The 55,186-nt window shown below is 50.9% G+C and carries 48 protein-coding genes and 1 riboswitch; of the genes, 26 read left to right on the forward strand and 22 right to left on the reverse strand.

Annotated features, from left to right (window positions below):
• Positions 1–642, reverse strand: a 642-nt coding sequence (locus VJY99_RS06600) for an FAD-dependent oxidoreductase (RefSeq protein ID WP_324117267.1), incomplete at its 3' end; no start/stop codon positions are given.
• A 239-nt stretch (positions 643–881) separates the two neighbouring features.
• Here VJY99_RS06600 and glpT point away from each other — a divergent pair.
• On the forward strand, positions 882–2,240 hold the full coding sequence (gene glpT / locus VJY99_RS06605; protein WP_324117268.1) for a glycerol-3-phosphate transporter: 1,359 nt from the start codon (positions 882–884) through the stop codon (positions 2,238–2,240).
• Positions 2,241–2,309: 69 nt separating this feature from the next.
• On the opposite strand, the gene yfaE is transcribed toward glpT, so the two are convergent.
• The 4 genes from yfaE to ubiG all read right to left on the reverse strand — a co-directional run bounded on the left by yfaE (position 2,310) and on the right by ubiG (position 7,238).
• Positions 2,310–2,564: a class I ribonucleotide reductase maintenance protein YfaE gene (gene yfaE, locus VJY99_RS06610; protein WP_324117269.1), complete on the reverse strand. Its 255-nt coding sequence runs from the start codon at positions 2,562–2,564 to the stop codon at positions 2,310–2,312.
• A gap of 3 nt (positions 2,565–2,567) precedes the next feature.
• Entirely contained in the window at positions 2,568–3,698 is a 1,131-nt protein-coding gene (gene nrdB / locus VJY99_RS06615; RefSeq protein WP_324117270.1) for a class Ia ribonucleoside-diphosphate reductase subunit beta, read from the reverse strand.
• Between the two features lie 59 nt (positions 3,699–3,757).
• Complete coding sequence (nrdA, locus tag VJY99_RS06620) at positions 3,758–6,043, reverse strand: class 1a ribonucleoside-diphosphate reductase subunit alpha (RefSeq protein ID WP_324117271.1); 2,286 nt, start codon at positions 6,041–6,043, stop codon at positions 3,758–3,760.
• Between the two features lie 475 nt (positions 6,044–6,518).
• Complete coding sequence (gene ubiG / locus VJY99_RS06625) at positions 6,519–7,238, reverse strand: bifunctional 2-polyprenyl-6-hydroxyphenol methylase/3-demethylubiquinol 3-O-methyltransferase UbiG (RefSeq protein WP_324117314.1); 720 nt, start codon at positions 7,236–7,238, stop codon at positions 6,519–6,521.
• 148 nt (positions 7,239–7,386) lie between these two features.
• On the opposite strand from ubiG, the gene gyrA reads away from it, so the two are divergent.
• The 3 genes from gyrA to rcsC all read left to right on the forward strand — a co-directional run bounded on the left by gyrA (position 7,387) and on the right by rcsC (position 13,596).
• The gene (gyrA, locus tag VJY99_RS06630; RefSeq protein ID WP_324117272.1) at positions 7,387–10,035 is read left to right on the forward strand and encodes a DNA topoisomerase (ATP-hydrolyzing) subunit A; all 2,649 of its coding nucleotides are present in this window, start codon (positions 7,387–7,389) and stop codon (positions 10,033–10,035) included.
• Positions 10,036–10,146: 111 nt separating this feature from the next.
• Positions 10,147–10,533: an ASCH domain-containing protein gene (locus VJY99_RS06635; RefSeq protein WP_324117273.1), complete on the forward strand. Its 387-nt coding sequence runs from the start codon at positions 10,147–10,149 to the stop codon at positions 10,531–10,533.
• 216 nt (positions 10,534–10,749) lie between these two features.
• The gene (gene rcsC / locus VJY99_RS06640) at positions 10,750–13,596 is read left to right on the forward strand and encodes a two-component system sensor histidine kinase RcsC (RefSeq protein ID WP_324117274.1); all 2,847 of its coding nucleotides are present in this window, start codon (positions 10,750–10,752) and stop codon (positions 13,594–13,596) included.
• 37 nt (positions 13,597–13,633) lie between these two features.
• On the opposite strand, the gene rcsB is transcribed toward rcsC, so the two are convergent.
• Both rcsB and rcsD read right to left on the reverse strand, forming a co-directional pair.
• On the reverse strand, positions 13,634–14,281 hold the full coding sequence (gene rcsB / locus VJY99_RS06645; protein ID WP_324117275.1) for a response regulator transcription factor RcsB: 648 nt from the start codon (positions 14,279–14,281) through the stop codon (positions 13,634–13,636).
• A gap of 16 nt (positions 14,282–14,297) precedes the next feature.
• Positions 14,298–16,955: a phosphotransferase RcsD gene (rcsD, locus tag VJY99_RS06650; RefSeq protein ID WP_324117276.1), complete on the reverse strand. Its 2,658-nt coding sequence runs from the start codon at positions 16,953–16,955 to the stop codon at positions 14,298–14,300.
• 861 nt (positions 16,956–17,816) lie between these two features.
• On the opposite strand from rcsD, the gene VJY99_RS06655 reads away from it, so the two are divergent.
• From VJY99_RS06655 to modC, 8 genes are all read left to right on the forward strand, one after another.
• The gene (locus VJY99_RS06655; protein WP_324117277.1) at positions 17,817–18,911 is read left to right on the forward strand and encodes a porin OmpC; all 1,095 of its coding nucleotides are present in this window, start codon (positions 17,817–17,819) and stop codon (positions 18,909–18,911) included.
• Between the two features lie 139 nt (positions 18,912–19,050).
• Positions 19,051–20,091, forward strand: a complete 1,041-nt coding sequence (apbE, locus tag VJY99_RS06660) for an FAD:protein FMN transferase ApbE (protein WP_324117278.1) — start codon at positions 19,051–19,053, stop codon at positions 20,089–20,091.
• Positions 20,092–20,186: 95 nt separating this feature from the next.
• The gene (gene ada / locus VJY99_RS06665) at positions 20,187–21,257 is read left to right on the forward strand and encodes a bifunctional DNA-binding transcriptional regulator/O6-methylguanine-DNA methyltransferase Ada (RefSeq protein ID WP_324117279.1); all 1,071 of its coding nucleotides are present in this window, start codon (positions 20,187–20,189) and stop codon (positions 21,255–21,257) included.
• Complete coding sequence (gene alkB / locus VJY99_RS06670; RefSeq protein ID WP_324117280.1) at positions 21,257–21,898, forward strand: DNA oxidative demethylase AlkB; 642 nt, start codon at positions 21,257–21,259, stop codon at positions 21,896–21,898. The genes ada and alkB overlap by 1 nt, the downstream gene beginning before the upstream one ends.
• A gap of 84 nt (positions 21,899–21,982) precedes the next feature.
• Positions 21,983–23,626, forward strand: a complete 1,644-nt coding sequence (locus VJY99_RS06675) for a multidrug ABC transporter permease/ATP-binding protein (RefSeq protein ID WP_324117281.1) — start codon at positions 21,983–21,985, stop codon at positions 23,624–23,626.
• Between the two features lie 344 nt (positions 23,627–23,970).
• The gene (modA, locus tag VJY99_RS06680) at positions 23,971–24,744 is read left to right on the forward strand and encodes a molybdate ABC transporter substrate-binding protein (RefSeq protein ID WP_324117282.1); all 774 of its coding nucleotides are present in this window, start codon (positions 23,971–23,973) and stop codon (positions 24,742–24,744) included.
• Between the two features lie 2 nt (positions 24,745–24,746).
• The gene (gene modB, locus VJY99_RS06685; protein WP_324117283.1) at positions 24,747–25,439 is read left to right on the forward strand and encodes a molybdate ABC transporter permease subunit; all 693 of its coding nucleotides are present in this window, start codon (positions 24,747–24,749) and stop codon (positions 25,437–25,439) included.
• Positions 25,439–26,497 (forward strand): molybdenum ABC transporter ATP-binding protein ModC, encoded by a 1,059-nt coding sequence (modC, locus tag VJY99_RS06690; RefSeq protein ID WP_324117284.1) that lies wholly within the window; start codon positions 25,439–25,441, stop codon positions 26,495–26,497. Before modB ends, modC begins: the two co-directional genes overlap by 1 nt.
• Positions 26,498–26,545: 48 nt before the next feature.
• Here modC and VJY99_RS06695 read toward each other — a convergent pair whose 3' ends face one another.
• Positions 26,546–27,364 carry a pyridoxal phosphatase gene (locus tag VJY99_RS06695; RefSeq protein WP_324117285.1) on the reverse strand — a complete coding sequence of 273 codons (819 nt, stop codon included), beginning with the start codon at positions 27,362–27,364 and terminating at the stop codon, positions 26,546–26,548.
• A 267-nt stretch (positions 27,365–27,631) separates the two neighbouring features.
• Between VJY99_RS06695 and pgl the strand changes: the two genes are divergently transcribed.
• Positions 27,632–28,630, forward strand: coding sequence for a 6-phosphogluconolactonase (pgl, locus tag VJY99_RS06700; RefSeq protein WP_324117286.1), 999 nt, complete (start codon positions 27,632–27,634; stop codon positions 28,628–28,630).
• Between the two features lie 67 nt (positions 28,631–28,697).
• Here pgl and VJY99_RS06705 read toward each other — a convergent pair whose 3' ends face one another.
• The 4 genes from VJY99_RS06705 to bioA form a co-directional block, all read right to left on the reverse strand.
• Positions 28,698–29,996 carry a putative acyl-CoA thioester hydrolase gene (locus tag VJY99_RS06705; protein ID WP_324117287.1) on the reverse strand — a complete coding sequence of 433 codons (1,299 nt, stop codon included), beginning with the start codon at positions 29,994–29,996 and terminating at the stop codon, positions 28,698–28,700.
• 111 nt (positions 29,997–30,107) lie between these two features.
• Complete coding sequence (locus VJY99_RS06710) at positions 30,108–30,584, reverse strand: kinase inhibitor (RefSeq protein ID WP_324117288.1); 477 nt, start codon at positions 30,582–30,584, stop codon at positions 30,108–30,110.
• A gap of 15 nt (positions 30,585–30,599) precedes the next feature.
• Positions 30,600–31,280: a type 1 glutamine amidotransferase domain-containing protein gene (locus VJY99_RS06715; protein WP_324117289.1), complete on the reverse strand. Its 681-nt coding sequence runs from the start codon at positions 31,278–31,280 to the stop codon at positions 30,600–30,602.
• A 68-nt stretch (positions 31,281–31,348) separates the two neighbouring features.
• Complete coding sequence (bioA, locus tag VJY99_RS06720) at positions 31,349–32,638, reverse strand: adenosylmethionine--8-amino-7-oxononanoate transaminase (RefSeq protein WP_324117290.1); 1,290 nt, start codon at positions 32,636–32,638, stop codon at positions 31,349–31,351.
• A gap of 89 nt (positions 32,639–32,727) precedes the next feature.
• On the opposite strand from bioA, the gene bioB reads away from it, so the two are divergent.
• From bioB to bioD, 4 genes are read left to right on the forward strand one after another with little or no spacing between them, the layout of a single operon-like run.
• Positions 32,728–33,768: a biotin synthase BioB gene (gene bioB, locus VJY99_RS06725; RefSeq protein WP_324117291.1), complete on the forward strand. Its 1,041-nt coding sequence runs from the start codon at positions 32,728–32,730 to the stop codon at positions 33,766–33,768.
• Positions 33,765–34,919, forward strand: a complete 1,155-nt coding sequence (gene bioF / locus VJY99_RS06730) for an 8-amino-7-oxononanoate synthase (protein WP_324117292.1) — start codon at positions 33,765–33,767, stop codon at positions 34,917–34,919. Before bioB ends, bioF begins: the two co-directional genes overlap by 4 nt.
• Positions 34,903–35,661: a malonyl-ACP O-methyltransferase BioC gene (bioC, locus tag VJY99_RS06735; RefSeq protein ID WP_324117293.1), complete on the forward strand. Its 759-nt coding sequence runs from the start codon at positions 34,903–34,905 to the stop codon at positions 35,659–35,661. The genes bioF and bioC overlap by 17 nt, the downstream gene beginning before the upstream one ends.
• Positions 35,654–36,337 (forward strand): dethiobiotin synthase, encoded by a 684-nt coding sequence (gene bioD / locus VJY99_RS06740; protein WP_324117294.1) that lies wholly within the window; start codon positions 35,654–35,656, stop codon positions 36,335–36,337. Before bioC ends, bioD begins: the two co-directional genes overlap by 8 nt.
• Before the next feature lie 285 nt (positions 36,338–36,622).
• Here bioD and VJY99_RS06745 read toward each other — a convergent pair whose 3' ends face one another.
• Positions 36,623–37,336 (reverse strand): ABC transporter ATP-binding protein, encoded by a 714-nt coding sequence (locus VJY99_RS06745; RefSeq protein WP_324117295.1) that lies wholly within the window; start codon positions 37,334–37,336, stop codon positions 36,623–36,625.
• 806 nt (positions 37,337–38,142) lie between these two features.
• On the opposite strand from VJY99_RS06745, the gene uvrB reads away from it, so the two are divergent.
• A complete protein-coding gene (uvrB, locus tag VJY99_RS06750; RefSeq protein WP_324117296.1) occupies positions 38,143–40,158 on the forward strand; it encodes an excinuclease ABC subunit UvrB in 2,016 nt (671 codons plus the stop codon).
• Positions 40,159–40,239: 81 nt separating this feature from the next.
• On the opposite strand, the gene yvcK is transcribed toward uvrB, so the two are convergent.
• Entirely contained in the window at positions 40,240–41,148 is a 909-nt protein-coding gene (gene yvcK / locus VJY99_RS06755) for a uridine diphosphate-N-acetylglucosamine-binding protein YvcK (RefSeq protein ID WP_324117297.1), read from the reverse strand.
• Positions 41,149–41,473: 325 nt separating this feature from the next.
• Positions 41,474–41,605: riboswitch (molybdenum cofactor riboswitch) on the forward strand.
• On the opposite strand from yvcK, the gene moaA reads away from it, so the two are divergent.
• From moaA to VJY99_RS06785, 6 genes are all read left to right on the forward strand, one after another.
• A complete protein-coding gene (moaA, locus tag VJY99_RS06760) occupies positions 41,593–42,582 on the forward strand; it encodes a GTP 3',8-cyclase MoaA (RefSeq protein WP_324117298.1) in 990 nt (329 codons plus the stop codon). Its footprint overlaps the riboswitch before it by 13 nt.
• A gap of 31 nt (positions 42,583–42,613) precedes the next feature.
• Positions 42,614–43,126: a molybdenum cofactor biosynthesis protein B gene (gene moaB / locus VJY99_RS06765; protein WP_324117299.1), complete on the forward strand. Its 513-nt coding sequence runs from the start codon at positions 42,614–42,616 to the stop codon at positions 43,124–43,126.
• Positions 43,127–43,129: 3 nt separating this feature from the next.
• The gene (gene moaC / locus VJY99_RS06770; protein ID WP_324117300.1) at positions 43,130–43,627 is read left to right on the forward strand and encodes a cyclic pyranopterin monophosphate synthase MoaC; all 498 of its coding nucleotides are present in this window, start codon (positions 43,130–43,132) and stop codon (positions 43,625–43,627) included.
• Positions 43,620–43,865, forward strand: a complete 246-nt coding sequence (gene moaD, locus VJY99_RS06775; RefSeq protein WP_324117301.1) for a molybdopterin synthase sulfur carrier subunit — start codon at positions 43,620–43,622, stop codon at positions 43,863–43,865. The genes moaC and moaD overlap by 8 nt, the downstream gene beginning before the upstream one ends.
• A gap of 1 nt (position 43,866) precedes the next feature.
• Positions 43,867–44,319 (forward strand): molybdopterin synthase catalytic subunit MoaE, encoded by a 453-nt coding sequence (gene moaE, locus VJY99_RS06780; protein WP_324117302.1) that lies wholly within the window; start codon positions 43,867–43,869, stop codon positions 44,317–44,319.
• A gap of 87 nt (positions 44,320–44,406) precedes the next feature.
• Entirely contained in the window at positions 44,407–45,117 is a 711-nt protein-coding gene (locus VJY99_RS06785) for a Bax inhibitor-1/YccA family protein (RefSeq protein ID WP_324117303.1), read from the forward strand.
• A gap of 70 nt (positions 45,118–45,187) precedes the next feature.
• Here VJY99_RS06785 and VJY99_RS06790 read toward each other — a convergent pair whose 3' ends face one another.
• From VJY99_RS06790 to VJY99_RS06800, 3 genes are read right to left on the reverse strand one after another with little or no spacing between them, the layout of a single operon-like run.
• Positions 45,188–46,156, reverse strand: a complete 969-nt coding sequence (locus VJY99_RS06790) for a lysylphosphatidylglycerol synthase domain-containing protein (RefSeq protein WP_324117304.1) — start codon at positions 46,154–46,156, stop codon at positions 45,188–45,190.
• Positions 46,156–47,400, reverse strand: coding sequence for a cardiolipin synthase ClsB (gene clsB / locus VJY99_RS06795; protein ID WP_324117305.1), 1,245 nt, complete (start codon positions 47,398–47,400; stop codon positions 46,156–46,158). Before clsB ends, VJY99_RS06790 begins: the two co-directional genes overlap by 1 nt.
• Entirely contained in the window at positions 47,397–48,155 is a 759-nt protein-coding gene (locus VJY99_RS06800) for an endonuclease/exonuclease/phosphatase family protein (protein ID WP_324117306.1), read from the reverse strand. Before VJY99_RS06800 ends, clsB begins: the two co-directional genes overlap by 4 nt.
• Before the next feature lie 132 nt (positions 48,156–48,287).
• On the opposite strand from VJY99_RS06800, the gene VJY99_RS06805 reads away from it, so the two are divergent.
• Positions 48,288–48,689, forward strand: a complete 402-nt coding sequence (locus tag VJY99_RS06805) for a YbhQ family protein (protein WP_324117307.1) — start codon at positions 48,288–48,290, stop codon at positions 48,687–48,689.
• 64 nt (positions 48,690–48,753) lie between these two features.
• On the opposite strand, the gene VJY99_RS06810 is transcribed toward VJY99_RS06805, so the two are convergent.
• The 5 genes from VJY99_RS06810 to cecR form a co-directional block, all read right to left on the reverse strand.
• A complete protein-coding gene (locus VJY99_RS06810; protein WP_324117308.1) occupies positions 48,754–49,860 on the reverse strand; it encodes an ABC transporter permease in 1,107 nt (368 codons plus the stop codon).
• Positions 49,861–49,953: 93 nt separating this feature from the next.
• The gene (locus VJY99_RS06815; RefSeq protein ID WP_324117309.1) at positions 49,954–51,093 is read right to left on the reverse strand and encodes an ABC transporter permease; all 1,140 of its coding nucleotides are present in this window, start codon (positions 51,091–51,093) and stop codon (positions 49,954–49,956) included.
• Positions 51,080–52,828: an ATP-binding cassette domain-containing protein gene (locus VJY99_RS06820; RefSeq protein WP_324117310.1), complete on the reverse strand. Its 1,749-nt coding sequence runs from the start codon at positions 52,826–52,828 to the stop codon at positions 51,080–51,082. Before VJY99_RS06820 ends, VJY99_RS06815 begins: the two co-directional genes overlap by 14 nt.
• On the reverse strand, positions 52,821–53,819 hold the full coding sequence (hlyD, locus tag VJY99_RS06825) for a secretion protein HlyD (RefSeq protein WP_324117311.1): 999 nt from the start codon (positions 53,817–53,819) through the stop codon (positions 52,821–52,823). Before hlyD ends, VJY99_RS06820 begins: the two co-directional genes overlap by 8 nt.
• Positions 53,809–54,504, reverse strand: a complete 696-nt coding sequence (gene cecR, locus VJY99_RS06830; protein WP_324117312.1) for a transcriptional regulator CecR — start codon at positions 54,502–54,504, stop codon at positions 53,809–53,811. The genes hlyD and cecR overlap by 11 nt, the downstream gene beginning before the upstream one ends.
• Positions 54,505–54,755: 251 nt before the next feature.
• On the opposite strand from cecR, the gene VJY99_RS06835 reads away from it, so the two are divergent.
• The coding region (locus VJY99_RS06835; RefSeq protein WP_324117313.1) for a DEAD/DEAH box helicase at positions 54,756–55,186 on the forward strand (431 nt) is incomplete at its 3' end.

Here is a 55,186-nt window from a genome sequence, read left to right on the forward strand (position 1 = left end):
GCGTTGCCCCCAGATCCCGGCGGCATTCACGACGACACTTGCGTAGAGATCCTGATGCTGTCGGATCTGGTGGTTGTAAACGCGCACTCCGCACACGCGGTCTCCCTGACGAATCAGCCCGGTGACCGAGTGTGCGGTCAAAATTTCTGCTCCGTGTTCTCGGGCATCCAGCATATTGGCCGCGGTCAGGCGGAAAGGGTCGACGGTGCCATCCGGCACCCGTACGGCACCGATAAGCTCAGGGTTTGCAGCAGGTTCCAGGCGTAGCGCTTCTTTAGGATCAAGCCGTTCGGCATCAATCCCTGCGTTCTGACAGGCGGTTATAAAAGTCGTTTGGAGCGCAAGATCATCTTCAGGAAGGGTGATAAACAAGCCATCGGAGCGTTCAATGCAATGGCGAGCAATGCGCTTGAGGATACGGTTTTCTTCAATACACTCTCGGGCTGATTCACTATCCGTCATAGCGTAGCGAGCACCGCTGTGAAGTAAGCCATGATTACGGCCTGTGGCGCCGGTTGCGATATCGTGTCGTTCCAGCAGCAGGGTGTGTAACCCACGCCGTGCGCAGTCGCGAGCCATTCCCGCGCCCGTAGCACCCCCACCAATAATAATCACATCCCGTTCTTTGCATCCCGTCGCCATGTTCTGCTCCTGACAAATTGCTTTGGGACTATTCAGCCACAGATAAAGAAATGAATGTTTGATATCGAGCAAATTCGAAAACAAAACGAAAGCAAAGTGTGATTTGATGCACCTTTTCGAGAGTTTGTAATAAAAATGTAATATGTTGTGGGGTGTTTCACACTAACCTGGCGGGATATTCCTTAACATGCGCTCGCAAAAGAACATTGCTTCACTAAAAAATTGCCACGGAGGCATTTATGCTGAGTATATTCAAACCTGCGGCGCATCAATCAACGCTAAAGACAGAACATATTGATCCGACTTATCGACGTCTGCGCTGGCAGATTTTTATGGGGATTTTCTTCGGTTACGCTGCCTATTATCTGGTACGTAAAAATTTCACGCTGGCGATGCCTTATCTTATCGAGCAAGGTTTTTCACGGGGTGACCTGGGTTTTGCACTTTCTGGGATATCCATTGCTTACGGTTTCTCGAAATTCATTATGGGGTCGGTTTCTGACCGCTCCAATCCGCGCGTTTTCTTACCTGCCGGTTTGATTCTGGCGGCAGCCGTCATGCTGTTTATGGGTTTTGTACCGTGGGCGACATCCAGCATTGCGGTGATGTTTGTATTGCTGTTTTTATGTGGTTGGTTCCAGGGAATGGGCTGGCCACCTTGTGGACGTACGATGGTCCACTGGTGGTCGAAGAAAGAACGTGGGGGAATTGTTTCCGTCTGGAACTGCGCCCATAACGTCGGCGGTGGCCTTCCACCACTCCTGTTCCTGTTGGGAATGGCGTGGTTCAACGACTGGCATGCCGCGCTGTACATGCCGGCTTTCGGGGCTATCCTGGTGGCATTGATTGCATTTGGTTTGATGCGAGATACCCCGCAGTCTTGCGGGTTGCCATCAATCGAAGACTATAAAAACGATTATCCAGAAGACTACAGTGAAAGTGCCGAAGAAGAACTGACAGCCAAACAGATCTTCATGCAGTACGTTTTCCCGAACCGTTTGCTGTGGTATATCGCCATTGCTAACGTTTTCGTTTACTTACTGCGTTACGGTATTCTCGACTGGTCGCCAACGTATCTGAAAGAAGTGAAACATTTCGCGCTGGATAAATCCTCCTGGGCATATTTCTTGTATGAATATGCGGGGATACCAGGAACGCTGCTTTGTGGTTGGATGTCAGACAAAGTCTTTAAAGGCAACCGTGGCGCAACCGGCGTGTTCTTTATGATTCTGGTGACTATCGCAACGGTCGTGTATTGGCTAAACCCTCCAGGTAATCCAGGCGTGGATATGGCGTGCATGATTATCATCGGCTTCCTGATTTATGGCCCTGTAATGTTAATTGGCCTGCATGCACTTGAACTGGCACCGAAAAAAGCCGCAGGGACTGCAGCGGGCTTCACCGGATTATTTGGCTATCTTGGGGGCTCTGTCGCCGCAAGCGCGATTGTCGGCTACACGGTAGATTTCTTCGGCTGGGACGGTGGTTTTATGGTGATGATCGGCGGCAGTATCATGGCCGTGATTCTGTTGCTGGTGGTGATGGTGGGTGAGAACAAACAACACCAACAACTGAAAGCCAGAGAGAGTCATCTTTAATCAATAAAAAACCTCCCGTGTGATGTAAACCGTCCAACTTTATGGGGTCAGTTCACGCGGGAGGTTCTTTTACATCTCGATTTCGATATCGCCCTGCGCCTGGCAGCAACAGGGCAGTATTTCACCCGGTTGGATAAACGCCAGTGGTTCGGTAAGCCACTTAACCTGGCCGGCAATTAAACGCGTACGGCAGGAGCCGCAATACCCTTCCCGACACTGATATTCCACGGCAACCTGGTGCGACTCAAGCGTTGCCAGAAGAGAAGGGTGTTCTTCTTCACACAAGACCTGTGTCCCGGTGATTCGTAGCGTAATGCGGCTCATCGTTTACAGCTGGAAATCGCTGAAACCGTCGGTGTTAACTTCAGAATCAATCTGACCCACCAGATAAGAACTCACTTCCACTTCTTGCGGCGCAACCTGCACGTTGTCAGACACAAGCCAGGCATTGATCCATGGGATTGGGTTTGAACGTGTTTTGAATGGCAGATCCAGACCCACACCCTGCATGCGGATATTGGTAATATAATCAACATATTGGCAAAGAATGTCTTTGTTCAGACCAATCATTGAACCGTCGCGGAACAGATAGCTGGCCCACTCTTTTTCTTGTTCAGCCGCCAACACGAACAGGTCATAACATTCCTGGCGGCATTCCTGCGCGATTTCTGCCATTTCAGGATCGTCTTCACCGGAACGCATCAGGTTCAGCATGTGCTGAGTCCCGGTCAGGTGCAGGGCTTCGTCGCGGGCAATCAGTTTGATGATTTTCGCGTTGCCTTCCATCAGTTCGCGCTCGGCGAAAGCGAAAGAACAGGCGAAGCTGACGTAGAAGCGAATTGCTTCCAGTGCGTTTACGCTCATCAGGCATAAATAGAGTTGACGCTTCAGAGCACGCAGATTCACGGTCACGGTTTTACCATTCACGTTGTGCGTACCTTCACCCAGCAAATGCCAGTAGCTGGTCATCTCAATCAACCTGTCGTAGTAACCTGAGATATCTTTCGCGCGCTTCAGGATTTCCTGGTTGGTCACGATATCGTCAAACACAATCGCCGGATCGTTAACGATGTTACGGATGATGTGGGTGTAAGAGCGTGAGTGGATAGTTTCGGAAAACGCCCACGTTTCAACCCAGGTTTCCAGCTCAGGGATGGAAATCAGCGGCAGCAGGGCAACGTTCGGGCTACGACCCTGAATGGAATCCAGCAGTGTCTGGTATTTCAGGTTGCTGATGAAAATGTGCTTCTCGTGATCAGGTAAGGCTTGATAGTCGATGCGGTCACGGGAGACGTCCACCTCTTCCGGGCGCCAGAAGAAGGAAAGTTGCTTTTCAATCAGCTTTTCGAAGATGTCATATTTTTGCTGATCGTAGCGTGCAACGTTAACCGACTGGCCAAAGAACATAGGTTCCGCAAGCTGGTCGTTTTTCGTCTGTGAAAAAGTGGTGTAAGCCATGAAATCAAATCCTGTCATGCGTTGAAAAAATCCCCTCAGCAAGGTGAGGGGATTTTAAGTTAGATTTTACATGCGCCGCTTTCGCAGCCATCGTCCTGGATTGAAGGTGCCAGGTCGTCTTGTGCATCTTCCGCGCCATCACGGGTGTTTTGATAATAAAGTGTTTTGACACCGAATTTATAGGCGGTAAGCAAATCTTTGAGCAACTGCTGCATCGGCACCTTGCCTGACGCGAAGCGCGATGGGTCGTAGTTGGTGTTTGCTGAGATCGACTGGTCGATAAATTTCTGCATCACACCCACTAATTGCAGGTAGCCGTCGTTGTTTGGCAGGTCCCACAGCAGCTCATACTTGTCCTTCAGTATTTCATAATCCGGCACAACCTGGCGCAGGATACCGTCTTTCGACGCTTTAATGCTGATATGGCCGCGTGGAGGCTCGATACCATTGGTCGCGTTGGAAATTTGCGACGAAGTCTCAGACGGCATCAATGCAGAAAGTGTGGAGTTACGCAGGCCGTGAGTTTTAATCGACTCACGCAGGGTTTCCCAGTCCAGATGCAGCGGCTCGTTGCTGACGACATCCAGGTCTTTCTTGTAGGTGTCGATAGGCAGAATGCCTTTTGCGTAAGTGGTTTCGTTGAACCACAGGCAAGGACCTTGCTCTTTGGCCAGCTCGTTCGACGCTTTCAGCAGGTAATACTGAATGGCTTCGAAGGTTCTGTGCGTCAGGTTGTTTGCGCTGCCATCGGAGTAACGAACGCCATTTTTCGCCAGGTAGTAAGCGTAGTTAATCACGCCGACACCCAGAGTACGGCGACCCATCGCACCACGTTTTGCGGCAACGATTGGGTAATCCTGGTAATCCAGCAATGCATCCAAAGCACGGACCGCCAGAACGGCCAGCTCTTCCAGCTCATCCAGACTTTTGATAGCGCCAAGGTTAAATGCAGACAACGTACACAGCGCGATTTCACCGTCTTCATCGTTGATGTCATTCATTGGCTTAGTCGGCAGCGCAATTTCCAGACACAGGTTGGACTGGCGCACTGGCGCGATAGTTGGATCAAACGGGCTGTGGGTGTTGCAGTGGTCAACGTTCTGGATGTAGATACGGCCAGTAGACGCACGTTCTTGCATCATCAGTGAAAACAGCTCAACGGCTTTTACGCGTTGCTTACGGATAGTGCTGTCTTTTTCGTATTTTGTGTACAACTGCTCAAACTTTTCCTGATCGGCAAAGAATGCATCGTACAGGCCTGGAACGTCAGAGGGGCTGAACAGTGTGATGTCTTCGCCTTTCAGCAAACGGGTGTACATCAGTTTGTTGATTTGTACGCCGTAATCCATGTGACGCACGCGGTTGCCTTCAACACCACGGTTGTTTTTCAGTACCAGCAGGCTTTCGACTTCCAGGTGCCACATTGGATAGAACAGCGTGGCAGCACCGCCACGCACGCCGCCCTGAGAGCAGGATTTCACTGCAGTCTGGAAGTGTTTGTAGAACGGAATACAACCAGTATGGAACGCTTCGCCACCGCGAATTGGGCTACCCAACGCACGAATACGACCGGCGTTGATACCAATACCAGCACGTTGGGAAACGTATTTCACAATCGCGCTGGAGGTCGCGTTGATGGAGTCCAGGCTGTCGCCACACTCGATCAGAACGCAAGAGCTGAACTGGCGAGTTGGGGTGCGCACGCCAGACATAATCGGCGTAGGCAGAGAAATTTTGAAGGTAGATACTGCATCGTAAAAACGCTTCACATAGCTCAGGCGGGTTTCACGTGGATAGCCTGAGAACAGGCACGCGGCAACCAGAATATAGAGGAACTGTGCGCTTTCGTAGATTTCACCGGTGACACGGTTCTGAACCAGGTACTTGCCTTCGAGCTGTTTAACTGCGGCGTAAGAGAAGCTCAGGTCGCGGTTATGGTCGAGATAATCGTCCATCTGCTTGAACTCTTCTTCCGTGTAGTCTTCCAGCAGATGTAGATCGTATTTGCCCATCTCAACCATTTTCACAACATGGTTGTAAAGTTTAGGTGGCTCGAACTCACCGTATGCTTTTTTACGCAGATGGAAAACGGCCAGACGTGCCGCCAGATACTGATAATCCGGCGCATCACGAGAAATTAAATCTGCCGCAGCTTTGATGATTGTTTCATGAATGTCAGAGGTTTTGATGCCGTCATAAAACTGAATGTGCGAGCGCAGTTCAACTTGCGATACGGATACGTTATTCAGACCTTCAGCGGCCCAATCCAGAACTCGGTGGATTTTATCCAGATCGATTCGCTCAGTGCGACCGTCACGTTTTGTAACCAGCAGACTCTGATTCATGTGAGTTTGTACCTGTCCGTGAAATGAAAAATGCCCCATTTATCCACAGCCGGCCACTTGTGGCTAACCTTGTGGATAAATACTACATGTAGGGGGTTGTGGATTACTTAATCACTATATGGTGAGTATTCTAGTAACTAATCGATTGAGAACAAGTATTGATTTCGCGAAAGAATTGAGGTTGTGACAACCCAAATTCTCTAAGTCCACGTCACGTAAGGCTTGTGACAATTGTCAATGGGATGCAAAAAAAATGATATTTTTTATCGGGTGCTGATTTCTTAAACGTCATCGATAATCGCGCGGTTTGATACCGCGCAATTTATACCCGTCATACTTCAAGCTGTGGGGGGGGCAGCACTCTCTGACCCCAGTCACTGACTTTAGGAAGCTCCTGGGGATAAGCTCTCTTGCCGCCTACCCACAACTCGAATGATTTAGGGTATACAGTTTTATTTTATGAAAAGCTGTTTAGTTAACTCTCAGTGTGCAACATGTAGTTAACATCAACACCTGGGGCGAGTTTGAACGTGTTAGTCAGCGGGTTGAAATGCAGGCCCGTCATGTGGCGCTCACGCAACTGAGTCTCATCAACCCAGGAAAGTAATTCTGCGGGTTTGATAAACTTCTTAATGTCATGCGTGCCTTTTGGCACCATGCGTAGAATGTACTCCGCACCGACTACGGCCATCAGCCACGATTTGCCATTACGGTTAAGCGTGGAGAAAAAGACATGACCGCCGGGTTTCACTAATTTTGCGCAGGCTCTAACCACCGATTTCGGGTCAGGCACATGCTCCAGCATTTCCATACAGGTGACGACGTCATACTGACCGGCATGTTTTTCAGCGTGTTGTTCAACGGTTTCCTGAACGTAATCCACCTGAATGCCGCTTTCCAGCGCATGAAGTTTAGCGACTTGTAGCGGCTCGAAACCCATATCGAGCCCGGTCACTGTAGCGCCTTCGCGAGCCATACTTTCTGCCAAAATACCGCCACCACAGCCGACATCAAGCACCGTTTTACCGAACAACCCACCAGCACGCTGGTTGATATAACCCAAACGCAGCGGGTTAATGCGATGCAGTGGTTTAAATTCGCCTTCTAAATCCCACCAGCGCGAGGCAACGGCTTCGAATTTTGCGATTTCATTATGGTCGACGTTGTGGATCACCGGTTGGTTTTCGGCATTCATAGGGCTACTCACTCCTTACTCGTTTCGTGGCGGGAGTATATCAGTCAATTCTCTGTAGGCGAACGTGTTCTGGTTTCCCCACAGTAGGGCGATTGTGTTATAATTTGCGACCTTTGAATCCGGGACACAGTAGAGGGATAGCGGATACATGAGCGACCTTGCCAGAGAAATTACACCGGTCAACATTGAGGAAGAGCTTAAGAGCTCCTATCTGGATTACGCGATGTCGGTTATTGTCGGCCGCGCACTGCCAGATGTCCGCGATGGACTGAAGCCGGTACACCGTCGCGTACTTTACGCCATGAACGTATTGGGCAATGACTGGAATAAAGCGTACAAAAAATCCGCCCGTGTTGTTGGTGACGTAATCGGTAAATATCACCCCCACGGTGATACCGCTGTCTATGACACTATCGTGCGTATGGCGCAGCCATTCTCATTGCGTTACATGTTGGTAGATGGCCAGGGTAACTTTGGTTCTGTGGACGGTGACTCCGCCGCTGCGATGCGTTATACGGAAATCCGTATGTCGAAAATCGCTCACGAACTGATGGCCGATCTCGAAAAAGACACGGTAGATTTCGTCGATAACTACGACGGAACCGAACGCATTCCCGATGTTATGCCAACCAAAATACCTAACCTGCTGGTTAACGGTTCGTCCGGTATCGCAGTGGGTATGGCAACAAACATCCCACCTCATAACATTACTGAAGTTATCAACGGCTGCCTCGCGTTTATTGAAGACGAAGACATCACCGTTGAAGGGTTGATGGAACACATCCCAGGCCCAGACTTCCCGACTGCCGCTATCATTAATGGCCGTCGTGGCATCGAAGAAGCGTACCGCACCGGTCGTGGCAAGATTTACATTCGCGCCCGTGCTGAAGTCGAAGTTGATGCGAAAACCAGCCGCGAAACCATCATTGTTCATGAAATTCCATACCAGGTGAACAAAGCTCGCCTGATTGAGAAAATTGCTGAGCTGGTGAAAGACAAGCGCGTTGAGGGCATCAGTGCCCTGCGTGATGAGTCAGATAAAGACGGCATGCGCATTGTTATCGAAATCAAACGCGATGCAGTGGGCGAAGTGGTTCTGAACAACTTGTATTCCCAGACCCAACTTCAGACTTCCTTCGGTATCAACATGGTTGCGCTGCATCAGGGCCAGCCGAAGATCATGAACCTGAAAGATATTATTTCTGCGTTTATGCGTCACCGTCGTGAAGTTGTGACTCGTCGTACTATTTTCGAACTGCGTAAAGCGCGTGACCGTGCGCACATCCTTGAAGGGTTGGCGATTGCGTTGGCTAACATCGACCCAATCATCGAGCTGATTCGTCACTCTCCGAATGCGGCAGAAGCGAAAGCAGGTCTGATTGCGCGTTCATGGGATCTGGGCAACGTTGCCGCGATGCTTGAGCGTGCCGGTGATAACGCTGCGCGTCCTGAGTGGCTGGAGCCAGAGTTCGGTATTCGTGATGGTCAATATTTCCTGACCGAGCAACAAGCACAGGCAATTCTGGATCTGCGTTTGCAGAAACTGACTGGCCTTGAGCACGAAAAACTGCTCGACGAATACAAAGAACTGCTGGAGCAGATCGCTGAGTTACTGCACATTCTGGGCAGTGCTGAACGTTTGATGGAAGTGATCACCGAAGAGCTGGTTGCCATGCGCGATCAGTTTGGTGATAAACGCCGGACCGAAATTACAGCGAATACCTCTGATATCAACATTGAAGATTTGATCAACCGCGAAGATGTGGTTGTGACCCTGTCCCATCAGGGCTATGTGAAGTATCAGCCGCTGACCGACTACGAAGCACAACGTCGTGGTGGTAAAGGCAAATCTGCAGCACGTATAAAAGAAGAAGATTTCATCGACCGCCTGTTGGTTGCCAATACCCACGACACCATTCTGCTGTTCTCCAGCCGTGGTCGTCTGTATTGGATGAAGGTTTATCAGTTACCGGAAGCGAGCCGTGGTGCGCGTGGCCGTCCAATTGTGAACCTGCTGCCGTTGGAGCCGAACGAACGTATTACTGCCATCTTGCCGGTACGTGAGTATGCCGAAGGCGTTAACGTGTTTATGGCGACCGCGAGCGGCACCGTGAAGAAAACTGCGTTGACCGACTTCAGCCGTCCACGTTCTGCGGGCATCATCGCCGTTAACCTGAACGAAGGTGACGAACTGATTGGTGTTGACTTGACTGACGGTAGCAATGAAGCAATGTTGTTCTCGGCTGCGGGTAAAGTGGTGCGCTTCAAAGAAGACGCCGTTCGTACCATGGGCCGTACGGCAACAGGTGTTCGTGGTATCAAACTCGCAGGTGAAGACAAAGTCGTTTCCCTGATCATTCCACGCGGTGAAGGTTCTATCCTGACTGTGACGCAGAATGGTTACGGTAAACGTACTGCCGCTGATGAGTATCCGACCAAGTCGCGTGCGACACAGGGCGTTATCTCCATCAAAGTCACCGAGCGTAACGGCAGCGTCATTGGCGCGGTACAAGTTGAAGATACCGACCAGATTATGATGATTACCGATGCGGGCACTCTGGTTCGTACTCGCGTTTCAGAAGTGAGTGTCGTTGGCCGTAATACCCAAGGCGTTATCCTTATCCGTACTGCGGATGATGAAAATGTGGTGGGTCTGCAACGTGTTGCAGAACCGGTAGACGAAGAAGAACTGGATGCTATCGACGGTACTGTCGCTGAAGGTGATGAAGACATCGCACCAGAAGCTGATGTTGAAGACAACGCAGCCGATGAAGCGGACGACGAAGCGGACGAGTAATCCGAATTTTGTTGTTTGATATAAGCCCAAACGCCCGATGCTATCATTGCATTGGGCGTTTTTTATTTTAATATCAGGTACAGGCCTGGTTTAACTCATAAAGGTAACTCAATGGCAATTCCTGAAAAGTATGAAGATGTAGAGCGTTGGGCATTCGGTGATACCGAGCGACAGGCAGATGAGCTGGTTAAATTGGTACTTGATGGCGTGAAAACCGCCACCTGCGCCAACCTGGATGGTGAGGGTATTGCACAGCCTGGCGATATTTTTGTGGTGGTGGATGGTAAGAATAAGCCGGTCTGCGCGATTGAACTGACCACTACGGAGATGACCACTTTTGAACAGGTGGATGAAGCCCACGCGTTGGCAGAAGGGGAAGGCGATCGCACCCTGGCTTACTGGCGCAACGAACATAAACGCTTCTTTGAAGAGTACGAGCTGTTCTCACCTGATATGACACTGGTGCTGATGCATTTTAAGGTTATCGAAAAGTTCTGATAAACCCGTCATCCTTCAAGCTGCATCTTTGTTGGCGGCGTTCGCTCACCCCAATCACTTACTTTAGTAAGTTCATCGGGACTCGTTCACTTGCCGCCTCAATGCAACTTGAATTATTTAGGGTTTAAACCTTAATGGTTTGCCGTTGCGGGCTGCCATTTTTGCGGCTACCTTAACGGCATCCAAAGTTTTGCAATTTCCTCGATCAGGCTCAATTTGAAATATCTTGTCTCTTTTCGCACCACACTAAAAGTCTCCCGCTACCTGTTCCGGGCCCTGGCTTTATTGCTTTGGCTGTTGATTGCACTTTTTTCCGTGTTCTATATCGTGAATGCATTACACGACAAAGAGTCAGAGATTCGTCAGGAATTTAATATCAGCTTCGACCAGGCGCAGCGTTACATTCAGCGTACGTCTGATGTGGTAAAAGAGCTCAAGTACATCACAGAAAATCGTCTTAACGCGACCAGTGGCGTATTGCCGGTTATGGATAATGACGATAACAAAATAGACCCACCTAGTTTCAGGCCTTTGTTCCCGGACTCTGACTGCTCAGCTGTCAGCGCGTCCTGGCGTTCTTCGCTGCAATCTCTGGCGTGGTTTTTACGTTACTGGCGAGACAATTTCTCCGCAGCCTATGACCTCAACCGGGTCTTTTTGATTGGTGGTGATAATCTGTGCATGGCGGATTTCGGCCTGCGAGAGATGCCTGTTGAGCGTGAAAAAGCGCTGAAAACCTTGCATGAACGCATCATGAAATATCGCAAAGCCCCGCAGGATGAACACAGCAACAGTATTTACTGGATTGGCCCAGGTACACGTCCAGGTGTCGGATACTTCTATACGTTGACCCCCGTTTATCTGGCTAACCACCTACAGGCACTACTGGGTGTGGAGCAAACCATCCGCATGGAAAACTTTCTTTCGCCAGGATCCATGCCGATTGGCGTAACGATTCTGGATGAAAATAGTCGTCCACTTATCACTCTTTCCGGCCCTGATACGCAGGTTCAGCCTGAAGACAAATGGATTCAGGAACGTTCGTGGTTTGGTTATGGGGCTGGGTTTAAGCAATTAATTTTAAAGAAAAATTTGCCACCTTCCTCAATGAGTGTGGTGTATTCAGTTCCGGTAGATGTGGTTTTCGAACGTATCCGCATGCTGATCCTAAACGCGGTGTTGCTGAATATTCTGGTTGGTGCGGTGCTGTTTACTCTCGCGCGGATGTATGAAAAACGGATATTTATTCCGGCGGAAAATGACGCTCAGCGCCTGGAAGAACACGAGCAGTTCAACCGTAAAATTGTCGCTTCAGCACCGGTCGGGATCTGTATTCTGCGGACTCAGGACGGGACGAATATTCTGAGTAACGAGCTGGCGCACAATTATCTCAACATGCTGACTCATGAAGACAGGCAGCGGCTAACACAAATTATTTGTGGCCAGCAGGTTAACTTTGTCGATGTGTTGACCAGTAACCAAACCAATCTACAGATAAGTTTTGTCCATTCCCGTTATCGTAATGAAAACGTTGCGATTTGTGTGCTGGTGGATGTGAGCGCGCGCGTCAAAATGGAAGAATCGCTCCAGGAAATGGCCCAAGCTTCTGAGCAGGCGAGCCAGTCAAAATCTATGTTCCTTGCGACGGTAAGCCATGAACTGCGCACACCGTTGTATGGCATTATCGGCAACCTGGATTTGTTGCAAACTAAAGAGTTACCAAAAGGTGTCGATCGCCTGGTGACGGCAATGAACAACTCTTCCAGCCTGTTACTGAAAATCATCAGCGATATTCTCGACTTCTCAAAAATCGAATCAGAACAGTTAAAAATTGAGCCGCGTGAATTCTCACCGCGTGAAGTGATGAGCCACATTACCGCGAACTATTTGCCGCTGGTGTTGCGCAAACAACTGGGACTGTACTGTTTTATCGAACCTGATGTGCCACTGACGTTACAAGGTGATCCGATGCGCTTGCAGCAAGTCATTTCCAACTTGCTCAGTAATGCCATCAAATTTACGGATATTGGCTGCATTGTCCTCCATATCAGCGTGGAAGGGGATTATCTCTCTTTGCGCGTGCGCGACACGGGCGTGGGCATTCCTGCCAAAGAAGTCACGCGGTTATTTGATCCCTTCTTCCAGGCTGGTACCGGTGTGCAGCACAATTTCCAGGGTACGGGTCTGGGTCTTGCTATCTGTGAAAAGCTTATCAGCATGATGGATGGCGATATTTCAGTGGATACCGAAGTGGGAATGGGGAGCCAGTTTACGATTCGCATTCCTTTATACAGTGCGAGTTACGCTGAGCCTGCGCAGGTTGAAGGGTTGGTGAACAAGCGTTGTTGGCTGGCAGTACGAAATGCATCGCTGAGTAAATTCCTCGAGTCGATACTGGCAATAAACCACTTTGACGTGCGGCAGTATCAGGGCCAAAAGCCGGATAGCGACGATATTTTAATCACCGATGATGAACTGGAAAAAGCCTGGGAAGGGCGCGCGGCGATTATTTTCTGTCGCCGTCATATCGGTATTCCTGTTGAAGTTTCCCCGGGTTGCTGGGTCCATAGCCTTGCCGCACCGCATGATTTGCTGCTGTTATTGGGGCGTATTTACAGCGTGACGGTTAACCAGGCAGGTGTTGACTCTGACTTACCTGCGCCTTCCGACAACCAGGAATGCAATGATGACATGATGATCCTCGTCGTCGATGATCATCCTATCAACCGGCGTTTGCTGGCAGATCAGTTGGGATCATTGGGTTATCAGTGTAAAACGGCGAATGATGGTATCGATGCACTGAACGTGCTGAGTAAAAATCACATTGATATCGTGCTCAGTGACGTCAACATGCCGAATATGGATGGTTATCGCCTGACACAACGTATTCGTCAGCTTGGTTTGACGCTGCCAGTGGTGGGTGTGACAGCCAATGCACTGGCCGAAGAGAAACAACGTTGTCTTGAGTCGGGGATGGATAGCTGCCTGTCGAAACCGATGACACTGGATGTACTCAAATCGACCGTCGATCTTTACGCCGCAAGAGTTCGTAGTGGCAGATAAAAATGTCGGATGTCGCAGCGCGACATCCGACACTTATTTAATCATCAGTCGCAGACAGGCTAACTGATGAGAGGTAGTTCAGTAGGGCGATGTCATTTTCCACACCCAGTTTCATCATTGCTGATTTTTTCTGGCTACTGATAGTTTTGATGCTGCGGTTCAGTTTGCGTGCGATTTCGGTGACCAGGAAGCCTTCTGCGAACAGACGCAGAACTTCGCTCTCTTTTGGAGACAAACGCTTGTCGCCATAACCACCAGCACTGATTTTTTCCAGCAGACGAGTCACGCTCTCTGGGGTAAATTTTTTGCCTTTCTGCAATGCGGCCAGTGCTTTTGGTAAGTCGGTTGGCGCACCTTGCTTCAGTACAATCCCTTCGATATCCAGTTCTAATACCGCGCTCAAAATAGCGGGGTTGTTGTTCATCGTCAGCACGATGATGGAGATGTTAGGGAAGTGACGCTTGATGTATTTGATAAGCGTAATGCCATCACCGTATTTATCTCCAGGCATGGAGAGGTCGGTAATCAAAACATGGGCATCAAGTTTTGGTAAATTATTGATAAGTGCTGTGGAATCTTCAAACTCACCAACAACATTCACCCACTCGATCTGCTCGAGAGATTTACGAATGCCGAACAGGACAATCGGATGGTCGTCGGCAATAATTACGTTCATACTGTTCATGTAATAGGCTACCTTGCTACAGCAAACTCTTGACGTAACCGTCAATGTTGCTGGCATATTTTTGTATGTTGGCAGCATCACTTTCACGAATGTGATGCTCTAATGTTTCACATAACTGCTTGCCGGGTACCAAGTTGAGCATTGCAAACACCCCTTTCAAGCGGTGAGCTGTCTGCGCTAACGCGACGAAATCGTGCGCCGCAGATTCAGTATACAATCTCCTAACATCTTCCGGTACTGTGTCAACAAACAGAGAGTAATAACCGCTGGCATGAAGCTGCGCATTTTCATCGCCGCCTAACGGTGACTCAGAAATGCTCTCCTGTGCGAGTTGTTCCTCTATCAGTTGTAGCACGGCATCTTGCATAGCATTACTGATATTAAAATTAACCCGGAACTGACCAGGGCCAAGCTTACGCATTCCGTTCTCATCATCGCTTAAAAGCAATCCAGAAGATGTAAGATTAGACGGATTATCTGTCAGGAAGATATCAAACTCTTGACTTGCCAATCTTTCATCCGGGGTGATGCACTGTGCTCCCCAGTTTTCTAACAGGCGCGTGACGATATTTCGCACTTCATTGGAAGTGATATCAATCATCGCGACCACATCATCAAGCAATTTCTCTTCTTGCTCTTCAGGCTGGGGCTCTGCAGTCATCTTGATGTGCAGATTGTAGCGGGTACCAATGTCCTCTCGAGTTTTGATATTCAAATGCCCGCCCAATTTGCGTGACAGTTGATCGCATAAATAGAAAGTGAGTCCGTTAGCTTGCCCGTAACGATCTTCACGGGTTTCATTGAGGAATGGGAAGTGGAGATTGTCGACTTCGCCGCTGCTAATCCCTTCGCCAGTATCCAGAATGCGGAATAACAAACGGTCAGGGCCAGCTTCTTCTTCTGTGATATCGAGAGTGATTTTACCCATTTGGGTCGTGGTGACGGAATAATGCAGCAACAATTGTAGAACTTTACGCAGTGCTTCCCGGTCGCCGTGGCGCTCTTCATCTGCTGCTAGCTGGTTGTTGATAAGCAGTTGTAAACCTTTGCGCTTGATAATCGGCAGCATTTCCAGCGCGACCTCATCAATTAATGGCTGAATGGCGAACTGCGTTGCATTGGTTTTCCATGTATCGGACTCCAGCATATTGAGCAACTGCATCTCATCCACCAGACGTACGATGCTTTGCGCTTCATTGGCTATTCCGTGTGCCTCAGGCGTATTCAGTGTGCTCGCGTGTTCGGCAATATTCTTCACCGGACGCTGAAGGGCTTCGCCAATATTCTGCATGAAAGAGATCCGTCCATGCTGATTTTTTTCATACAGGCGTTGGGCTTGTTTGAGCTTTTTATTGACCAGAATTTCACGGTCTTGATCACGAATGACAAAGATCTGCGTGTGCGGAGCAATCTGGCTACGGAACTGGCGTATTTCATACAGTTCGTTATTGATAGTCGCTTGAATAACCCCCTGATGCTGATCGGCCATCGCAATAATGTTCTGCAGGTTCAGGTGTGGTAGCAAGTGGTCGGCAATTTTATTGCTAATAACAGTACGGTTCGAGTCCAGATCATGTACCAACAGGCCAAGGGGCAACTGCGCGACAATCTCTTCATTTAATGCACGTAAGATTTGTAGTTCGGCATTGCCACTTTGAACTTCGGCAGGGCGCGCCGTATGTTGGCGGAAAGTGGTGAAACCGAATAGCGCCAGCGCCAGCAGACCAATATTGAACAGCAGCGGGAATAGAATGTTCTGTAAAACATCCATCAGCAAGGTGCCGAGCGACACTTGCCACACCACACGCAGATTAGTGGTTGCAAGCGGGGAGGTTATGTCAATTTTCGTCCCATTAAAATTGATGGTTACGCTATCCGGGCCATCTTTCTCTGCGTTATTAATCGGCTTCTGCGCATCGTTATTTTCCAGACGGAAGCTTTCCAACGGCATGGTTGGCGGAATCAAATCATTTATGGGTAAATCAAACGCCACGACAGTGGCCAGATGGCCTGGCTGGTTGAAGGTGGTACGCAGTGTGAAGTAATGACCATTCTGCCAGGCCAGCGTGCGCAACAGAGAAAAGCTCTCACGTTCATCCAGTGCGTTTGCCTGCTGGAGCATTTCAGCACGGCGGGAATCAACGATGGAACTGACACCCGTTTCTTTAAGGCCAGTGGAGAGATCTTTTAGTGGCAGCGTTGAGACCAGAATCAAGCTGTTATCCTGGCCGTTTAAATAGTACATCGACCAGGGGCTAGGTTCGGCACCCCATAACGTATCGAGGTAAGTTGAGATACGTTGTGTCGTATCGAGCGTAGAGCTGTCGTGGGAGCCAAAAATCAACGCTTCAGTTTTACTGCGCGGCTTATCTAAATAGTAAACATCCTGGCGTAGGCGGGTTTCTTGCAGACCGTCACTAGCAGGGGAAGTTGAGACCGCAATGTTGTCATAAATTTGCCAGGTCGCGTAACGGAATACATCCACCCGTTTATGCAGCGCATGAGTGATATCGACTATCTGATAGCTCTTATCTTTCAGCCAGCTGTTAACAGCACTTTGCACCATGACACCCATGGCCACCAGTAGTACGACGATCAATAGCAGGAAGAAGCGTGTGATGTTGCCGGGGATAAGCGAAAATTTATTAGGGATCATACTGTCTGACTGACTCATTGTTAGCGCGCAACCCGGCGAGCATTCGCCACTTAAAAATATCCACTGCTCTGCCAGGCTAGCAGGCAGGCGTCAAAAGCTGTTAGCAAAAAACTAACACGCCCTGGCTAAGAATACCTGCAACCGACGTTGTCGTCATCGTCTGTCTGTTAAAACTCAACGAGTATAATTCGAAATTGCCACATTTCCAGGTTATTGATAATTAGCCAAAATTGCAGCGTTAAATGGAGGGTGCCTCAAGCAAAAAAGTGGGGTGTATTTGGACGAGAAGATTTAGACCGTACCACTGTATTTTCTGAAGCCATTGTTTATTTGGATTATTTTTTTAGAAAGTTCCCGCTTCGTTTGTATGATTTCAACGCGAAAAATGAGGAATTTCTTAATAGTCATTACTTTTTGAGGGGCGTAGCACAAAATGATTAAAGCTACGTAAAGAAGAGTAAAAAAAACCGGATGCAAGCATCCGGTCCAAAATAGGGGTAAAACAGACATTCAAAGCTGAATGACGGTAATAAATAAAGTTAATGATGATAGCGAGATGTATTTTATATATAAATCACCCCTATGTTTTAACATTCAGTGCTCCTGATGTATTTATTGGTTATCTTATTGATTTGTGGTTGTATTTTAATTTTTTTGATAATTAGTGCTTATAACATTGTCTTTTTGTGCTTAAAAAAGTTCCCTGAAATTTACATTTTGAAACAGCTATGTGGATAAATGAAACATCTATAGTGTTTTAGTAGCATATTCGAGTTGGATTAATCTGTATTAGTTTCGGACAATAGCTTCGCCGACTGATTAGCAATTTAATCAGTAAGCAGTGGCATATAAAAAGGCATATAACAGAGGGTTGATAACATGAAAGTTAAAGCACTGGCCATCCTGGTTCCAGCATTGCTGGTAGCAGGCACCGCTCATGCGGCCGAAATTTATAACAAAGACGGCAACAAATTGGATTTGTACGGTAAAGCAGTTGGCTTACATTACTTTTCTGACGACAAAGGTGCAGACGGCGACCAGACCTACTTCCGTATCGGTGTCAAAGGCGAAACTCAGATTAATGACCAACTGACCGGTTACGGCCAGTGGGAATACAACGTCCTGGCAAACAACACTGAAGGTAGCGCTAATCAGTCTTGGACTCGTCTTGCTTTCGCTGGTCTTCGTTTTGGTGATTATGGTTCTTTCGATTACGGTCGTAACTACGGCGTAGTTTACGATGTCACTTCATGGACTGACGTTCTGCCAGAATTTGGCGGCGACACTTACGGTTCTGATAACTTCCTGCAATCCCGTGCTAACGGTGTAGCAACTTACCGTAACTCTGACTTCTTCGGTATGGTTGATGGCCTGAACTTTGCTCTGCAATATCAAGCTAAAAACGGCAGCGTTGATGGTGAAGGTTCCACCCAGAATGGTCGTGGCCCTCTGAAACAAAACGGTGACGGCTTCGGTGGTTCCCTGACTTATGATCTGGGCGAAGGCTTCAGCATTGGTTCGGCTATCTCTAGCTCTAAACGTACTTCTGAGCAGAACAACGGCCTGTGGTTAGGTGAAGGCGATCGCGCTGAAACTTACACTGGTGGTCTGAAATATGACGCTAACAACGTATACCTGGCTACTCAGTACACCCAAACTTACAACGCCACTCGCGCAGGCGACCTGGGCTTTGCAAACAAAGCACAGAACTTTGAAGTTGTAGGTCAATACCAGTTCGATTTCGGTCTGCGTCCTTCCATCGCTTACCTGCAGTCTAAAGGTAGTGACCTTGACGGTTACGGCGACCAGGACCTGTTGAAATATGTTGAAATCGGTGCGACTTACTACTTCAACAAAAACATGTCCACCTATGTTGATTACAAAATCAACCTGCTGGACGAAAACGAATTTACCCGCGACGCTGGCATCGGTACTGATGACATCGTAGGTGTTGGTCTGGTTTACCAGTTCTAATTTCTGCCTTCGCAGGATTAGCAATAAAGGGCGCCTTAGGGCGCCTTTTTTACGTCTGGCGTCTCAACCTGCATGCACTTTTAACCCAATTCATTTTCAGTTGGTGTACCCTTTTGCGCTCAAACAGGAGAGAGAAACAATGGATTTACGATTATTACGCAATGGCCTGTTTGCCATCGTTGTGGGTGCATTGGCTGGCTGTGATAACCCAACGGCGAAAGGCAATGCCGGCATGGTGCTGGAAGGCAAAACCATGGGCACTTACTGGCGTGCAAGTATCGCGGGTGTCGACAATGCACGGCAGGCTGAACTGCGTGAAAAAATTCAGGCGCAGCTAGACGGCGACGATCGCCTGATGTCGACCTATAAAACAGATTCTGCGTTATCGCGCTTTAACCAGGCTCGCACGACTGAGCCTTACGCCATTGATGAAGCGATGAGTGATATTGTCACCATGGCGTTGCGTATTGGCGCGAAAACAGAGGGTTCGATGGACATTACCGTTGGGCCGCTGGTAAATCTGTGGGGATTTGGCCCAGATAAACAACCGGTCAAAACACCCAATCAGGCGCAAATTGATGCCGCGAAAGCATTAACCGGGTTACATCATTTAACGGTGATAAACCAGCCAGGGAAGCAATGGTTACAAAAGGATCTTCCCGGTTTGTATGTTGATCTCTCAACAATGGGTGAGGGTTATGCCGCTGATCACCTGGCACGTTTGATGGAAAAAAACGGCATCAACCGTTATTTGGTTTCCGTTGGCGGGGCTGTTGTGACGCGCGGCATCAATGCCGAAGGTAAAGCCTGGCGCGTAGCGATTCAGAAGCCGACTGATCGTGAAAATGCTGTACAGGCGGTGGTTGATCTCAACGGCCACGGTATCAGTACCTCAGGTAGCTATCGCAATTATTACGAACTCGAGGGTAAACGCCTTTCGCACGTGATCGACCCGCAAACCGGGCAACCCATTCAACACAAATTAGTTTCCGCGACAGTGATTTCAACGACAGCTATGGAAGCAGACGGTTGGGATACGGGGCTGATGGTTCTTGGCACCGAAAAAGCGAAACAGGTCGCAGAAAAAGAGGGGCTGGCGGTCTATTTGATCACTAAAGAAGGCGATAATTTCACGACGTGGATGTCGCCGCAGTTTAAAGCTTTCCTGTTAAGTGAATAACAGTATTTAGGATATTAGAAAGCAAGATTACGGGTTTCCCTCGGCGGTAACGCTGTCAAAGTGACAGGGTGACAGCAAAACTAAAGGAGCCAGTCATGAAAGCGATTTTTGACAACGCAGCGAATGACGCTCGCTGGCAGGCTGTGGAAACCCGTGATAGCCGCGCTGATGGGCAGTTTATTTTTGCCGTTAAAACCACCGGCATTTTCTGCCGTCCATCTTGCAGCGCACGCCACGCGTTACGCAAAAATGTCGTATTTTTTGAAAACGTTGATCAAGCTATAAACGCCGGTTATCGCCCATGCAAACGCTGCCAGCCAGATAAACTAACCCCAGAGCAGCAACGAATTGACCGCATTACTCTGGCCTGTCGCATCCTCGAGACCCGTAATGAGCCCATCGCGCTGGCTGAAATTGCCACCCGTGTCGCCATGAGCCCGTTTCATTTTCATCGGTTATTCAAGCAAGTCACCGGTCTAACGCCTCATGCTTTTCAAAAAGCACTACGGGCAAAACGCCTGCGCGAACAACTCACCCAAGGTGAGCCTGTTACGCGGGCTGTTTTTGAGGCCGGTTATCAATCGGGCAGCAACTATTATCAACAAGCCGACGCCGTATTAGGCATGACGGCTAAGCAATATCGGCAGGGCGGGGAACGCACCGTCATTGCGTTTGTGACGGGCTCTTGTCGGCTGGGGACATTTTTGGTCGCCCAGAGCGAACGCGGTATTTGCGCCATACTATTGGGGGGTGATGCACAAGCATTGGTCGCTGAGCTGGAAACGCTATTCCCGCATTCGTCATTAACGGCAGGCGACGCACAATTCGCGGAGCGAGTGGCACAAGTCGTGAATGTGATTGAACACCCGATGCAACATTTTTCCCTGCCGCTCGATATCCAGGGAACGGCCTTCCAGCAGCAAGTGTGGCAAGCGTTGCGCGATATCCCCGTCGGGCAAACTGCCAGCTATCGCGATATTGCGCAGCGTATTGGCAAACCGCAGGCCGTTCGTGCCGTGGCAGGGGCATGTGCTGCAAACAAGCTGGCGGTGATTATTCCCTGTCACCGCGTGGTGCGTAACGACGGCGCGCTTTCGGGCTACCGTTGGGGCGTTGAACGTAAGCGGCAACTGCTTGAGATTGAAGCCGAACAGCAGGAGGAGTGATGCTCGATTTATTTGCCGATGAAACGCCCTGGCAGGAGCCGTTGGCAGAAGGGGCGGTGATCCTACGTCGCTTTGCCTGTGCCGACGCGCAGCGACTGATCGCGCAAATATCGGCACTCGCTGCTGTTTCACCTTTCCGCCAGATGGTCACCCCAGGCGGCTACACCATGTCGGTGGCAATGACTAACTGTGGTGAAGTCGGTTGGACGACCGATAAACACGGTTATCTCTACTCGCCGATGGATCCATTAACCTCGCAACCCTGGCCCGCAATGCCGGATCTTTTCAGGACATTGTCAGATGCCGCATCGACGGCGGCGGGATACGCCAGGTTTACGCCCGATGCCTGTCTCATTAACCGCTATGCCGTGGGCGCAAAACTGTCGCTTCACCAGGATAAAGACGAGCTCAACCTGCAACAACCGATTGTTTCGGTATCGCTGGGGTTGCCTGCGGTGTTTCAGTTCGGCGGCCTTAAACGCAACTCTGAGCTGAAAAGAGTGATGCTCGAACACGGTGACGTGGTGGTGTGGGGTGGGCCGTCACGCTTGTTTTACCACGGTATTTTACCCCTCAAACCCGCTCATCATCCCAACACTGGCGAGTATCGTTACAACCTCACTTTTCGTCATACCAGATAAAGCGAATAAAAATAAGAATTATTCTTGCTGTTGAAGGCGAGCCGTTTAAACTGCTCGCTGTTTTCGTTTTTCGGGTCTTGAGTGATGGAACTTTTGCGTGTGGTTTACCAGCAGTATCGTTGGCCTTTCTTGATGGTGATGGCACTCAGCCTACTCAGTGCAGTGTTAGGTATCGGCTTAATTGCCTTTATCAATCTGCGACTGATTGAAACGCCGGATATTTCTCTTTCGGTATTACCCGAATTTCTTGGCCTGTTACTGCTGTTAATGGTGGTGACGCTCGGCTCACAGCTGGCACTCACTACACTCGGACACCACTTCGTCTATCGTCTGCGTAGCGAGTTTATTAAGCGCCTGATGGACACACATGTCGAACGTATCGAAAAACTGGGCAGTGCCGCACTGTTAGCCGGTTTAACCAGCGATGTCCGCAACATTACGATAGCCTTTGTGCGTTTACCTGAGCTGGTACAAGGCATTATTTTGACCCTGGGTTCAGCGGCTTATCTGGCGTGGCTGTCGCCACAAATGCTCGGAGTGACGGCAATCTGGGTCGCGGTAACCATTTATGGCGGCTATGTGCTGGTGGCGCGTGTGTACAAACATCTGGCGCAACTGCGTGAAATTGAAGACCAGTTGTACAACGATTACCAGACCGTCATTGAAGGCCGCAAGGAATTAGCGCTAAACCGTGAACGTGCGGAGCGCGTCTATGAAGAGACTTATGTTCCCCATGCCAGCGACTACCGTCGCCATATTATTCGTGCTGATACCTACCATTTGAGCGCGGTAAACTGGTCGAATATCATGATGCTGGGTGCCATCGGCCTGGTGTTCTGGATGGCAAATAGCCTCGGTTGGTCTGATACCAATGTCGCGGCCACCTTTTCCCTGACGCTGCTGTTCCTGCGCACTCCGATGCTGTCGGCCATTGGCGCGCTGCCAACGTTGCTGACAGCCCAGGTGGCATTCAACAAACTGAATAAATTCCAGCTCGCGCCCTACGAGGCCGACTTCCCGCGAAGCCTTGAACCTGCTCGTTGGCAAACTCTTGAGATGCGTGATGTGGTGTTCCAGTATGCCGATAACACCTTCTCCGTTGGGCCGCTCAATCTCAAAATTGAACGGGGTGAACTGCTGTTCCTGATTGGTGGAAACGGCAGCGGTAAATCGACATTGGCGATGTTGCTGACCGGGCTTTATCAGCCGGTATCCGGCGCAATTTATCTGGATGGCAAAAAAATTGAGGCCAGTCATCAGGACGACTATCGCAAGCTGTTTTCCGCGGTGTTTACCGATGTTTGGTTGTTTGACCGTCTGCTGGGGCCACAAGGTGTGCAAGCCAATGCAGAATTAGTTTCAAGCTGGCTTGAACGCCTGAAAATGAGCGAAAAACTCGAGCTGGAAAACGGCACCATCCTGAATCTGAAACTCTCAAAAGGGCAGCGTAAACGTGTGGCGTTGTTGCTGGCACTGGCAGAAGAACGCGACATCATTTTGCTTGATGAATGGGCCGCCGACCAGGACCCGCATTTCCGTCGCGAGTTTTATCAGTTGCTGTTACCGTTGATGCAGCAAATGGGTAAAACCATTTTTGCCATTAGCCATGATGACCACTACTTTATTCATGCTGACCGGTTACTGGAAATGCGCCAGGGGCAACTGAGTGAATTAACGGGTCACGAGCGCGAGCATGCTTCGCGCGATGCGGTCGCTCGCACCGAATAACGGGTGGAAAGGGTGGATGAACCGTACAGCTCATCCACCTTACAACCTGCTATTGTAGGCCGGGTAATCGCCCACAATCACGGGGGTAAATGGCCAGATGTCTGTCACTCCAAAGTACAGCACCCAACAGCGTGCGCAAGACCGAGCGTGATGATCACCGCCATCACCGACACTGGGGGGTTCTTTATCTTCCTGGGTCTCGCGACGATATTCTTGCTGTAGCCATCACCGCTTGAAGGTGCTCGGAGGATAAACTTTCCGTTCGTCCTGCCGATAAGTTATGTAAATTCTGTCTTAGTACCGTTATATTGTGTAGTACATAACGAAACTCAGTGGAGTAACACATGGCTAAGCAGTGGGTACGTCTGGCATTAGGCGCGGCATTGAGCATCACTCTGGCCGGGCAAGCATTCGCCGATAACAGCAAAATTACGGTATTTGCCGCAGCATCGTTGTCTAACGCGATGCAGGATATTGCGACGCAATATCAGAAAGGCAAAACTGTCGAAATCGCGGCTTCGTTTGCTTCATCTTCAACGCTTGCGCGCCAAATTGAAGCGGGTGCTCCGGCCGATTTATTCATTTCTGCAGATCAGAAATGGATGGATTATGCCGTGAGCAAAGACGCGATTAAAACCGACACCCGTGAAACACTGCTCGGCAACAGCCTGGTGGTTGTCGCACCTATTACCAGCAAAATTGGCGATGTTGCGATTAACGCAAAAACCCACTGGGACTCACTGCTAAAAGACGGCCGTCTTGCAGTGGGTGATCCAGACCACGTTCCTGCGGGTATTTACGCGAAAGAAGCACTGCAAAAATTAGGTGCCTGGGATACGCTATCGGCAAAACTTGCTCCGGCAGAAGATGTCCGTGGCGCGCTGCTGCTGGTGGAACGTGATGAAGCACCGCTCGGCATTGTGTATGGCTCAGACGCGGTTGCGAGCAAAGGCGTGAAAGTTGTCGGTACTTTCCCTGAGGATTCTCATCAGAAAGTGGAATACCCGATTGCCATTGTTAAAGGCCGCGACACCCCAACAGTTAGCGCCTTTTACACGTATCTGAAAGGGCCAGAAGCGGCTGCCATATTCCAACGTTATGGATTTACGACGAAATAAGAATGATATTGACTGATCCCGAATGGCAGGCGGTACTGCTGAGCCTGAAAGTCTCAACCCTTGCGGTGTTATTTAGTCTCCCATTTGGGATCTTCTTCGCTTGGGTATTGGTGCGTTGCCGGTTCCCTGGTAAAGCGTTGCTCGACAGTATTATCCATCTTCCATTAGTGCTCCCGCCTGTGGTAGTCGGTTACTTATTGCTGATTGCGATGGGGCGACGCGGTGTGATTGGCGCCTGGATTTACGACGTATTAGGTATCACATTCGCCTTCAGTTGGCGCGGAGCAGTGCTTGCTGCGGCGGTGATGTCTTTCCCGCTGATGGTACGAGCGATTCGCCTTGCACTGGAAAGCGTGGATATGAAACTTGAACAGGCTGCTCGCACACTCGGTGCTGGCCGCTGGCGTGTGTTTTGCACCATTACCTTACCGTTGACGTTGCCGGGCATCATTGCCGGAACCGTGCTGGCATTTGCTCGCTCGCTGGGTGAGTTCGGTGCCACTATCACTTTCGTTTCGAATATTCCTGGTGAAACACGCACTATTCCTTCGGCCATGTACACACTGATTCAAACCCCGGGTGGCGAAAATGCCGCAGCGCGTTTATGTGTGATTTCGATTGTTTTGGCACTGGCGTCATTGCTGGTAGCGGAATGGTTAGCGCGACAGAGCCGTAAGCGGATAGGGGCACTCTGATGCTGGAGCTCAATTTTGTTCAGACGCTGGGTGACCTGCGTCTTGAGATAAACGAAACCTTACCAGGGAAGGGGATTACCGCTGTATTTGGCGTCTCAGGTGCGGGTAAAACCTCGCTAATTAACGCGATCAGTGGTCTGACTCATCCACAGCAAGGCCGAATTGTACTTAATGATCGCGTGCTAAGTGATGCAGAAAACAAGCGTTTCCTGGCCCCGGAAAAACGTCGCATTGGTTATGTCTTCCAGGATGCGCGCCTGTTCCCGCACTACCGTGTGCGTGGAAATCTGAAATATGGCATGCCGAGAAGTGCAGCCGGGCAGTTCGATAAACTGGTTGCGCTGCTGGGGATTGAACCGCTACTGGACCGATTCCCATGGAGTTTGTCCGGTGGCGAAAAGCAGCGTGTGGCGATTGGCCGCGCGTTGTTAACCTCGCCAGAATTGCTGCTGCTCGATGAGCCGCTGGCCTCGCTGGATATCCCACGTAAACGAGAACTGCTGCCGTATCTGCAACGCCTGGCGCGGGAAATCAATATCCCCATGTTGTATGTCAGCCACTCGCTGGAAGAGATCCTGCATTTGGCAGATAAAGTGCTGGTGCTTGATGCGGGCTCGGTAAAAGCTTTTGGCAATCTGGAAGAGGTGTGGGGCAGCAGCGTGATGCATCCGTGGTTGCCCAAAGAGCAGCAAAGCAGTGTGCTGAAAGTGACGGTGATGGAGCATCACCCGCATTATGCGATGACTGCGTTAGCACTTGGCGACCAGCATCTGTGGGTCAATAAACTGGATAGCCCGTTGCAGGCCTCGTTACGCATTCGCATTCAGGCATCAGACGTTTCGTTGGTGCTCCAGCCGCCGGTCAATAGCAGTATTCGTAACGTGCTGCGGGCGAAAGTCGCCCAATGTTACGACGATGAAGGGCAGGTAGAAGTCCAACTGGAAGTAGGGTCAAGGAAACTGTGGGCGCGGATTAGCCCGTGGGCAAGGGACGAGCTAATGATAAAACCAGGCCAGTGGCTGTACGCACAAATCAAAAGCGTGTCGATTAGCGCGTGATTTTGTTGGGTGGATAAGCGCAAGGGCCATCCACCACCCTTCACGAAGCTAAATCAAATGCTTATAAATCGTTTCTGCAATACCGGTTTCCAGATTGGTTCCAATCACCAAATCTGCACGCGCTTTAATCGCCTCGTCGGCATTGCCCATCGCGACACCCAGGCCTGCACTTTCCAGCATACTCAGGTCGTTAAAGTTATCCCCAAAGGCAATGACCTGGCTCATTGATAAGCCTTGTGACTCAACCCATTGCGCTAAACGATTGCCTTTGCTGTTGCCGCGTTGAGCCACATCGACCTGATCATGCCATGACCACTCACAAGACAAGCCAAGCTCATTTTCCACAACTTGGGTGAAATTCTGCAATTTCACGGTATCTTCATCCGTAAGAGCAAATTTCCAGATGGCGTCCACTTCTTGCACTGCTTCACGTAATGAATTCACATGGCGGAACACCGGGCGCTGTGCTTCTGGTAACGATTTAGCCCAATTCTCAGTACGCAAAACATGACCTGTTGTTTCCTGATACAGCATCACGTCATCGACATACATCAACCCATGAATGTTATGGGTATCCAGCAAGTCAATCAACTGGCTAGCTTGCTGAGGGTGTAATGGATCGGATGAAAGAACCTTTTTAGCATGATAATCATACAAATAAGTCCCATTACAGCAAATTGCAGGTGTATCCAGGGCCAGTGCCTGATAAAAAGGATGGATGGCAACGTGATGACGACCCGTCACAATGACAACTTTAAAGCCTGCTTCACGTGCACGCTGTAAAGCTGTCATTGATTCAGGAAGAATAGTTTTTTGCGGCGTGAGTAAGGTGCCGTCGAGATCAAGGGCGATTACGCGAAAAGTCATTTAGGGTTCCAGTCAAATTTAGAATCATAAGGCCTGTGCAGATGTTACACCCAAGAGACTTCGAGTTGAAGGAAGGCAGCAAGTGAAGGAATCCCGATGAGCTTACTCGAGTAAGTGATTCGGGTGACTGAACGCAGACAACGCACCTGCAACTTGAAGTATGACGGGTGTACACCGCTTGCGGCGTTGTTCAAAAGGACAACACGAAGCGGCAAAACGCACTACCCTTGTGACTATTACTCAAGATGTTGGGAGGAGAGAGAATTCATGAAACAAACAGTCTATACCGCCAGCCCAGAAAGCGAGCAAATCCACGTTTGGCAACTTAACGCCAGCGGCGAGTTAACCCTGGTGCAGGTGGTGGATGTTGCAGGGCAGGTTCAACCGATGGTCATCAGCCCCGACAAACGTTATCTGTACGTAGGTGTACGCCCTGAATTTCGTGTGATTGCTTATCGCATTGCACCTGATGATGGCATGCTCACCGAAGCGGGTGCGACAGCCATTCCGGGCAGCCCAACGCACATTTCTACCGACCATCAAGGCCGTTTCCTGTTCAGCGCCTCTTACAATGCAGGCAGCGTCAGCGTTGTGAGCCTGGGTAACGATGGCTTACCAGGTGACGTGGTTGATGTTGTTGAAGGTTTAGAAGGTTGCCACTCTGCCAATATTTCTCCGGACAACCGCACTTTGTGGGTTCCTGCGCTGAAGCAAGATCGCATCTGCCAGTTTATCCTGTCTGACGACGGCCATCTGGTCGCGCAAACTCCTGCAGAAGTGACCACCGTTGAAGGGGCTGGCCCGCGCCATATGGTGTTCCACCCGAATCAACAATACGGTTATTGCGTTAACGAACTGAACGGGTCTGTTGATGTGTGGGAGCTGAAAAATACCTACGGCAAAATTGAATGCGTGCAAACGCTGGATATCATGCCGCCAGGCTTCTCTGACACCCGTTGGGCGGCAGATATTCACATCACACCTGATGGTCTCCACCTGTATACCTGTGACCGTACCGCCAGCATTATCACGGTATTCAGCGTCTCTGAAGATGGCAGCGTGCTAGCGGTAGAAGGTTATCAGCCGACCGAAACGCAACCACGCGGTTTCAACGTTGATCACTCGGGTAAATATTTGATTGCCGCAGGGCAGAAATCGCACCATATCGCGGTTTATCAAATCATCGGAGAGCAAGGTTTACTAGAAGAAAAAGGCCGTTATGCTGTAGGGCAAGGGCCGATGTGGGTGGTGGTTAATGCCCACTAATTTTTTGATTATGTGATAAAAAAACCTCGCGATTGCGAGGTTTTTTCTTTTAAACAACACGCTTATTTTATTGGGTAACGACCTGGCTACCTACGCCACGGTTGTTGAATTCCCACAAGCGGTTTGCGTTAGCGTCATTCAGATCGCGCTGGATGTCACCTTTTTCGCTTTTCACACCGATATTGCCGGTAAACGGACGTTTAGATCCCACGGCATCGCCCCACGGTTTTGCCATGTTGAAACCTTCATTAATCACGCTATCACGGATAACCACCTGGCCGTTTGAAGTCTGGCCTGCGGCATAACCGTTTTCAGTCGCTTCCACATCCCAGGCGCGGCCCAGTTGTGCGACGCTATCGGCGGCAGCAGTGAAGCGGCTGTTGGTGACCAGGAAACCGTAATAAATGTTTGGCAATGTTGCAGGTGCAAACACAGTGCCTTCTTTTGTACGGCTGTTTACCAGGTGGAACTCGGTATTATCAAACACCACTGCACCACGGCCAGCAACCACATCCACATCACCTTCGATGTAGCTTTTCGTGACTAACGTGCGCGGTTGGCGGTCAGTCAACAGGCGGTTTTGTATATCGCTGTTGGTGACGAAGAAGGTGTTCTGACGGCCCAGCAGGTGAACATTGTTTAGCTGAACTTTGTCGCCATCGGAACGCAGAGCGACGGCCTGATGGTTACCGGCATCAACGCTGTCACCCAAAGTGTTAGCGATTGTCAGGTTTTGCATCTGCAAGCCATTGTTCTGTGACCAGACAGCGGCAGAACACATGATACCGACGGTCGCGCTACGCTTGCTCTGGCAGCTATCAAACATGTACCACGCAGGTTTACCCGGCATATATCTGCCCGCGGTATTTACCGCACGACGCCAGGTGTTTACGTCGATTTCAGAGTCCAGTGGCATGATGATTTTTACATCGCTGGCATTGTCTGTCGTGCCGTATAACGTCACGCTACCTGAACCCCCCGGGATATAAACGGTGCCAGGGTATTCGCCTGGTTGAATAGCGATGTACAGGCGGTTGTTGCTGTGTTTTATCATGGCGGCATCAACGGCTGCCTGAATAGAGGTGTGTGTCACACCTGCGCCACCAGCGGCACCGACAACATAGTCAGGCTGCTGCGGAAGCTGAATAGAGGACGGAGTCCATGGCGCTTCATCTTTATTCTTAGAGGCGAAATAGCGCGCCTGAACAAAGTTCTGCGCTTCATCGGACGATAAAACTGGACGAGATTGAGTACCAGGTGCCACTTGCGAAGAAGGGAGTTCATCTGGTGGTGTAGAACTACAGGCTGATAGCGCCACAGCAAAAGCGATCACGGCTGCCCGACGAGAAACAGAGAATGTGTTCAAGGGTTGCTCCTTGCAGTGCAATTTTAAAAGGGGGTCTGAAAGCCTGCTTTTTTATACTAAGTTGAGCAAAACAGGAAGCCGATTGTGCAAATCGGCTTCATAAAGATGGGATTAATTGAACATTGCGGTGATAGAAGCACTGGCTAATGAGTGAAAATGGACATTAAAACCGACCATTGCGCCAGAAGCGCTCTCTCCCACATCCAGGTTTTCAACATCTAAAGCGTAAACGGTGAAGATGTAGCGGTGTGATTCCCCTTTCGGTGGTGCCGCACCGCCGTAACCGGGTTTACCGAAATCGGTCAAGGTTTGTATCGCAGGTTCTGGCAGTTCAGCAATCCCTGAGCCTGCACCTTGTGGTAAAACACGGGTATCAGCCGGGAGATTTATTACCACCCAATGCCACCAGCCTGAACCCGTTGGTGCGTCAGGATCGTAACTGGTTACGACAAAACTTTTGGCCCCTGAGGGGACATCGTCCCATGCTAGATGAGGGGAAATGTTATCGCCTTCGTAGCCCATTCCATTAAACACCTGGCGCCAGGGGAGTTTATCCCCATCTTTGAAATCCTGGCTTATCAGTTTCATAGCCGCTCCTGATAGTTAGAGATTGAGTAATTTCAACAGTTCTTCGGCAGCAATTGTTGACGACGCGGGGTTTTGCCCGGTCACCAGATGCCCATCGACCACCGCATACTCGCCCCAATCATCAGTGCGCTCGAATAACCCGCCGGCTTTTTTCAGTTCATCCTCCACCAGGAATGGCACGATTGCGGTTAAGCCAACACCCTCTTCTTCACTATTGGTAAACCCCGTCACCCGTTTACCTTTAACCAGCGGTGAGCCATCAGGTTTTGTCACGTGGCGCAAAACCCCAGGAGCATGGCATACCGCAGCAACGGGCTTGCCTGCTGCCCAAAACTGCTCAAGCAATTTGATCGAGTGTTTATCTTCTGCCAAATCCCACAATGGTCCGTGCCCGCCGGGATAGAACACCGCGTCAAAATCGACGACGCGGACGTTTTCAAGTTTTTCGGTATTGGCTAACAGTTTTTGGGCGGCATCATCACTACGGAAACGGCGAGTGTCATCGGTTTGTGCGTCGGGTTCATCGCTTTTGGGATCAAGTGGCGGTTGCCCGCCTTTTGGCGAGGCGAGAGTGATATTCAGACCTGCATCGCGAAAAACATAATAGGGCGCGGCAAACTCCTCCAGCCAAAATCCTGTGGGTTTGCCAGTATTGCCCAGTTGATTGTGCGAGGTTAACACCATGAGGATTTTCATCTGAATCTCCCTTAAGAGCGTGAAAAGATCCTCGAAGTGTAGTGCATCCGCGAGCGGCTTGCTGGTGGTCAGCTTTTGAAAAACGCCGGATTTTCCACCGCACTCGCCACGGCTTTGATCAGTTTTGCTAACTGCTCGGGCGTGATGACGTAAGGCGGCATCAGGTAAATCAGACGCCCGAAAGGCCGAATCCACACCCCTTGTTCGACAAAGAACGCCTGAAGGGCCGCCATATCGACCGCATGATGCGTTTCAACGACGCCAATGGCTCCAAGCACGCGTACATCAGCGACGTGTTCGCAATCCTGCAAAGGTTTAAGCCCCGCCAACAACTGCTGTTCCAGAGCCTTCACTTGTTGCTGCCACTGGCCTGATTCAAGCAAGGCGAGGCTTTCGGCTGCCACCGCACAGGCTAACGGATTACCCATAAACGTCGGACCATGCATAAAGCATCCGGCTTCGCCATTGCTGATGGTTTCTGCCACCAGGCGGGTGGTCAGCGTGGCGGAGAGTGTCATGGTGCCGCCAGTCAGCGCTTTGCCCAGGCACAAAATATCCGGTGAAATACCCGCATGTTCACAGGCAAACAATTTTCCGGTGCGGCCAAAGCCGGTGGCTATCTCATCGGCAATCAGCAAAATCCCTTCGCGGTCGCACATGCGACGAATACGCTTGAGCCATTCCGGATGATAAAAACGCATTCCGCCTGCACCCTGAACAATCGGCTCAAGGATAACGGCGGCGATTTCATGACGGTGCGCGGCCATTAAACGTGCGAAAGGCACAATGTCCATTTCATCCCATTCATCGTCAAAGCGGCACTTCGGCGCAGGCGCAAACAGGTGTTCAGGGAGGTAACCCTGCCACAAACTGTGCATCGAATTATCGGGATCGCAAACTGACATCGCACCAAAGGTATCGCCATGATAACCGTGACGGAAGGTGAGAAACTTCTGGCGTGGGTCGCCTTTGGCATGCCAGTACTGCAATGCCATTTTCATCGCCACTTCAACGGCAACAGAGCCGGAGTCGGCAAGGAAAACGCACTCAAGATTTTCCGGCGTCATGGCGACCAGTTTACGGCACAGCGCAACCGCTGGCGGGTGCGTGATACCGCCAAACATCACATGCGACATCCTTTCAATCTGGTCTTTCATCGCCTGATTCAGGCGTGGGTGATTGTAGCCATGAATCGCCGCCCACCAGGATGACATCCCATCAACAAGGGCTTTACCATCAGCAAGTTGCAGTTCGCAGCCCGTTGCCGCCACCACCGGATAAACCGGTAACGGTTGGGTCATGGAAGTGTACGGGTGCCAGATATGTTGTTGGTCGAACGCTAAATCAGCAGGGGTCATAGGGTGACTTGTAAACCATTTAAAAAAGATTTAGGTTTACAAGTATAACGTCAATCAACGGCTAACAACACCCTTTTTGGAGACGCCCAATGGCTCACCATGCACGCTGGTCAATGTCGCAGGTCACTGCTTTATTTGAGAAACCCTTCCTCGAACTGATGTTTGAGGCGCAACAAGTTCACCGTCAGCACTTCGATCCTCGTCATGTGCAGGTCAGTACTTTGCTGTCGATTAAAACGGGTGCATGCCCGGAAGACTGCAAATATTGCCCACAAAGTGCGCGATACAAAACCGGTCTGACATCCGAACGCCTGATGGAAGTTGAGCAAGTTCTGGACTCGGCGCGTAAAGCGCTGAACGCGGGTTCTACGCGTTTCTGTATGGGGGCTGCCTGGAAAAACCCTAACGACCGTGACATGCCGTATCTTGAGCAAATGGTACAAGGCGTGCGCGAAATGGGCCTGGAAACCTGTATGACGCTTGGCACGCTAACCGGCGCACAAGCACAGCGCCTCGCGGAGGCTGGCCTTGATTATTACAACCATAACCTCGATACCTCCCCAGAATTTTACGGCAATATTATTACCACGCGCACCTATCAGGAGCGCCTCGACACCCTCGACAAAGTGCGCGGTGCCGGAATTAAAGTCTGCTCCGGTGGCATCGTTGGCTTGGGCGAAACCGTAACCGATCGCGCTGGATTGTTACTGCAACTCGCCAATCTACCGACGCCGCCAGAAAGCGTGCCAATCAATATGTTGGTGAAGGTGAAAGGTACCCCGATGGCAGATAATGAAGACGTCGATGCGTTTGATTTTATCCGCACCATCGCCGTGGCACGCATCATGATGCCAGGGTCGTTCGTGCGCCTTTCTGCCGGGCGTGAACAGATGAGCGAGCAAACTCAGGCCATGTGTTTCATGGCGGGGGCCAACTCTATTTTCTACGGCTGCAAACTGCTTACCACACCCAATCCGGAAGAAGACAAAGATCTGCAACTGTTCCGCAAGTTGGGGCTTAACCCGCAGCAAACCACCACTCACGCGGGTGATAACGAACAGCAACAACAACTGGCCGAGCAATTGCTCGGCGCGGATACGGAGAATTACTACAACGCGGCGGCAATATGAGTTGGCAGCAACGCATCGACCGCGCGCTTGAGCAACGACGTGCGAACGACAGTTTCCGCATCCGTCAGGTGAATCAACAAGGTAGCGGGCGCTACCTTGTACAAAACGAAACCCGTTACCTGAATTTTTCCAGTAATGACTACCTGGGAATGAGCCACCATGCGGAGGTGATTCAAGCCTGGCAGCAAGGGGCCGAGAGTTACGGTGTCGGCAGTGGTGGCTCCGGGCATGTCACGGGCTATCACCAGGCGCATCAACAATTTGAACAGCAACTTGCGGACTGGCTCGGCTACCCACGCGCACTGCTGTTTATTTCAGGTTTTGCGGCCAATCAGGCGCTCATTGCCGCGCTAACTGAAAAAGCTGATCGAATCGTTGCCGATAAACTCAGCCACGCCTCGCTTCTGGAAGCCGCCATGCATAGCCCGGCGCAGTTGCGGCGTTTTGCGCATAATGATGTGCAGTCGCTGCAAATGTTGCTGGCGCAACCCAATGATGGTGGTCTACAACTGGCCTTCACCGAAGGCGTCTTCAGCATGGATGGCGATGCCGCACCGTTGGCTGAAATCGCTCAGGCTAGCCTGGACTGCGGGGCGTTGTTGATGGTCGACGATGCTCATGGCATCGGGGTTATCGGGCAAGAAGGGCGGGGGAGTTGTGACCAGCAACAGATTAAGCCCGATTTGCTGGTCGTGACCTTCGGGAAAGCATTTGGTGCCAGTGGTGCGGCGGTGCTGTGCAGTGAGTCGCTAGCGGATTATTTGCTGCAATTTGCCCGACATCTCATTTACAGCACGGCAATGCCACCGGCCCAGGCCAGTGCGTTAACGGCAGCGCTGCGAGTGATTCGTCGTGATGATGCAAGGCGCGCGCAATTGCAGGCCAATATCGCCCACTTCCGCGCTGGGGCCGAAGCGTTACCGTTGAAATTGATGGCCTCACAATCCGCTATTCAGCCTCTGATTGTGGGCGAAAATCAGGCGGCGTTGAACCTTGCTGCAACCATGCGCGAGCGCGGATTTTGGCTGACGGCCATTCGTCCGCCCACTGTGCCACAAGGGACAGCGCGGCTGCGTGTCACACTGACCGCCAGCCATACCCGTGAGGATATCGACAGGCTTCTGGAGGCGCTAAATGACGCAACTCGTTAACAAAGCAGCCGTCGCTGCGGCATTTGGACGCGCGGCCACCACCTATGACAGCCATGCCGAACTCCAGCGCACCAGCGGTGAATTGCTTGGCGACATGCTCGCAAGCCGACACATCGCCACCATGCTGGATGCCGGATGTGGCACCGGCTGGTACAGCCGCGCCTGGCGCAACAAAGGCTGCCATGTGACGGCGCTGGATCTCTCGCCCGCCATGCTCAATTATGCGGCCCAGCTTGGGTCGGCAGACTGTTATCTCGAAGGTGACATCGAGGCCATTGCACTACCCGATGGGCAAGTTGATTTAGCCTGGAGCAATCTGGCGGTGCAGTGGTGCAACGCATTACGTGACGGTTTGAGTGAGCTTTATCGCATCACCCGCCCAGGAGGATGCGTGGCATTTACTACGCTTGCGGCGAGTTCATTAAGTGAACTTCATACTGCGTGGCAGGCGGTAGATGAACGCTCTCATGCGAATCAATTTCTCACCTTTGAGCAGATTAAGGATGCTTGCGCAGGCTGGCGCTGTTCCTTGCAAGTCCATGAGATTACTCAGTCTTACGCAAGTGTTATGAGTGCCATGCACTCGCTCAAAGGCATTGGCGCAACGCATCTGCATGATGGACGCAAAGCGTCACTAATGACTCGCCAGCAATTGCAAAAATTAAGCCTCGCCTGGCCGCAAAAAGAGGGGCAATTCCCCCTAACCTGGCAGCTCGTTTGTGGAGTAATAGAACGTGATTAAAAGATGGTTTGTGACCGGAACTGATACCGAAGTGGGTAAAACAGTCGCCAGTTGTGCACTGCTGCAAGCCGCCACTGACGCGGGTTACCGCACCGCAGGTTATAAGCCGGTCGCTTCTGGCAGCGAAATGACGCCAGCAGGGATCCGCAACAGCGATGCGCAGGCGTTGCAGCGTAATAGCAGCGTCAAATTGGACTACGAACAGGTCAATCCTTTTGCCTTTCTGGAACCGACTTCGCCGCATATTGTCAGTGCGGCTGAAAAACGGCCTATTGAGTTATCAACAATCTCAGCGGGTCTTGAGGCGCTTGCTTCACGGGCTGACTGGTTGCAGGTTGAAGGGGCAGGAGGTTGGTTTACGCCCCTTTCACAGACGGCCACCTTTGCCGATTGGGTTATCCAGGAGCAGTTGCCCGTCATTCTGGTTGTTGGGGTGAAACTGGGTTGTATTAATCATGCCATGTTGACGGCACATGCGGTGCAAAACGCAGGGCTGCATCTGGTGGGTTGGATTGCTAACGATGTTCAACCTACCGGGAAGCGCCACGCAGAATACATTGCGACGTTGCGTGAGGTTTTAAACGCCCCGATGCTGGGTGAAATACCGTTTTGCCCGCAACTTAACGAGGAAACGCTCCTCGGTCACCATCTGGATATTTCGCTGCTTTCGGCATAACCCGCAAATTTTTGTCGATGATTTTTACATTGCCAGAAAAAAAACCATGGGTAGAAGCGCTAGGTGCGTAGGGCTGCGATGACGCACTGGTTGGCGGGGCGTTAACGGGCGCATTGCGCTGAATTTCATTTGTGAAGCGCAAGATGCAAAGCAGGCCGTCGTGTCAGCCATCAAAGACGTTATCCCTGGTGCGGTATTGGTAGAAGTGATGCCTGATCTGCTGGAGCTCGGGCAGTTGTGACGGCAAAGACGGGTTTACCCTTCTTGCCGTCGGTTGGCACACCATCATGGGTCAATCCAACTGGCTACTAACTTGTCGTCCAGCAGTTCGACGTTACCCTGAGCGACGTTACGTCCACGGTGCAGCAAACAGAAACGGTCTGCCACACGACGAATAAACGACAACCGTTGCTCAACCAGCAGAATAGTCAGTCCAAAGTCGCGGCTTAGCCGCCGAATGATATTGCCGAGATCATTAATAAATCGCTGGCCGCTGCCAAAAGTGGGTTCATCCAGAATCAACAATTTCGGCTCGGTCACCAGCGCCCTTGCTAATGCCAGTTGCTGTTGAAGATCACCTGACAGTTCGCCGCCGCGCACGTGGCGCAAGCTATAGAGTTCAGGGAACAGTTCATAGATCATGGATGGGATCGGGCGTGACTGTCGTACACGGGCGGCTAATAGAGCAATTTGCAGGTTTTCTTCAACGCTCAGTTGGGAAAAAATACGTCTGTCCTGGGCGACATAGCTCATCCCCAGTGCCGCTCTACCTTCAATAGGTTGGGCCAGCAAATCTTGTGGTGGGTGCCCAGCCTCAAGCCAGGTCATGCTGCCACTTTGCACAGGCAGGTAACCGGTGATGCAGTTAACCAGCGTTGTTTTACCCATACCAGGTGCACCCAGCACACAGGTGCATTCGCCTGGAGTCAGTTCAAGATCTAAATTCCACAGAATATGGCTTTCACCATAAAACTGATTAACAGCTCGCAGACTCAACATCGATATTCTCCTTCAGACAGGGTTAACAACGTGCAGTGTTTCGACTTAAGTGAGTAAAACAGTGCAATTCCCTTGCCATTAACCTTCTTGCGCGGCGGAACATTGCAACTTTGAGAAAAGACTCATGAAAAAGGTTGAAGAAACCTTCGCCGTCTACCACGCGAAAAACCGAATGCACTTTGTCAGTGCCTGCTCACAGGTGCGTTTGGTGCAAAGCCATAGAGTTGCTCCAGGATAATGCGCAATACGTGAACAGGATCATTAGAAATTGTGGATCCTAGCCAGGTAAAAAAGGACTAAAAATAAAACCGAAAAATATTTTTAGAGGTTGGCATAGGGATTTTATGGTTTTTTGCGGTCTGCGCTGCAAAAGGGCTGAGAGCAGTTATCCACTATTCCTGTGGATAACCTTGTGCATTAGAGTTAGAAAACTTGTGATAAGCGAGCACTGGCGCGGGCTGCGCATGAATTGGCGTGAAACCAGACTTTATAAAATAACTGTTTAAAATTAACAGGTTGAATAAAATCAATCACTGCAATGAAAGTGTCATAGATGTTCCTTACGCTTTTGTGACACTGCTTGACAAATGTTAAAAGGTAAAAAAATCTGGGGATAACCATTTTGGGTAGCTGAAATATCTGAGAGTGGTTATTTTTTCCTGCAAACCAGCCAGCGCAGAGGGGCAATATCATCAACTTTGGTGCAAGGAACTGGTTTTTCATCCAGTATCTTTTTCTGGCAAAATTTCCTGTGCCGAGTAAAATTATCCTCCGGCCCGCTCGTTTCTCCATCAGGTAGCCTCTTCATGAGTAAAGCGTTCAAATTAAATTCAGCATTCAAACCTTCTGGCGATCAGCCCGAAGCCATACGCCGCCTTGAAGAGGGGTTACAAGACGGGCTTGCCCATCAAACACTTTTGGGGGTGACGGGCTCAGGTAAGACCTTCACCGTGGCCAATGTGATTGCTGATTTGCAACGTCCCACTATGGTGCTGGCCCCGAACAAAACTCTCGCGGCACAATTGTATGGCGAGATGAAAGAGTTCTTTCCGGATAACGCGGTCGAGTTCTTTGTCTCTTACTACGATTATTACCAGCCCGAAGCCTACGTCCCGAGTTCTGATACCTTTATCGAAAAAGACTCCTCGGTTAATGAACACATTGAACAGATGCGTCTGTCAGCCACCAAAGCATTACTGGAAAGGCGTGATGTGATTGTGGTGGCTTCGGTGTCGGCGATATACGGCCTGGGTGACCCTGACCTCTACCTGAAAATGATGCTGCATCTCACCAAAGGGATGATCATCGATCAGCGTTCAATTTTGCGCCGTTTGACCGAATTGCAATACACCCGTAATGACCAGGCTTTCCAGCGCGCGACCTTCCGTGTGCGCGGAGAAGTCATCGACATCTTCCCGGCTGAGTCGGACGATTTGGCGTTACGTGTGGAGTTGTTTGACGAGGAAGTGGAGCGGCTTTCGTTGTTTGACCCGCTGACGGGGCAAATAGACCAGGTGATTCAACGCTTCACCGTTTATCCAAAATCGCATTACGTCACGCCGCGTGAACGTATCGTGCAAGCCATGGAAGAGATTAAGGTTGAACTGGCAGACCGCAAAAAGGTCTTGCTGGCGAACAACAAACTGCTTGAAGAGCAACGCCTGTCGCAACGGACTCAGTTCGATTTAGAGATGATGAACGAATTGGGTTATTGCTCTGGAGTAGAAAACTATTCGCGCTTCCTGTCGGGCCGTGGTCCAGGCGAGCCACCGCCAACACTTTTCGATTATCTGCCAGCAGATGGCCTGTTAGTGGTTGATGAGTCCCACGTGACTATTCCGCAAATCGGCGGCATGTACAAAGGTGACCGGGCGCGCAAAGAAACATTGGTGGAGTATGGATTCCGTCTGCCATCGGCGCTGGATAACCGCCCACTGAGATTTGAAGAGTTTGAAGCGCTGGCCCCACAAACCATCTATGTGTCCGCTACGCCGAGCAATTACGAGTTAGAAAAGTCGGGCGGCGATGTTGTCGATCAGGTCGTCAGGCCAACCGGTTTGCTGGACCCTATTATCGAAGTGCGTCCTGTTGGGACTCAGGTTGACGACCTGCTGTCTGAGATCCGCAAACGCGTTGTAATCAACGAACGTGTTCTAGTCACTACGCTGACTAAGCGTATGGCCGAGGATTTAACGGAGTATCTGGAAGAGCATGGTGAGCGGGTGCGTTATCTGCACTCAGACATTGATACCGTTGAGCGTATGGAAATCATCCGTGATTTGCGCCTTGGCGAGTTCGACGTGTTGGTGGGTATCAACTTGCTACGTGAGGGGTTGGATATGCCTGAAGTGTCGCTGGTGGCGATTCTGGATGCCGATAAAGAAGGTTTCCTGCGCTCCGAGCGTTCACTCATTCAGACAATTGGCCGTGCGGCACGTAACATCAACGGTAAAGCCATTCTGTATGGTGACAAAATCACAGCCTCCATGGCGAAGGCGATTAGTGAAACGGAGCGTCGCCGTGAGAAACAGCAGCTTTATAACGAAGAAAATGGCATTACGCCGCAAGGCTTGAACAAAAAGGTTGTGGACGTCCTTCAACTGGGTGAAGGGATGGCAAAAACCAAAGGCCGAATGAAGAGCAAAGCTCGCAGCGTGATTGAAGATGATGAAATTCTTCTGACGCCTAAAGCCCTGCAACAGAAAATTCATCAGTTGGAAGGGAAGATGCTTGAGCACGCACAGAATTTGGAATTTGAAGAAGCTGCGCAGTTGCGTGACCAACTGCATCATCTACGGCAGTTATTTATCGCGGCGTCGTAAATGAAAGCAGTGGTAGGTGGATAAGCGATAGCCTCATCCACCCTTTTTGCCCGTGACGGTGAATCAAAAGAAAGTGTTTTCTTACCCCAACTGCTGAAGCGCTTTTTCCAGCGCCTGGCGCAGCAAATGCCGGTCATGACGATAACGAATATCGCACGCTTCGAGAGGCTCCTGAATCACGACACGGTCAGTGATTTCAGTCACATCCACCTGCGGGCCAACCACCACGGCATCAATGATGCGCTTACCGACACGTTGCTCCATGATGTCCAGCGTTTGCCCAAGGGACAGGCTGGCGGCGGCAGTGCTTAACTCTTTTCCCAGATTACCGATAAACACCACGGGGGCAGGGGTGCGGCGCAGTGCCTGATCCATATCTTCGAGCAACAGTAACGGCATCAGGCTGGTATAGAAACTTCCAGGGCCAATCAGAATCAAATCGGCTTCGGCAATCGCCTGTACTGCTTCGCGTGTGGCATGAGCTTTCGGGAATAACGACAGCTCCTGCGGCGGCGAAGAAAGCTTATCAATATTCACTTCACCGTAAATACAATTACCGTCCGCATCCGTCGCCATCAAATCCACGGGTTGTTCGGACATCGGAATCAGAAATGCATCCACTTTGAGCAAGTTACGAATGAGATTAATGGCTTCCAGAGGCCGCACGCTCAGGTGGTCTAATGCCTTTAACATCAGGTTTCCAAGGTTATGCCCAGAAAGTTCGCCATTGCCACTAAAACGATACTCAAACATCGCTGAAGCCACGCTCTGCTCAGTAATTAACTGATTTAAACAGTTGCGCATATCGCCCCAGGCAATGCCGCCTTCAGAGCGTCGAATTCGCCCCGTAGAACCCCCATTATCAGTGGTAGTCACAATACCGGTTAAACGTGAACCTAAAGAGGAGAGGGATGACATAACCCTTCCCAGACCATGTCCACCGCCGAGAGCAACCACTCGGTCCAAATCCGTAAGCGTACGATTACGCATAACTATTCCTTATCACCCACTATCGAAATAAGGTAGCGTAAAAGATCTCAAAATACGATTCAGGCTCGGAGGTTAATGATGTATATCAATGCAAATGTTCACTTATCGGGTAGTGTGTTGTGAAATTGAACGATTAGTTCGTTATGTGTTTAATTATATAGCGAAAGCTGCTATAGCGAATAACTTCATCACGCGCTACTATCGCCATAGTCGTTAGCATTCACGTTGCAGGTAGGCGGCAAGGGGGTGAATTCCCTGGAACTGACTAAAGTAAGTGACCGGGGTGAGCGAACGCAGCCAACACCCCTGCGGTTTGAATGATGACGGATATAACACACACTAAGCCTCTGGACCTAAGTCGAAAGATACGGTGCTTTGGCCGTGACCTTGAGTCACCAGGGTGCAGAAAGAAATGCCTGCATCTCCCATATTTGGAAGGTGTACATGGCTACTCAACTTACCGACGCATACGCTCGTCAGTTTTTTTACCTGCGTCTGTCTATTACCGACGTTTGCAATTTTCGTTGCAACTATTGTCTGCCGGATGGCTACAAACCTCACGGTGTCGCCAATAAAAGTTTCCTCAACGTCGATGAAATTCGCCGCGTGACGCGCGCCTTTGCCGCCCTCGGTACTGAAAAAGTCCGCCTGACGGGTGGCGAACCCTCTTTACGAAAAGACTTCACCGACATCATCGCTGCGGTGCGTGAAAACCCAGGGATCCGCCAGATTGCCGTGACCACCAACGGTTATCGTCTTGCACGCGACATCCAGCAATGGCGTGATGCCGGACTGACCGCGGTGAATGTCAGCGTTGATAGCCTCGACGCTCGACAGTTTCACGCGATTACCGGGCAGGATAAATTCCGTCAGGTGATGGACGGTATTGACGCTGCGTTCTCCGCTGGATTTGAACGCGTCAAAGTCAATACTGTGCTGATGCGTGGCATAAACCACCACGAGCTCGATACCTTCCTTGCGTGGATCAAACCGCGTCCAATCCAGTTGCGCTTCATCGAATTGATGGAAACCGGCGACGGTGGAGACGTGTTCCGCAAACACCACATTTCAGGGAAAACCATTCGCGACCAGTTACTGGCTCGCGGTTGGATTCACCAGCTTCGTAGCCGCAGTGATGGCCCGGCACAAGTCTTTTGCCACCCAGATTATCAGGGTGAAATCGGCCTTATCATGCCGTATGAAAAAGACTTTTGTGCCAGTTGTAACCGTCTGCGCGTTTCGTCGGTAGGTAATCTGCATCTGTGTTTGTTTGGCGACCAGGGTATTTCACTACGTGACTTGCTGGCGGATGACGGGCAAATCAACGAGCTTGAAGCACGTATTGCCGAAGCGTTGACGCACAAAAAACAGACCCATTTCCTGCATGAAGGTGAGACCGGGATCACCCAGAACCTGTCTTATATCGGCGGGTAAACCCAATACCCAGTTAAAAGGGAACATAACAATGAGCCAGACGAGCAGCGAATTTATCCCGGTGCATATCGCCATTCTGACTGTTTCAAGCCGTCGTGGTGAAGACGACGATACTTCAGGGCATTATCTGCGTGAAGCCGCCATTGACGCGGGACACAAAGTGGTTGCCAAAGCGATTGTGAAAGAAAACCGCTACGCAATACGCGCTCAGGTTTCCCAATGGATTGCTGATGACGAAGTGCAGGTGGTGCTCATTAACGGCGGTACCGGTTTTACCGAGGGCGACCAGTCCCCTGAAGCGTTGTTGCCGTTGTTTGACCGGGAAATTGAAGGTTTTGGTGAAGTCTTCCGCATGCTCTCTTTTGAGGAGATAGGCACCTCGACGCTGCAATCTCGCGCCCTGGCAGGTGTCGCAAACCGCACACTGATTTTCGCCATGCCGGGTTCGACCAAAGCGTGTCATACCGCGTGGGAAAATATCATCCAGCCACAGCTTGATGCCCGTGTGCGCCCGTGTAATTTCCATCCACACCTCAAGAAATAAATTATGTCGCAACTAACTCATATTAATGCCGCTGGCGAAGCGCACATGGTCGATGTCTCCGCCAAAGCAGAAACTGTGCGTGAAGCGCGTGCCGAAGCGTTTATCACCATGGAAGCTGAAACGCTGGCGATGATTATTGAAGGCAGTCATCACAAAGGTGACGTGTTTGCCACCGCGCGAATCGCCGGGATCCAGGCGGCTAAACGCACCTGGGATTTGATTCCGCTTTGCCACCCGTTGATGCTCAGCAAAGTCGAAGTGAATTTAGCCGCTGAGCCTGAACATAATCGTGTGCGTATCGAATCTGTCTGCCGTCTGACCGGTAAAACTGGTGTTGAAATGGAAGCGCTGACCGCGGCGTCGGTTGCGGCGTTAACCATCTACGACATGTGCAAAGCGGTGCAGAAAGATATGGTGATAGGCCCTGTTCGTCTGCTGGCGAAAAGCGGCGGTAAATCTGGCGACTTTAAAGTAGAAAGCAAGGTGGAAAGCCATGATTAACGTATTGTTTTTTGCCCAGGTGCGTGAGTTGGTTGATTGCGACAACCTGCAACTGGACGCGAGTTTTAACGATGTAGAGCAACTGCGCCAAAATCTGGCGGCGAAAAGCGACCGTTGGGCGTTGGCGCTGGAGTCCGGCAAACTGCTGGCGGCGGTGAATCAAACGCTGGTTAATTTCGACCATCCGCTTAGTGACGGTGACGAAGTGGCTTTCTTCCCTCCGGTCACGGGAGGTTAAAATGGAAAACACGCGAATTCGTGTCAGCCACGAGAATTTTAACGTCGGCGATGAATACCAGTGGCTCGCACAGTGCGATGAAGACGGTGCGGTGGTGACGTTTACGGGCAAAGTGCGCAATCACAATCTTGGCGATAGCGTCAGTGCGTTAACACTCGAGCATTATCCAGGAATGACAGAAAAAGCGCTGGCAGAAATTATCGAGCAAGCGCGCGAACGCTGGCCGCTACAACGGGTAAGCGTGATTCACCGCATCGGTGAATTGTGGCCAGGGGATGAAATTGTCTTCGTGGGTGTGACCGGCGCGCATCGCAGTTCTGCGTTCGAATCCGCACAATTCATTATGGATTATCTGAAAACACGCGCCCCGTTCTGGAAGCGCGAAGCCACGGCTGATGGCGATCGCTGGGTAGATGCTCGCGATTCTGATAAACAAGCGGCCAAACGCTGGTAACAGGCACCTTCCCGCAGTTGTGTTAATCTTAAGGTACAGGTTTTCAAGCCTGAAATTCGGTCAACGCATTTAACTTAAGGAAGCATCATGGATCGATTCCCACGCTCAAATGACACTATTGTCCAGCAGACACGTACTGGTTTGCAGGCCTATATGGCGCAAGTTTATGGCTGGATGACCTGCGGCTTGTTACTGACGGCATTTGTCGCCTGGTATGCTGCGAATACGCCCGAGGTGATGGAGTTTGTCTTTTCCAGCAAAATCACCTTCTTTGGGTTGATCATCGTGCAGTTGGGGTTGGTGTTTGTGCTCTCCGGCATGGTGCAAAAGCTCAGCGCGGGTATGGCCACCAGCTTATTTATGCTGTACTCGGCACTCACTGGCTTGACGCTTTCCAGCATTTTTATCGTCTACACCTATTCATCCATCGCCAGTACGTTTGTGGTTTCAGGCGGGATGTTCGGTGCCATGAGCCTGTATGGCTACACCACCAAGCGCGACCTGAGCGGTTTTGGCAATATGCTGTTTATGGCGCTGATTGGTATCGTGTTGGCTTCACTGGTGAACCTGTGGCTGAAAAGCACGGCTCTGATGTGGGCGGTAACTTATATCGGCGTTATCGTGTTTGTCGGGCTGACGGCCTACGACACACAGAAGCTGAAAAACATTGGCGAACAAATTGATACCCGTGATACGCAAACCATGCGTAAGTATTCCATTCTTGGTGCGCTAACGCTGTATCTCGACTTCATCAACCTGTTCCTTATGCTGCTGCGTATTTTCGGCAACCGCCGTTAATCTTGCTGCTTCTTGCTTATATACATAAAGAAGTCAGGTGGATTAGCGCAAGCGACATCCACCTTAAACCTCACGAGTTTTCCTGAAGCTTCTTCTCGTTTTTCACCCGCATCTTCTTCGCCCGACTCTCCAGCCATAAATAGCAAACAATCGCCAGCAGCAGTGGGGCAATAAAGTAGAGCATTCGATAGGCCAGAAGTGCCGCAATAATCGTCCCATTCGTGGCATGCTCGCCTGCCAGTAATGCGATAAATACCGCTTCCAGTACGCCAATCCCCGCAGGGATATGCATAATGACGCCAGCAATACTGCTCACCAAAAGCACACCTAAAACGAAGAAGTAATGAATCTCCTGGCCCAATAACAGCCAGATAATCGCACCCATCGTCATCCAGTTGGCACTTGAAATCGCCATCTGTATCAGGGCAAATTTAAACGACGGTAACACCAGACGTTGGCCTTTTATCGTCAGATGGCGATGCTTTGCAAAGGCACAAAACCACAGATAAACCGCAATAATCACCAGCAGCACGCCCCCTAAAATGCGCAGCGTTGTCTGGTTGATGTACCAGTGAGCCGGTAACTGCACCACGCCAACAGTAAAGAGAACCCCCGCCAGCAAAATGTAACCCAGCCAGTTAGTTGAAATACTTAACGAGAAGATGCGTGTGATGGTGGCGTTGGGTAGGCCAAGGCGTGAATAAAGACGATAGCGCATGCCAATGCCACCCACCCAAGTACTGAGGGTGAGGTTGAAGGCATAGCAGATGAACGACACCAACATCACTTGTCGTTTGGCTAATTTATGTCCGCAATACGACCGCGCCAAAAGGTCGTAGCAGCCGTAAAGCAGGTAACTCAGAATGACCAAGCCCACCGCACTAAACAGCGCTATGCGGTTGTAATTACGAATGACTTGCCAAACTTCCTGCCAGTCGACTTTGGTTGCATACACCACCAGCAGCGCGATGACGGCAATAAAAAACAGCCAGGTGAGGACTTTCTTTGCTTTGCGCCATTTTGGGTGCGAGTGCGACATTAATATTTCACTCCGGGATTATCGGTCTCAACCTGGTCCTGGGTTTCGAGTTGTGGCTGTGCTGGCGGCATCACTTGCGCAAGTTTTGGCGTATGTGCGGGTAGCCAGCCAACCATCGCCGGGAAGTGGCGCAAAAAGTGGAACGCCAACACGCTTTTACCCAGATTCCACCAGGTACGTTTGGGGAGCATCGACTCATCAACCGGTTTGCAATCTTTGGTCATCAAACCGTGCAGATTTGCCCGCAACGTAGCGTTAAAATCACGGTCATGAATAATCAGATTGGCTTCCAGGTTGAGGGACAAACTCAGCGGGTCAAGATTGCTGGAACCGACGGTTGCCCAGTGGTCATCCATCAGCGCAACTTTGCCGTGCAGCGGACGGCGCTGATATTCATAAATTTTCACGCCTGAGCGCACCAGGTAGTTGTACAGCAGGCGAGCGCCAACTTTGACAATCGGCATATCCGGTTCGCCCTGCACAATCAGTTTTACCGAAACGCCACGTTGTGACGCCTTGCGCATGGCATGCAGCAGACGATATCCCGGGAAAAAATAGGCGTTGGCAATAATCACTTCACGCTTCGCTTTGCTGAGCATTTTCAAGTAGTAGCGTTCAATGTCATCGCGATGTTGGTTGTTGTCGCGCCAGACGAACAAGGCTTGAGCTTCACCCGGCGTCAGGTTTTCCTGGGCGGGATTACGATGACGCCGCCACCAGCGGCGCTTAACATCGTGGTCGGGTAGGTTGGAAATAACATAGTGATAAATATCATCCACCACCGGCCCTTCGACTTTGACCGAGTAATCCTGCTTAGCTTCAGGACCATAATCACTCATTTGTTCGGCGGAATAGTTAATACCCCCGACAAACGCCACGAGGCCATCGACCACCACGATTTTGCGGTGCATACGGCGGAATAAGTTGGTGCGCATGCCAAAGATCAAAGGGCGGGGATCGTAGTAGCGGAACTTCACGCCCGCTGTGGTCAGTTGGCTGACAAATCCGTCGCTTAAATCGGGTGAGCCGTAGCCATCAAGCAACACTTCTACGCCCACCCCACGCCTGGCGGCATTCAGTATTACTTCATGCAGCTTTCGGCCGACATCATCTTCAAACCAAATAAATGTCTCAAGAAACACTTTGCTACGCGCATTGCTGATGGCTTCAAACACCGCCGGGAAAAACTGATCACCGTTTTCAAGTAACGAAATGCGGTTTCCATCGCGCCAGTTATTTTTCATATATGTATCTCCACCGCTAATGGCGCGTGGTCGGAAAGATGCCGCCACTGCTGCAACGGCAGCGTTGTCGGGGCGCTCGCTGAGGCATTTTTCACATAAATTCTGTCCAGACGAAGGACCGGGAAACGGGCAGGGAAGGTTCGCGCTGGACGGCCCCGCGCACGGGTAAAGACTTCATCTAAGCCGGTTTGCCTGAGCTGATGAGTGGCGCGTTGTTGCCAGTCATTGAAATCACCCGCCACCACGACCGGCTCACCTTCAGGGAGTTCATTCACCAGTTGGCAAAGCATGTTGAGCTGCGCCCGACGGTGTGCATCACGCAAACCGAGATGGACACAAATGATATGCGCACGAATATTCACACCAGTTAGGGTTATCTGGCAGTGCAGCATGCCGCGTTTTTCGTGGCCTTCGACCGAGATATCGCGATTGTCAAAATGGTGGATAGGGAAGCGTGATAGCACCGCATTGCCATGATGGCCTTCGGGGTAAATCGCGTTGCGGCCATAAGCAAACTCACTCCACATGCTATCCGCGAGGAATTCGTAATGGCTGCTTTCCGGCCAGTTATCCACTCGCAGGGAGTGTGCCTCATGGGCTCCCATCACTTCTTGCAAGCAGACAATATCGGCGGAAACCGCGCGTACCGCATCGCGCAACTCTGGCAAAATGAAGCGCCTGTTGAGTGCGGTAAAACCTTTGTGTGTATTAATTGTGAGCACTTTAAAGGAAAAGTGCTGAGCCTTGTTACCCATGCTTCTCCCGGCATTAATTAAATCCAGATGAAAATAAAGTGTAGTCTCTGTCACAAATAGGTGTCGGGTTACAGAATTTTCCGCATACTGCGGTACTCTGAATGACAGGAATTAGTGGCCAGGAGAGAAATAATGAAATGGCAACAACGTGTACAAGTGACTACGGGCCTAAGCTGCTGGCAAATAATGCTGCATCTTTCTGTGCTTTGTGTGCTGCTCGTTGGCTGGAAGACTGCCACCCTCATACCGGTCGGCATTGGGTTATGTGTGCTGTATGTCGCGACAGTTATCCTGATGTTCGCCCTGCAACGTGTTCGCACTGGGCGCTTACGTGATATTGGCGATTTTCTTGAAGAGCTGACAACCACCTGGTATTTCGGCTCAGCGATGATTGCTCTGTGGCTGTTGTCACGCGTCGTCGAAAATAAATTCCTTCTTGCAGGCGCAGGGCTTGCGATGATTGCCGGGCCGATTATCTATTCGCTGCTCGTTAAAGATATGCCCAAAACCATTCGAGTTGCAGGAAGGCGGTGAGGCAGTGAGTCCCCAGGATGGGCCGAGTATGACCAACGCACAGGCAACTTGTAGTATGACGGCATCAGGCGATTTTGCGCCGAAACATCCAGTACGCCGCTGAAATCGTGATGGCTGCTATTACCAATAGTGGCCACACACTTCCCCAGACAATGTCAAAACTCGCGTTCTTCAAATAAATCTGCTTGGTAATGTCGGTGAAATGCCGAATCGGGTTCGCCCACGTCAGGTTCTGCAACCACACTGGCATGTTTTCTACCGGCGAGACATAACCCGAAAGCAAAATGGCTGGCATCATAAAGACAAACACGCCGATAAACGCCTGCTGTTGCGTTGAGCAGAGTGCTGATATCAATAAACCAAAGCCCACCAACGACAAACCGTAAATCAGCATCGTGAAGTAAAATAGTAACAGCGAGCCGGAAAACGGAATGTGATAACCCCAGATCCCGACACTGAGCACAATGGTTGCTTGGCCAATCGCCACGATTTGCGCAGGCACCGCTTTGCCAACAAAAATCTGCCATGTTGCGAGCGGGGAAACCAACAGTTGATCGAGTGTACCTTGCTCGCGTTCGCGAGCCACGGAAAGCGAGGTGACAATCATCACGCCAATGGTGGTTATCATCGCAATTAACGACGGCACCACAAACCATTTATAGTCCAGATTTGGGTTATACCAGTTACGCACCACCAGCTCGCTGTTGTTGGGTTTTGGCAGGCCTGATACCAGTTCCTGTTGGTAATTTTTCACAATCTGTTGCAGGTAATTTGCGGCAATTTGCGCACTGTTTGAGTTTCGCCCGTCCAGAATGATTTGCAGTTTTGCTTGCTGATGGCTGGCGATGTCGCGTGAGAACTCCGCCGGGAAGCGAATCAGCAGCAATGCTTTTTGATTATCAATGGTCGGTTGTATCTCTTGCGGACTTTTTAACAACAACACATGGCTAAAGGCTTTGGCTCGGGCAAAACGTTGGGTGAGTTCAATGGAATGGCTGCCGTTATCTTCGTTATAAATGGCGATGGTCGCGTTAGTCACTTCAAGGGTCGCGGCGAATGGAAACAGCACCACCTGCAACACCACAGGCAAAATCAAAATTGCGCGGGTTTGCGGCTCGCGCAACAGGGATTGCAGTTCTTTGCGAATCAATGTCCAGAGTCGATATAACATTTCGTTCCCCGTTAGCAGGCTATTTTATTTGCCATTTTGGGTTTGGGCTGCGCCCAAACTGTCTGCAACAATGGCGCCTGGAGTCAGTTGTGCCTAATCAAGACGGCGCTTGGTTTTCAATGCGGTCAGGCCAATAAACATCACCGCCGAGGCAATTAAAAACAGTGTGTTGATGACTAACACGGTCGTAATATTCCCCGCCAGAAACAGGCTTTGCAGCGTGCTGACGAAATAACGCGCCGGGATGATATAGGTCACCGCACGGATAATGGCGGGCATACTGTCTATCTGGAAGATAAAACCGGACAGCATTATGGACGGCAGGAACGCCGCATTTAGCGCCACTTGTGCGGCATTAAACTGGTTGCGCGTAATGGTGGAAATTAATAAACCCATGCCGAGCGTACTGAGCAAGAACAGACTGGTGACGAAGAATAAAATCAGTAATGAACCGCGATACGGCACGTCGAGAATAAACACCGACACCAACATACACAGCAGCATCGCCAACATCCCCAGCACGTAATAGGGCAGCAGTTTGCACAGCAGTAATTCGGTACGCGTCACCTGGGTTGAGAGCAGCGCTTCCATGGTGCCGCGCTCCCATTCACGCGCCACCACCAACGACGTAAGAATCGCGCCAATCACCGTCATGATGATGGTCACGGCACCGGGAATGATAAAATGCTGGCTGATTGCCGCAGGGTTAAACCAGTAACGTAACTGCACCTCGATCAGCGGCTCAAACTTTTCACCCCGATCTTCCGCCCGTTGTTGCTGCCAGATTTGCCAGATCCCCTCCATATAACCTTGCACGAAGTTGGCGGTATTGGGTTCGCTGCCATCGGTTATCACCTGTACGGGTGCCGTGGCTCCCGCGCGCGCCATGTTTTGTGCGAAATCAGTCGGGATAACCACCAGACCGCGAATTTTCCCCGCCTGCATGAGTTGAATCAGATGCTGGCGATCGTCACTGATGGTCGGATCGATGTAGGGCGAGGCGCTGATGGTGTGTGCGAAATCGAGCGCCTCTTCACTTTGTTGCTCCAGCAAAACCCCGACGCGCAGGCGGCTGGAATCGAGGTTGATGCCATAACCAAAAATAAACAGCAGCAATAGCGGGATCACCACGGCAATCAACCAACTGCTGGGGTCACGCACAATCTGACGAGTCTCTTTCACGCACAGGGCGCGAACCCGTCGTAAGGAAACGGCCTGATTATGCTCGCTCATGTTCGTGCTCCTTATCCCATTGATGGATAAGCGTAATAAATGCCTGTTCCATGGTTGGGTCAGTTTGCTCGTCGTCGGCGGCTTGCTGTTTAAGGTCATCCGGCGTGCCACTGGCAATCAGCTTACCGCGATACACCAGCCCAATACGGTCGCAATATTCCGCTTCATCCATAAAGTGCGTTGTCACCATTACGGTGACGCCTTTTTCCACCATGCTATTGATATGCAGCCAAAATTCACGACGGGTGATGGGGTCGACGCCGGAAGTCGGCTCATCAAGAAATAAAATATCGGGTTCATGCATCAACGAGCACGCCAGTGCCAGGCGTTGCTTAAACCCGAGTGGTAGCGCATCCGTGGCGCTGTTCAAAATTGGTTTCAGGCTAAACGCTTCGCTCATACGGTTGATTTTCTCCTCCTGCGCTTTGCCGCGCAGGCCGTACACCCCGGAGAAAAAACGCAGGTTTTGCACCACGGTAAGGTTGCCGTACAGCGAAAATTTCTGCGCCATATAACCCAGGTGCTGACGCACTTTTCCGGAGCCGGTTTTGAGATCCATATCCAGTACCAGCGCTTTGCCGGAGGTCGGTACTAGCAACCCGCACATCATCTTAAAGGTGGTCGATTTCCCTGCACCGTTCGGCCCCAACAGGCCGAAAATCTCGCCGCGCTGAACGGTGAAATCGACGTTATCCGTGGCGGCGAAATCGCCAAACTTTTTGGTTAACGCTTCGGCTTTGATAACCGTCTCGCCTTTTGTGCCTTCCACGGTATGTAAAATTTTGCCCAGCGGCGATTCTTGCGTAGCCGCACCGCCCAGCAGGTCGATAAACGCATCTTCAAAACGCGGATCGGTCTGCGCAATACTCTCCGGTGGGAGATTGAGCGACTGGCTGAGCTCGTCAATCGTCGACTCTTTTGCGAGGATCAGGCGCACCGAACGCCCCTGAATCACGCCATCGCTGACCTGCGGTAATTTGAGCGCGCGTTGCAGCAACTTACGGTTATTTTCTTGTTGATGGCCCACCAACAGCGAGCGTCCAGCCATTTGCTGGGTTAACGCCTTTGGTGCGCCGTGATACAACAACTCACCTTCATTCATGAGTAAAACGTCGCGGCACTGCTCGGCTTCGTCAAGATACGAGGTGCTCCACAGAATCAGCATCCCGTCTCCGGCCAGTTCATGCACCATTTGCCACAGCTCGCGGCGCGAAATCGGGTCGACGCCGACGCCAGGCTCATCCAGCAGCAGCACTTTAGGCTGGCCGACTAGCGTACAGGCGAGGCCGAGTTTTTGTTTCATCCCGCCGGATAACTTCCCCGCGAGGCGTGAAGTAAACGGGCCGAGGGCGGTAAAGTCCAGCAGTCGCTTAAACGTCGCTTCACGTTCTTGCCCGGTGACGCTGCGCAAATCGGCGTACAGATTCAGGTTTTCCATGACCGTTAAGTCTTCATACAGGCCAAATTTTTGCGGCATATATCCCAGAATCGCGTGCAGGGCGCGATCGTCCTTTACGGGATCCAGACCCATCACCGCAGCACTTCCTTCGCTTGGCTTTAACAGGCCCGCGAGCATGCGCATTAGCGTGGTTTTCCCTGCGCCATCCGGGCCAACCAGACCCGTCACGGCACCGGTGCGAATTTCACAGTCCAGACGGGCCACTGCCGGTTTTTCCATGCCTGGGAACTGTTTCATCAACCCTTGCAGGCGGATGATGCCTTCCTGGTTATTCATGCGAGTTCTCGCTGTTGAATTTCACGGTCACAGGCATTCCCTGGCGCAGTGCGTCGTCGGCATCGGTGACAATAATCCGCAGGCGATACACCAGGTCGGTACGCAAATCTGGCGTTTCGACGGTTTTCGGTGTGAATTCAGCGGTAGGGGAAACAAAACCAATTTTGCCGTGATACGGCTTATCCGGGCGGCCATCGGTATAAACCAACAGTTCGGTGCCGGGTTTCGCCTGGTTGAGACTGACCTCGTTAACGTACGCACGTACCCAAACCGGGCGAGTGAGTGAGAGGGTTAATACCGAGTTGCCGGCATTGAGCATGCTGCCGGGTTCGACAGCACGGGTGAGCAACGTGCCATCCGATGGGGCAATCAGCGTGGTGTCCTGCAAATCGAGTTGCGCCTGGGCAAGCTGCGCTTTCGCTTGTTGCAGAGTGGCTTGCGCCTGAGCAATTTCCTGCGGGCGGTTACCGGTGCGGTATTGGCTTAACTTATCGCGCGCGGCTTTTAATGACGCTTTGGCCTGATCACTTGATGAACGTGCATTTTCCAGTTCGTTGGCGGAAATCGCGCGTTGAGCCCACAAACCTTGCTGGCGTTGATAAAAGTTCTGCGCGTAATCGAACGCCGCCTGTGCCTGATTCACCTGGGCGGCAACCTGGGCGATTTCTTCGTCACGATAACCGGCGATAATCAGGTCAAATTTGGCTTGTGCAGCAGCGGCATTGGCTTGAGCCTGGAGCAGCGCGTTTTGATACGGCCCCTGGTCCAGCTCGCCAAGCGTTGCACCGGCCTTAATGGCATCACCTTCATCCACCTGTAAAGCGGCAAGGCGCCCACCAACGCGGAAGCTCAAATTCACGGTGCGAATATCAACGTTGCCATATAACGTCAGCCCTTTATCCTGCTGACTTTGGTAGCCCATCCAGCCGGCAACCCCTGCTGCAATCAGCACCACAACTGCCACGATAATGATCGGTTTTTTACTTTTCATTGCCGCTGTTTCCTTGTTGGCTCGCTAACCCTTGCAAAATGAAATCGACATGGCTGCCTACCACGTCGCTGATTTTTTTAACCTTTTCACTATCAAATGTTGTCCATCCTGCACGAAGCAGAATGGTTTCTCGTCCCAGACGGAAAGCCAGCACCTGCCCGATAAGCGCGTGAGTATGGAGAATCATCTCGGTGTCATCCGGGCAGCGATCGGCATACCGCCCGATGAGGCGGGTGAGATGAGTGTGCATCGGCGCAATGACCTGTTGGTGAATGAGCTGATAAGCCGGTGTTGGCGAGAGCTGCTCGCGGGAGATAAATTTGCTGAGATTTAGCGTCTCATCGGCAGTCAGCAGAATAATCATGTGATTGCATGCAGTATGAATCAGCTGACGAATCTGTGGTTTATCGACTTGTGGCTGGCTGAGAATGGCCTCGGCACGTTCAACGTGAGGCTTAAAATTCTGCGTGATGAAGTCCGCTATCCATTGCGCGCAGGCCATGTACAGCTCTTCTTTCGAGCCAAAATAGTAGGTAATGGCGGCTATGTTCTGCCCAGCCAGTGCGGCGATATCGCGTGTGGTGGCATGCAATCCGTACTCACCAAATTGCGCGAGAGCCGCAGCAATCAGTGTTTTTTTTGCCTGCTCACCGCGAGTCGTGACAGGCGTCGGTGTCGCGTTCATACCGACCTCTTAAAAAGTTAATCAATCGATTGATTGAGAGTAGGCCCTCGATACCACAGTGTCCAGTTCTACGCATTTATCTTGTGAATGTGTCGAAAAATAGAATTTGTGCGCAGAGTCACAAAACCTGTTACACTGCGCGGCTTACGGCACCGTGGTTTGTGCCCCTCTCTCGCGCCAGAATGACTGGCGTCATATGAACCCCTGGAAACTACACCGCACCTCGCGGTCAGGGCGATTCTGGAGTACCTATGTCTTTTGATTCTCTCGGCCTGAACGCCGATATTCTGCGTGCAGTGGAAGAGCAAGGCTATCGTGAGCCTACCCCTATTCAACGCCAGGCGATTCCGGTTGTTTTATCAGGCCGCGACCTGATGGCCAGTGCCCAAACCGGCACCGGCAAAACAGCAGGTTTTACCTTGCCTCTGTTACAACGCCTGGTAGACAAGCAACCGCATGCGAATGGCCGTCGCCCGGTGCGCGCGCTGATCCTGACGCCAACCCGTGAGCTTGCTGCTCAGATTGGCGAAAACGTGCGTGACTACAGCAAATATTTAGATATCCGTTCGCTGGTGGTTTTCGGCGGCGTGAGCATTAACCCGCAGATGATGAAACTGCGTAGCGGTGTCGATGTGTTGGTGGCAACACCAGGCCGTCTGTTAGATCTGGAACACCAGAACGC

This window comes from Buttiauxella sp. (assembly GCF_035271705.1).
Taxonomy (GTDB): Bacteria; Pseudomonadota; Gammaproteobacteria; order Enterobacterales; family Enterobacteriaceae; genus Buttiauxella.

What these genes read in the sequence shown, in the direction of transcription:
- glpT (WP_324117268.1), top strand. Translation starts at nt 882, where the DNA reads ATGCTGAGTATATTCAAACCTGCGGCGCATCAATCAACGCTAAAGACA.
- yfaE (WP_324117269.1), bottom strand. Translation starts at nt 2,564, where the DNA reads ATGAGCCGCATTACGCTACGAATCACCGGGACACAGGTCTTGTGTGAA.
- nrdB (WP_324117270.1), bottom strand. Translation starts at nt 3,698, where the DNA reads ATGGCTTACACCACTTTTTCACAGACGAAAAACGACCAGCTTGCGGAA.
- nrdA (WP_324117271.1), bottom strand. Translation starts at nt 6,043, where the DNA reads ATGAATCAGAGTCTGCTGGTTACAAAACGTGACGGTCGCACTGAGCGA.
- ubiG (WP_324117314.1), bottom strand. Translation starts at nt 7,238, where the DNA reads ATGAATGCCGAAAACCAACCGGTGATCCACAACGTCGACCATAATGAA.
- gyrA (WP_324117272.1), top strand. Translation starts at nt 7,387, where the DNA reads ATGAGCGACCTTGCCAGAGAAATTACACCGGTCAACATTGAGGAAGAG.
- VJY99_RS06635 (WP_324117273.1), top strand. Translation starts at nt 10,147, where the DNA reads ATGGCAATTCCTGAAAAGTATGAAGATGTAGAGCGTTGGGCATTCGGT.
- rcsB (WP_324117275.1), bottom strand. Translation starts at nt 14,281, where the DNA reads ATGAACAGTATGAACGTAATTATTGCCGACGACCATCCGATTGTCCTG.
- rcsD (WP_324117276.1), bottom strand. Translation starts at nt 16,955, where the DNA reads ATGAGTCAGTCAGACAGTATGATCCCTAATAAATTTTCGCTTATCCCC.
- VJY99_RS06655 (WP_324117277.1), top strand. Translation starts at nt 17,817, where the DNA reads ATGAAAGTTAAAGCACTGGCCATCCTGGTTCCAGCATTGCTGGTAGCA.
- apbE (WP_324117278.1), top strand. Translation starts at nt 19,051, where the DNA reads ATGGATTTACGATTATTACGCAATGGCCTGTTTGCCATCGTTGTGGGT.
- ada (WP_324117279.1), top strand. Translation starts at nt 20,187, where the DNA reads ATGAAAGCGATTTTTGACAACGCAGCGAATGACGCTCGCTGGCAGGCT.
- alkB (WP_324117280.1), top strand. Translation starts at nt 21,257, where the DNA reads ATGCTCGATTTATTTGCCGATGAAACGCCCTGGCAGGAGCCGTTGGCA.
- VJY99_RS06675 (WP_324117281.1), top strand. Translation starts at nt 21,983, where the DNA reads ATGGAACTTTTGCGTGTGGTTTACCAGCAGTATCGTTGGCCTTTCTTG.
- modA (WP_324117282.1), top strand. Translation starts at nt 23,971, where the DNA reads ATGGCTAAGCAGTGGGTACGTCTGGCATTAGGCGCGGCATTGAGCATC.
- modB (WP_324117283.1), top strand. Translation starts at nt 24,747, where the DNA reads ATGATATTGACTGATCCCGAATGGCAGGCGGTACTGCTGAGCCTGAAA.
- modC (WP_324117284.1), top strand. Translation starts at nt 25,439, where the DNA reads ATGCTGGAGCTCAATTTTGTTCAGACGCTGGGTGACCTGCGTCTTGAG.
- VJY99_RS06695 (WP_324117285.1), bottom strand. Translation starts at nt 27,364, where the DNA reads ATGACTTTTCGCGTAATCGCCCTTGATCTCGACGGCACCTTACTCACG.
- pgl (WP_324117286.1), top strand. Translation starts at nt 27,632, where the DNA reads ATGAAACAAACAGTCTATACCGCCAGCCCAGAAAGCGAGCAAATCCAC.
- VJY99_RS06710 (WP_324117288.1), bottom strand. Translation starts at nt 30,584, where the DNA reads ATGAAACTGATAAGCCAGGATTTCAAAGATGGGGATAAACTCCCCTGG.
- VJY99_RS06715 (WP_324117289.1), bottom strand. Translation starts at nt 31,280, where the DNA reads ATGAAAATCCTCATGGTGTTAACCTCGCACAATCAACTGGGCAATACT.
- bioA (WP_324117290.1), bottom strand. Translation starts at nt 32,638, where the DNA reads ATGACCCCTGCTGATTTAGCGTTCGACCAACAACATATCTGGCACCCG.
- bioB (WP_324117291.1), top strand. Translation starts at nt 32,728, where the DNA reads ATGGCTCACCATGCACGCTGGTCAATGTCGCAGGTCACTGCTTTATTT.
- bioF (WP_324117292.1), top strand. Translation starts at nt 33,765, where the DNA reads ATGAGTTGGCAGCAACGCATCGACCGCGCGCTTGAGCAACGACGTGCG.
- bioC (WP_324117293.1), top strand. Translation starts at nt 34,903, where the DNA reads ATGACGCAACTCGTTAACAAAGCAGCCGTCGCTGCGGCATTTGGACGC.
- VJY99_RS06745 (WP_324117295.1), bottom strand. Translation starts at nt 37,336, where the DNA reads ATGTTGAGTCTGCGAGCTGTTAATCAGTTTTATGGTGAAAGCCATATT.
- uvrB (WP_324117296.1), top strand. Translation starts at nt 38,143, where the DNA reads ATGAGTAAAGCGTTCAAATTAAATTCAGCATTCAAACCTTCTGGCGAT.
- yvcK (WP_324117297.1), bottom strand. Translation starts at nt 41,148, where the DNA reads ATGCGTAATCGTACGCTTACGGATTTGGACCGAGTGGTTGCTCTCGGC.
- moaA (WP_324117298.1), top strand. Translation starts at nt 41,593, where the DNA reads ATGGCTACTCAACTTACCGACGCATACGCTCGTCAGTTTTTTTACCTG.
- moaB (WP_324117299.1), top strand. Translation starts at nt 42,614, where the DNA reads ATGAGCCAGACGAGCAGCGAATTTATCCCGGTGCATATCGCCATTCTG.
- moaC (WP_324117300.1), top strand. Translation starts at nt 43,130, where the DNA reads ATGTCGCAACTAACTCATATTAATGCCGCTGGCGAAGCGCACATGGTC.
- moaD (WP_324117301.1), top strand. Translation starts at nt 43,620, where the DNA reads ATGATTAACGTATTGTTTTTTGCCCAGGTGCGTGAGTTGGTTGATTGC.
- moaE (WP_324117302.1), top strand. Translation starts at nt 43,867, where the DNA reads ATGGAAAACACGCGAATTCGTGTCAGCCACGAGAATTTTAACGTCGGC.
- VJY99_RS06785 (WP_324117303.1), top strand. Translation starts at nt 44,407, where the DNA reads ATGGATCGATTCCCACGCTCAAATGACACTATTGTCCAGCAGACACGT.
- VJY99_RS06790 (WP_324117304.1), bottom strand. Translation starts at nt 46,156, where the DNA reads ATGTCGCACTCGCACCCAAAATGGCGCAAAGCAAAGAAAGTCCTCACC.
- clsB (WP_324117305.1), bottom strand. Translation starts at nt 47,400, where the DNA reads ATGAAAAATAACTGGCGCGATGGAAACCGCATTTCGTTACTTGAAAAC.
- VJY99_RS06800 (WP_324117306.1), bottom strand. Translation starts at nt 48,155, where the DNA reads ATGGGTAACAAGGCTCAGCACTTTTCCTTTAAAGTGCTCACAATTAAT.
- VJY99_RS06805 (WP_324117307.1), top strand. Translation starts at nt 48,288, where the DNA reads ATGAAATGGCAACAACGTGTACAAGTGACTACGGGCCTAAGCTGCTGG.
- VJY99_RS06810 (WP_324117308.1), bottom strand. Translation starts at nt 49,860, where the DNA reads ATGTTATATCGACTCTGGACATTGATTCGCAAAGAACTGCAATCCCTG.
- VJY99_RS06815 (WP_324117309.1), bottom strand. Translation starts at nt 51,093, where the DNA reads ATGAGCGAGCATAATCAGGCCGTTTCCTTACGACGGGTTCGCGCCCTG.
- VJY99_RS06820 (WP_324117310.1), bottom strand. Translation starts at nt 52,828, where the DNA reads ATGAATAACCAGGAAGGCATCATCCGCCTGCAAGGGTTGATGAAACAG.
- hlyD (WP_324117311.1), bottom strand. Translation starts at nt 53,819, where the DNA reads ATGAAAAGTAAAAAACCGATCATTATCGTGGCAGTTGTGGTGCTGATT.
- cecR (WP_324117312.1), bottom strand. Translation starts at nt 54,504, where the DNA reads ATGAACGCGACACCGACGCCTGTCACGACTCGCGGTGAGCAGGCAAAA.